Raw genomic sequence first — 57671 nt, 5'->3', positions numbered from 1 at the left:
GCTTTCCGCAAGTGGACGTGCAGTTGCAACTCTCGGTCGACCCGCCGCCCATCAGCGAAGACGCGTTCGACGTGTGCGTGCGTTTCGGCGAACCACCCGACGCACGCGTGATCGCGCGCAAGGTGGCGCGCAATCGCCGCCTGCTGTGCGCGTCGCCCGCTTATCTGGCCGAGCGGCGCGCGCCGCGCAGCCCGGCCGAGTTGGCGCAGCACAATTGCATCGGCATCCGCCAGGGCGACGACGGCTACGGTCTGTGGCGGCTCACCAGCGGACGCGGCGCGACGGAGAAAACGGAAACGGTACGAGTGCGCGGCAACCTCACCACCAACGACGGCGAAATCGCCGTGAAGTGGGCGCTCGACGGCCAGGGCATTCTGATGCGCGCGGAGTGGGATATCGCGGACTATCTCGCCGACGGCCGCCTCGTTCACGTGCTGCCCGACTACCGCACGCCCGGTGCGGATATTTACGCGGTGTACCCGCAGCAGTTGCAGATGACGGCACGCGTCAAGGCGTTCGTCGACATGCTGGTCGAGACGCTCGGCGCGCGTGAGTCGAATTGAACGGCTTCAATGCGGAGCCGACCGTAGTTCTGCAATGCAGAACTACCAGCGCACCAGTACGCAGGCTGATTCAAACTGGGTGAAACCGCTTAACCCATGATTCACAGAGTGTTAAAAGGAAAATCAAGCGCCGCCCACGCGCCAGGTGTTTTCCCTATTTAGGCCTGCATTGCAGTCCAACCAGCAATTTCCCTCGTTGACACAGTGCGAACGGTCGTGCGAAATTGCGCCTGCATCCTGCACGGAAACACGTAGTCGGTGAGCCCCCCCGCCACGCCGGCCCGCACGACGGAGCCAGCGCCACGACGTCAGGCAAGCTCACCCGAGGCGCTTACCAGCCAAGCCGATAGTTCGCATCCCTGATCAGCCTGCGAGGGCTCGCTGTCGCCTGTTGAAAACGCTTTGCGCCGCAGATCGCCCGCACTTTGCAACACAAGCATTACTTCGCCAGTTCACTCGATTCCAAAAAACCAGGGAGACACGAAGCATGCCGGCAAATCATCGCAATCGAGTTGGAGTCATTCTCGGATTCATGGGTGCATGTGCGCTGGGTTCGGTCCAGTGCGCGTATGCGCAGAGCAGCGTCACGTTGTACGGCATCGTCGACGGTTCGCTGCTGTACACCAGCAAAACGCTCAACGCGGCGACCGGCCAAAGCGCCGGCCATCAGTATTCGTTCACCGACAGCGGCCTGTCCGGCTCGCGCTTCGGCATGCGCGGCACGGAAGATCTGGGCGGCAACACACGGGCGATCTTCGAGATCGAAAGCGGTATCAGCGTCGCGAACGGCTCGCTCAACAATTCGAACGGCAACGAGTTCGGCCGCCAGGCGTGGGTTGGCGTGGACGGCGGGTTCGGCACGATCAAGGCCGGCCTGCAGTTCTCGCCGTTCTTTCTCGCGGTGTACGACTTCGACCCCCGGCAGATGTCGTATTTCGGCAGCGGTCTGGTGACGTATCTGAACAACGTCTACGTGACCGGGCTGTTCAATCCGAACGCGGTGTCGTACACGTCGCCGGAAATTGCCGGCTTGCAGGCGAGCGCGATGATGGCGCTGGGCGGCACGGCGGGCGACTTTCAGGCGGGCCGCCAGTACTCGGCGAGTCTGCGCTATCACCTCGGCTCGCTCACCGTCGACGCCGCGTTGTATAGCGGCAATGCGGGCGGCAGCGCCGCGTCGATCGCGATTCCCAGCGTGGTCGAGTTCAACGGCCGCGCGCTCGGCGCGAGTTACACGTTCAACAATCTGATCGTCAAGGCATCGTACGTGCAGTACAAGGTCGCCGGCTCGTTCAACGATCGCGTGTACTCGGGCGGCGCCAGTTATCACATCACGCCGGCACTCAATATCGACGCCGGTGTGTACGTCACGCGCGACGCCAACAGCTCGTCGAACAATTCGATCCTGGCGTCGACCGGGCTCGAATATTCGTTATCCAAAGCGACCGCGATGTACGGACAGGTTGGCTTCGTCACCAATCACGGCGCGATGCACACCGGGATTTCCGTCAACAACGCCTTGAACGAAGCGACAGGCACCACGGCCGGCGTGAACGTGGGCATCCGCCATATGTTCTAGCGTTGACAGCGCGGCAAGGAGCCGATGAGCGGACAACAATGGTCGGAGGGTTCAAGCGTGGATATGTTTCTGCAGCAGGTCCTCAACGGGCTGACGCTCGGCGGTATTTATAGCCTCGTCGCCCTGGGTCTCACGCTGGTCTACGGGATTCTCGCGGTGCCGAATTTCGCGCACGGCGCGTTCTACATGGTCGGCGCGTTCGTGTCGTTCTATCTGATGAGCCGGTTCGGCCTGAACTACTGGCTCGCCATGCTCGGCTCCGGCCTCGCGACCGCGGCGCTCGCGATCCTCGCCGAGCGGCTGGTGTTCAACCCGCTGCGCCAATCCTCCGAATTGCATCCGATGATCGCCGCCATCGGCCTGCTGCTGTTTCTCGAAGCCGGCGCGCAGGCGCTGTGGGGCGCGGATTTTCATCGCATGGCCACGCCCTATGTGGGCGTCGTCGAACTGGGCGGCGTCAGCGCGCCGCTGCAACGGCTGCTGATTATCGGCGCGGCGTTCGCGCTGGTGGTGCTGTTGCAACTCTTCCTCAGATATACGGTGATCGGTTCAAGCATCATCGCGATGGCGCAGGACCGCGACGGCGCGTCGCTGATGGGCATCGACGCCAACAAGGTCACCATGCTGACCTTCGGCATTTCCGGCTTGCTGGCCGCGGTTGCCGCCACGCTCTACGCGCCGATCAACCTCGTCTACCCGGCCATGGGCCAACTGGTGATCCTGAAAGCCTTCGTGATCATCATTCTCGGCGGCATGGGCAGCGTGCCGGGCGCGATCGTCGGCGGGCTGATCATCGGCATGGCGGAGAGCTTCGGCGCCTTCTATATCTCGACCGACTACAAGGACATCATCGCCTTCGTGCTGCTGGTGGTGATTCTGTCGGTTCGTCCGCAAGGGCTCTTCACCAGGGAACTGCGCGCATCATGAAACGATTCGAGGGCAAGCTCGGGTGGACGCTGCTGTTCGCGCTCGGCCTGGTGTTTCCATTTCTCGCCAGCAACGACTACATGCTCACCGTCATGTCCACCGCGTACATCTTCGCGCTGGCCACGGTCGGGCTGAATCTGATCACCGGCTATACCGGCCAGTTCAATCTCGCGCACGGCAGTTTCATGGCGGTGGGCGCGTATACGGTCGGCATTCTGACGGTCGATCACCAGGTGCCGTTCTGGCTCGCGTTCGTTGCGTCGGGGGTCGTGACGGGCGGGCTCGGCGTGCTGGTCGGGCTCGTGTCGCTGCGGTTGCGCGGCCACTACTTTTCGATCTTCACGCTGTGCGTCGGCTACATCATGTTTCTCGTCATCGAGAAGTGGGACAGCGTCACGCATGGCGTGGCCGACGTTATCGGCATTCCGGCGCCGTCGGGTTTCGGCCTGGTGTCGTTCGAGAATCCGCGCGCGCTCTACTATCTCGTGTTCGCGTTTCTGGTGCTCGGCGTGTGGCTGATGCATCGCATCGTCAATTCGCTGCTCGGCCGCACGTTCATGGCCATTCGCAATAGCGACGGCCTCGCGCAGTCGCTCGGTATCGACCTGATGCGCAACAAGGTGCTGGCCTTCGTGCTGTCGGTCGTCTATGCGGGGTTCGCGGGCGGTCTGTATGCGGGCTCGGTGCGCTTTCTCGGGCCGGACCTGGCCGGCGTCGAACATACCTTCGACATGACCATGTACATGCTGGTAGGCGGCATCGGCACGCTCGCCGGTCCGCTGCTCGGCGCGCTCGCCATTCCGTGGCTTACGCAATACCTGCAGTTTCTGCAGGAATACCGCTTCGTGGTGTTCGGCCCGATCCTGATTCTGCTGGTGATCTTTCTGCCCAATGGGTTCGTCGGTTTGTATCAGGCAATACGAGCGCGGCGCGCGGCGCCTTCGCAGGGCACGCGTTCGCGGCGTCAATCGCAAACCGCGCGAGGTGACGGCCATGCTTGAAATCGACGCGCTCAGCAAACGCTTCGGCGGCCTCGTCGCGGTCGACGACATCAGCACGCACCTCGAAGCCGGCAAGATCAACGCGATCATCGGACCGAACGGGGCGGGCAAAACCACCTTCTTCAATCTGATCAGCGGCACGCATTTGCCGAGTTCGGGCCGCATTCTTTTCAAGGGCGAAGACGTGACGAAGCTCGGCGCCGACCGCATGGCGCGCCTGGGCGTGGCGCGCACGTTTCAGTCCACCGCGCTGTTCGATCGGGCCAGCGTGCTCGACAACCTGATCGTCGGCCACCGCTTGCGCACCCGCTCCGGGCTCTGGGACGTGCTCACGCACTCGAAGCGGCTGAAGCAGGAAGAACGCCTGTGCCGCGACAAGGCGCGCGAGGCGCTCGACTTCGTCGGCTTGTCGGCAATGGCCGGCCAGCTTGCCGGCGGCATCTCGCAGGAAGAACGCAAACGTGCGGCCATCGCACTCGCGCTCGCCACCGAACCGAGCCTGATGCTGCTCGACGAACCCGCGGGCGGCGTCAACCCCGAGGAGACCGAGGGTCTCGCCGAGCTGATCCGCAAGCTGGTCAAACACGGCGTGACGGTGTGCCTCGTCGAACACAAGATGAACATGATCATGAAGCTCGCGGATCGCATCATGGTGCTGAACTATGGCAAGAAAATCGCCGAAGGCACGCCCGCCGAGATTCGCGCGAACCCGGCCGTGATCGATGCTTACCTGGGGAGCGAGCATGCTGAAGTTTGACAACGTCGCGCTCGACTACGGCAGCTTCCGCGCGCTGGACGGCATCACGCTGCACGCGGACGACGGCGAACTCGTGGTGCTGCTCGGCGCCAACGGCGCGGGTAAAAGTTCGATCTTTCTCGCGACCAGCGGCTTGCGCCGCGCCGCGAGCGGCAGCCTGCGCTTCGGCCAGCGCGAACTGCTCGGCATGACGCCCGCGCAGATCGTGCGCAGCGGTGTGATTCAGTGCCCCGAAGGCCGCAAGCTGTTCCCCGGCATGTCGGTGCTGAAGAATCTCACGCTCGGCGCGTACGTGCATCGCGGCGACAAGGCCGGCAATCAACGCAATCTCGACCAGGTGTTCGCGCTATTCCCGCTGCTCGCCGAACGCAAGGATCACGCGGCCGGCTCACTCTCCGGCGGTCAGCAGCAGATGGTCGCGATCGGCCGCGCGATGATGGCGCGGCCCAAGGTGCTGTTGCTCGACGAACCGTCGCTCGGTCTCGCGCCGCTGGTGGTCAAGCAGGTGTTCGAGGTGATCCAGCAGATCAACCGCGCAGGCACCACGGTGCTGCTCGCCGAACAGAACGCGTTCGCCGCGCTGAAGATCGCGCACCGCGCGTATGTGATCGAGAGCGGGCGCATCGTGCTCGAAGGCGATCCGGCGAGTCTGATGAACAACGAAGCCATCCGGCGCGCGTACGTCGGCGGTTGAATCCGCGATTTTCACCGATTCGAGGCATGAGCGTCGGCCCGCTTCGTTCCGTTTCGCCCCATTTCGCCCCTACCAAGGAGACACGCATGACGATCAAACGCATTGGCGGCCGAGCCGGAAGGGCCGCGGTCGCGACCGCGGCCGTGACGGCGCTCACGCTGTTGGGCGCCGCCCCTGCCGTCGCGCAACAGGTGGTGCACATCGGCTACTCGGGCCCGTTGAGCGGCGGCGCCGCGAAGTACGGCCAGGAAGTACTGGACGGCATGCAGATGGCCGCCGCCGATGTCAATCAGGCCGGCATCGAGGTGGCGGGCAAGAAGATCAAATTCGAGGTCGTGCCGCTCGACGACAAGTACAACCCCAGCGAAACCGCGATCAACGCGAAACGTCTCGCGCAGGAACAGCAGGCCGCGGTGGTGCTCGTGCCGCATTCCGGCGGCGGCTTCGCCGTGCAGACCAGCAACGAACAGCAGAAGCTGCTGTTGCTCTCCTACACCAGCGTGCCGCAGATCAGCGAACGCGGCAACAAGCTCACCGTGCGGATTCCGCCCGCCTTCACGTCGTATCTGAACGCCTTCATCAAGTATGAAATGGCGACCTACGGCAAGAAGGTCGCGCTCGCCGCCACCGATACCGACTACGGCAAGGTCTGGGTCGCCGCCTTCAAACCCGCGTGGGAAGCGGCCGGCGGCACGATCGTCGCGGACAACGCCATGTCGTATAACCGCGCGACCGATTTCTACAGCGGCGTGAGCCGCGTGCTGGCGGCAAAACCGGATGTGATGTTTATCGGCGGACCGTCCGAACCGACCGGACTGGTCGCGCAGCAGGCGCGCGAATTGGGCTTCAAGGGCGGCTTCATCGTGATGGACCAGGCCAAGCTCGACGAAGTGGCCAAAGTGACCGGCGGCTACGCGGCGCTGAATGGCGCGATCGGCGTGTTGCCGCTCGTCGACGACAGCACGCCGAACGCGAAGGCGTTCGTCGACCGTTTCCGCAAGAGTCACGGTGGACGCGATCCGAGCCAGGAAGTGTCGCTGAACTACACCGCGGTGTATGCAACAGCGCTGGCGATGAAACTGGCCGGCAGCGTCAGCGACGCCACGGCGATCCGCAACCAGTTCGACCACGCGGTGAAGGCACTGCCGCCTCAGAACAATCCGCAAAGCGTGACCGGGGTCGACGATCACGGCGGTTTCGTGATCGGCAATCCGCTCGCGGCGGTGGTTCAGGGTGGACAGTTGAAGTCGGCGGCATTGAGCACGCTGACGGCGGCGAAATAGTGAAACGCTGAGGCTGGATGAAAAGAAAGGCGCCGTTTGAAGTTCATTCAGACGGCGCCTTTTTCTTGCGGATTTCTTTAAGCGCGTTTTGATTCGAGAAGCCGGCGTGCGTCACGCCGGTTTCGCTCACTAGCCCTTCAACGCTTCGATAATCTGCTCGCGTACTTGTGGCCGCTCGACAAACGGATCGGTCGGATTGCGCGGCGTGACGATATCGTCCGCACGGGTTTTCACCGCGGCGAGCGCCTGCGGATGCGAGAAAATATAAAACTGCTCGGCGCGGATCGCATCGAACACCATCGTCGCGACCTCTTCCGCGCTCACCTTACCCGAACTCACCGCCTTCTCGCTCAGCGCTCGCGCCACGCGTTGCGAGAGCGTCGGCGGCACATCGTTCTCAAGTTCCGACGGACGGTTGCGCTGCGCTTTCGCGATCCCCGTCGGCACGAAATACGGACACAACACCGAGCACGCCACCTGCTGCGTGACCAGCGACAGATCCTGGTACAGCGATTCCGTCAGCGACACCACCGCATGCTTGGACGTGTTGTACGGCCCCATCAGCGGCGGATTGAGCATGCCGGCCATGGACGCCGTGTTGACGATATGCCCGCGATACGCCGGGTCGCGTTTCGCGGCGTCCAGCATCAGCGGCGTGAACGCGCGCACGCCGTGAATCACGCCCCACAGATTGACGCCGAGCAGCCACTGCCAGTCGCGTTCGGTGTTTTCCCACACGAGCCCGCCGCTGCCGCCCACGCCCGCGTTGTTGAACACGAGATGCACGCTGCCGAACGTGGCCAGTGTGTCGCGCGCCAGCGCATCGATCTCGTCGCCCTTTGCGACGTCGACGCGACGCGCAATGGCCTTCGCACCGGCCGCTTCGACTTCGGCGAAAGTTTCGTCGAGCGCGTCTTGCTGCACGTCGGCCAGCACGAGACGCATGCCGAGTTTCGTGCCGAGCCGCGCGAATTCCCGGCCGAAGCCGGAACCGGCACCCGTGATCACCGCAACCTTGTCTGCGAAATTGTCCATGCGTTTGTCCCGTGGTTGGTGCTGCCCGCTTCAGTATGGGTTCGGCTACGCCGACGTTTTTCCCTCGTGCGCAGCGGGATAAAACCGCTCGCGCAATTCGCGCTTCAACACCTTGCCGATCGGACTGCGCGGCAAACTGTCGACAAACGTCAGCGCGGACAGCCGCTGCATCTTGCCGACCCGCGCATTGACCCATGCGAGCAACGTGTCTTCATCGATTTGTGCAAGTGGACGGCGCACCACGAACGCGACCGGCGTCTCGCCCCATTGCTCCGATTGCGTACCGATCACGGCCACATCCGCGACGTCCGGATGTTCGCGCAGTTCCGCCTCCAGATCGCTCGGATACACATTGAAGCCGCCGGAGATGATCATGTCTTTCTTGCGATCGAGCAGCGTCAGAAACCCATCGACGTCGAAGCGGCCCATGTCGCCGGTACGGATAAAGCGCTTGCCGCTCGGGTCGTACCATTCCGCCTCGACGGTCTTCTCGGGCTGCCGGTAATAGCCGGTCATCATCGCCGGCGAATGGCCGACGATTTCACCGACCTCGCCCGCCGCGACTTCGCGCCCGAGCTCGTCGATCAGACGGACATCGTGGCCTTCCACCGGTTGGCCGACCGTGTGCAGTTTGGTCGGATACACGTCGGCCTCCAGCTGGCACGAGCCGCCGCCTTCGGTCATGCCGTAGTACTCGGTGAGCCGGCCGGGCCAGCGGCGCACCACGTCCGCCTTGATGCTCGCCGCGAACGGCGCGCTGGTGCAGAACTTCGCCTGGAAGCTGGAGAGGTCGTAGCGATCGAATTCCGGATGCGCCATCAGCCGCTGATACTGCACCGGCACCAGCATGGTGTGCGTGACGCGGTGTTGCTGCGCGAGTTCCAGATAACGCGTGGCCTCGAACTTCGGCATCAACACCACCGTGCCGCCGAACGTCAGCGTCGGCATGAAGCTCACCAGCGTGGTGTTCGAATACAGCGGTGTGGAGATCAGCGTCGTGGCGTCGGGACCATAGCCGCGCTGAATGCTGCGTGCCGCGTACGCCCAACGCATGCCGTGCGACTGCACGATGCCTTTCGGCGTGCCCGTGGTGCCGGACGAATAGATGATGTTGAACGGCCACGCGGGATCGATTGTCACGGCGGCGGCCACGGCGCCTTGCGGCGCGAGCCACGTATCGAGCGCGAGGCTGCCCGCGTGCGAATCCAGCGCGATCGGCGTGGCGCTGATTTGCGCGGCGACCGGTTCGAGCAGGCGCTTCACGTCGGCGTCGAGAAACAGCAGCCGCGCGCCGGAATTGCCGATCATGCTGACCAGACTGGCCGCACTCGACGAAGGCGCAAGCGGCGCCACCGCGGCCCCGGCACGCAAGCCGCCGAGAAACGCCACCGCGTAATCCACCGACGCGCCCGCGCACAACGCAATCGCATCGCGAGGCTGAATACCGTCGCGCTGCAACGCGGCGGCAAAACGCTCGACGCGCGCGTCGAGCGCGGCGTAGCTCAGCACTTCTCCACCGCAGATCAAGGCCGCGTGGTCGCCGCGCTCGCCGGCGAAGCGACGCAGCATATCCGTAATGCAGACGAACGGTTCATCCACTAACGCATCGAGCCATGTCATTGCGATGCGCCTCCGTTGCCGTTGCCGTTGCCATTGCCGTTGCCGTTGCCATTGCCGTTGCCGTTGCCATTGCTGTTACCACTACGAGCCGCCGCCGCGCGCGCCGCGTCTTCCTCCTGCAACTTGCGCCACAAAATCTTGCCGCTGCCCGATTTCGGCAACGACGTCACGAACTCGACAATCCGCGGCGCCTTGTACGGCGCCATCTGCTCATGCGACCAGTCGATAACGTCCTGCTCGGTGAGCGTGCCCGCATGCGCTTCGTCGGCGACCACCAGCGCCTTTACCGTCTCGCCGCGCTTCTCGTCTTTCACGCCGATCACACACACCTCGTGAATCGCCGGATGCCGGTACATCAGCGCCTCCACTTCCGCCGGCCACACCTTGTAGCCGGACGCGTTGATCATCCGCTTCAGACGGTCGGTCATGAAGAAATAACCGTCTTCGTCGATATGCCCCAGGTCGCCGGTGCGCAGAAAGCGCTTGCCGTCGAGTTCGACGAACGCTTCTTCGGTCGCCTTCGGATTGCGCCAATAGCCTTGCATGACTTGCGGTGCATTCACGACGATCTCGCCGGTTTCGCCTTGCGGCAATTCCTGTAGCGAAGCCGGATCGATCACGCGCGAATCCACGTCGAACACGGGAATGCCGAGGCACTGCGCTTTCGGACGATGCGGCGGGTTGATGTGGGTGCCGGCAATCGTTTCGGTCATGCCGTAGCCTTCGACGTAATCGAGCCCGGTCAGCGCCTTGAGTTTCTTCGCAATCGCGTCGGGCATGGCCGCGCCGCCGCCGCGCGCGCCGCTCAGGCTCGACAGATCGTAGTCGCCGAGTTTCGGGTTCGACAGAAAGTCGACCATCATCGTGGAGATCGACTGCCACGCGGTCACGCGATAGCGCTGCATGCATTGCGCGGCGGTTTCGCGATCCCAGCGCGGCATCAGCACAATGGTCGCGCCGGAATAAATCGCGGCGTTCATGCCGCCCTGCATGCCGGTCACGTGAAACAGCGGCAACACCGACAGATACACCCCATCCGACGGCGCCGCGAACCACACGCAGCCGCCCAGCAGCGTGCTCATCACGCTGCGATGCGTATGCATGCAACCCTTCGGTTTGCCTGTCGTGCCGGATGTATACGGCATCACGCACAGATCGTCGGCACGGCTCGTGAGCGGCCCGGGCGTAAAGCGTCGATCGAGTACGTCCTGCCACGGCGTGACGCCGGGAATCGTGAACGTTTTGCGCGGCGCCGCGACGAATTCCGGCACGGCAAGCGGCGACGGCCGCTTCAGATAATCGCTATACGTAGCGACGATTGCGTGCTCGATACCCTGCCCCGGCCCGCTGCCGATCAACGGCTCGACATTTGGAAACAGACACTGCGGCGCGATGATCGTAGTCGCCCCGCTGTCCTCGACGTAGTGCGCCAACTCGACGCCCAGGTTCATCGGGTTGACCGGCACCACGACGGCATTCGCCCGCAGAATGCCGTAATACGCGACGATCCATTGCGGACTGTTCTGCATATACAGCAACACGCGATCGCCCGCCTTGACGTGGCACTCGTGCTGCAGAAAACCGGCGACCCGCTCAGCCTCGTCCTTGAACTCGGCGAACGTGATCGGGGTGTCGTAGAAGAGGATAAACGGTTTGTCGGGAAAGCGCGCCGCCGAGACCTCGGCGTTATAGAACAGATTGGTTTCCGGCAGCGTCAGATGCAACGGCACTTGCGGCGGCCAATGCGGATGATGAAGTTGATTCATGACGTCTCCTGTCGACCCGCCGCTCAAACGATGATAGACCCACCATCCACCGCGAAATACTGGCCGGTGATATGACGCGACGCTTCACTCGCGAGAAACACAATCGGGCCCTTGAGATCTTCGTCGCCGCCCAGACGCTGCAACGGCGTGCGCGAGACGATGGTGTCTTCGAGTTGATCGAGCAATCCCGCCGACATCTTCGACGGGAAAAACCCTGGGCAGATCGCGTTGACGTTGATGTTGTACTTGCCCCATTCGGCCGCGAGCGCTCGCGTGAAATTGATCGCCGCGGCCTTCGACGTGTTGTACGCGATCGTATTCATGCCAGGCGGCGAACCCTTCAATCCAGCCACCGAAGCGATATTGACAATCTTGCCCGCCCGCCGCGGAATCATGCTGCGCTTACCGACTTCTCGTGCGAGGAAGAACGGCGCGTTGACGTTCAGGTTCATCACCTTGTGCCACGCTTCGTCGGGATAGTCTTCGGCGGGTGCGCCCCACGTCGCGCCCGCGTTGTTCACCAGAATATCGATGCGGCCATGCACACCCAGCACTTCATCGACCAGCCCCGGAATGCCCTCGAAACGCTGCAGATCGTTGACCACCGTCTGCACTTCGATACCGCGGCTTTGCAGATGTTCTTTGGCTTGCGCCAACTCGTCCGTCTTGCGCGCGGTGATGGCGACACGGCAGCCCATTTCGCCGAGTGCTTCGGCCATTTGCAGGCCGAGTCCACGCGAACCGCCGGTGATCAGTGCAACCTTGCCGTCCAGTTGAAACAGGTCTTTCACAGACATCCTATGCTCCTCCATTTGTTCTGCAATGCAGATTGGTATTCCAGTTTTTTCGACCATCATACGTGCCGGAATTCGGCCTGTAAATAAAAGCACGCCCATTCACTTTTGTTATAGACTGGCATGCGTCGTTGATCGGCGGATGATCAGGACTTACCCGAATACCGCGCTTTTCCATCGCGCTGTACGGAACCCTGGCGGTGTGTTTTTCGCACACCCTGTCTAGCTGTTCTGCATAGCGGCTTATCTTCGAACAGGTCTTCTTTCATGCAAGATGCGCTGATCATCAACTCGCGGGATCTGGAGTTCCAGTTGTTCGAGGTGCTCGAGGCGGAGACGCTCACCCGTCGCGCGCGGCACGCGGACCACAGCCGCGAGACCTTCAACGCAGCGCTCGATACCGCGCACGCGGTCGCCGCCGAAAAGTTCGCCACGCACAACCGCCTGTCCGACGAACATGAACCGCAATTCGACGGTGAACGGGTCACCCTGCCGGCCGAAGTAAAAGAGGCGCTGGACGCATTGCGCGCCACCGGTTTTCTCGCCGCGGGCAAAGACTACGAATGGGGCGGCATGCAATTGCCGTCGGTGATTTCGTTTGCCTGCCTGTCGCTCTTCAAGAGCGCCAACATCGCCACCTCGTCTTACGCGATGCTGACCACGGCGAATGCGAATGTCATCGAACGTTTCGGCAGCGCGGTGCAAAAGCGCAAGTACCTGCAGGCGCTATTCGAAGGCCGCGCGTTCGGGACCATGGCACTCACCGAACCGCAAGCCGGTTCGAGCCTGTCCGATCTCGTCACCAGCGCCACGCTCAACGCAGACGGCACTTACTCGATTCGCGGCAACAAGATATTCATTTCAGGCGGCGACCACGAACTGAGCGAGAACATCGTGCACCTCGTGCTCGCGCGGATTCCCGGCGGGCCGCCGGGCGTCAAAGGCATTTCGCTCTTCACGGTGCCGAAGTACCACGTCAATGAAGACGGCAGCCGCGGTGCGCGCAACGACGTCGCGCTCGCCGGGCTGATTCACAAGATGGGATGGCGCGGCACGACGTCGACCATGCTGTCGTTCGGCGAGCATGGCGAGTGTATTGGCGAGCTGGTTGGCGAACCACATCAGGGTCTCGCCTGCATGTTCCACATGATGAACGAGGCGCGTATCGGCGTCGGTCTCGGCGCGGTGATGCTGGGCTATCGCGGCTATCTGGCGTCGCTCGACTATGCGCGCGAACGGCCGCAAGGACGTCGCCCGGACAACAAGAACCCGCTCGATCCGCAACTGCCGCTGATCGAACATGCGGACGTGCGCCGCATGCTGCTAGCGCAAAAAGCCTATGTGGAAGGCGCGTATGCATTGTGTCTGTACGCGGCGCGTCTCGTCGACGAACAGAACACCGGCGAGAGCGATACCGCGCGCGCCGAAGCGGGCCTGCTGCTCGATCTGCTGACGCCGGTGGTGAAATCCTGGCCGTCGCAATGGTGTCTCGAAGCGAATAGCCTCGCGATCCAGATTCACGGCGGCTACGGTTATACGCGCGAATATCCGGTCGAGCAGTTCTATCGCGACAACCGTCTGAACATGATTCACGAAGGTACCCACGGCATTCAGGCAATCGATCTGCTGGGCCGCAAAGTGGTGATGAAACAGGGTGCCGCGCTCAAGCAACTGGAACGCGAAATTGAACGCACCCTGGAGGCCGCGCACGCTCATGCTCATGCGCCGCTGCAAGCGCATGCGGAGGCGTTGAGTCAGGCATGGCGCGAATTGACCGGGACGGTGGAGGCGTTGCTGCCCACGCTCGCCCACGAAAGCGAACGCGCGCTCGCCAATGCGAATGCTTTTCTCGAAGCATTCGGTCATATCGTGGTGGCGTGGACGTGGTTGCGGCAGGCGATCGTTGCGAGCGCCGCGCTACCGAAGGCGAGCAACACGGCGGACATGGATTTCTATCGCGGCAAGCTGCACGCGTGCCAATGGTTCTTCCGCTGGGAATTGCCGCGTGTCTCGCTGATGCTCACCACGTTGCGTGGTCTGGACGACACCACGCTCAGCATGGCGCCGCAGTGGTTCTGATGTAGTGGTTTATTCAGCACGCGGCCGCTCAATGCGACAGCGCCGTTTCCAGTTGCGTCACCACGTCGATCAGGCGCGGCCGCACTTCTTCGAGCAGAAACTCTTTCGAAAGCTTGAATGACGGACCGCCCACATTGATCGCCATGATGGGCAGTTCGCCGCCCGGCTGGAATGCACGAGCAATGCCGTTCACGTCTTTCTGCCAGTCGCCGAACGAAGTCGTCACACCGAGCGTGCTGTAATCGTCGAGCGCTTTTTCAATGCCACGGCGGGTTTTGGGCCATGCAACGTGATCGAGTTCGCGCACCTGCTCCATGAAGTTGAGACGATCGTGCTCGGGAATCGCCGCCAGCCAGGCACGCCCGATCGCGGACGTGGCGACCGGAATGCGCGAGCCGACTTCGAGCGTCAACGTGAGGGCGACCGAACCGCGGCAGTTCTCCACGTAGATCATCGAGAGCCGGTCGCGCGTGCCCAACGACACCGTCGCGCCGGAGATATCGGCCAGTTCCTGCATGACCGGCCTCGCGATCTTGCGCACGTCGAGGCGCGCCAGCATCGCACTGCCCAATGCCAGCGAAGCCGTACCGAGCCGGTATTTACCGCTCTCTTTCAGATGAATCAGATAACCGAGCAACGTGAGCGTATGGGTCAGGCGGGAGACCGTAGACTTCGGCAGCCGGCAGCGCTGCGCCAGTTCCTGATTGCTCAGCGACTTGTCGCCCGAACGAAAACACGCGAGAACTTCGAGTCCGCGCGCGAGTGCCGTGACGAAGTGCCGGTCGTCCTTATGCGCTTCGTGTGCGGTGCGACTAGCGAGCAACGCAGGCGTCGCGGCGGAGGCAGCCGACGCGTGCGCCGGATCGGCGACATCGGGGCTGTCGGCAGGACGATCGGCCGGGCTGTGAGGGGTTTTGCTCAAAACGAAACGCGCTCCCGCGAAACGGCTGTATTTGAAGGACACACCGCGCCCAAGGATCGTCGGCGATCCGGGTCGCGGAATTATAGTCTGAAACATTGCGCGCTCTGAACGGCCACCCTGGCGCGTCGAAAGCATCCTGGCGGGCGCATCGAAACACACCACACCGCGGCCAGTTTTTCCAGCATGAGCGCGTTGGCTGGAGTATTGTTTAAGCGCGCCGGGAGCGCCGCAGCCTCACTCTTCTACAAGACAGGGTGCTCCTCGTGGGCAGAAAAGTGCTCGCAAGCGCGTGGTTTTTTGCATGCAACGAAGCGACATCAACTTTTCGAGGATGGAGAAAACGTGAAAACAGTCAATCTTTTGAAGGCGCTCGGCATTGCATTGTGTGTGGCGACGGCGTCCAGCGCCTATGCCCAGGCGAGCGATGCGATGGCGTCCGGCGACATGGGCATGGCGGCGCCGAGTGCAAAATCCGTGAAGAAGACGGACCGCACGTTGGGCCTGCAAGTGCGCAAAGCATTGGCGAAAGCCCAGGGCTTCGACGTTTCGAACGTGTTTGTCCGGGCTCGCGGCGGTGCGGTAACGTTGACGGGATCGGTGCCTAACGGCGCACAGATTCCGCAAGCGGAAGAAGTCGCGAAGGGTGTGGCCGGCGTGAAGTCGGTGAACAACAAGATCACCATCGGCACACAGGGCGGTGGCGGCGGTTAAACGCCAGGGCGCTATCCGACGTACTTAACGTCGAACCAGGCCGACGAGGTAGCGGCACACCTCGTCGCCCGCATTGAAGAATTCGCATTCGGCCGGCGCGCCGAGTTGCAGACAATCCCCCGCTTCGAGCCGGTAAATCTGCCGGCCTTCCCGAAACGTCAACACCCCTTGCGTGACCCAGATCTGCTGATGCTGAAACACGAACGCATCCGACGGATACGGGACTTTCACGCCCACGGGCAATTCGATCTCCAGTAGTTCGAGCACGCCGCCGGTGGGCGGCGAAATGCGCCGCCGGATATAGCCCGTTTCAGGGTCTTGCCAGACCGCTTGCTGCGCGTGGCGTGCGAGCCGTTCGCCGGTCTGCTCGGCGAGCGCGAGCAAGGTCGACAAGGTCAAGCCGAACGCGCCCGACAAACGCCCGAGCACCGTCGCGGTGGGACTCGCCTCGCCGCGCTCGATCTTGCTGATCATCGCCTTCGAAACGCCGGAGCGCTCCGCCAGTTCGCTTAACGACCAGTTACGCGCCTCGCGTTCGGTCTTCACGCGCGACGAGATTGCCTGGGTCAGATCGACAGCAACGGATTCGGACATGGCAGCGGAGAGTTCGACAAAGTAGGCACCGGCGAATTATATCGACGTGTTTTGCGGGGTTACGACTAAGGCTGGAAGAGCCGCGTCGGCCCCACGCATTGCCCCGATTAAAGCCCGGAATCATTGTCTTGCATAGTGATTTTTCGTCCACTATATTAAACGAACCACTACCACCAGCGTCCTGGTCCACCCGAACCGGAAGACACCATGCCGAAGGAAATCGTACTCAACGCGTTCGACATGAACTGCGTCGGTCACATCCAGCAAGGCCTTTGGACGCATCCACGCGATCAGTCCACCCGCTATCGGGACCTGCAGTACTGGACCGACTACGCCCGCACGCTGGAAGCCGGCCTGTTCGACGGCATCTTTTTCGCGGACGTGGCGGGCGTCTACGACGTCTACGGCGGCAATCCCGACGCGGCGATTCGCGGCGCGGTCCAGGTGCCGGTCAACGATCCGACGCTGCTGATCCCGGCCATGGCGGCAGTCACGCAGCATCTGTCGTTCGGCGTCACGTCGAATCTCTCGGTCGAGCAGCCGTATCTGTTCGCGCGCCGCATGTCCACGCTCGATCATCTGACGCGCGGCCGGGTCGGCTGGAACATCGTCACCGGTTATCTGGACAGCGCGTCGCGCGCGATCGGCCTCACCGGCCAGATGGCGCACGACGACCGCTACGACCTCGCCGACGAATATATGGAACTGGTCTACAAACTGTGGGAATGCAGTTGGGAAGACGACGCAGTGCTGTGCGACCGGGAGCAGCGCCTCTACGCGGACGCGTCGAAGGTGCATGTGATCCATCATCACGGCAAGCAGTATCGGGTCGATGCGATGCATCTGAGCGAACCGTCGCCGCAGCGCACGCCGGTGCTGTATCAGGCGGGTTCCTCCACACGCGGCAAGCAGTTCGCCGCGGCGCACGCGGAGTGCGTGTTCGTCAACGGCCAGGCGAAGCCCGCGGTCAAAGCCATCGTCGACGATATTCGCGCGCATGCCGTGGCCGCCGGCCGTCGCGCGGACGATATCAAGGTGCTGCTCGGCCAAACCATCATAACGGGCCGCACGGATCGCGACGCGCAGGACAAGTACGCGGAGTATCAGCGTTACGTCAGTTCGGAAGCGGCGCTCGTGCATGCGGCGGCGTCGCTCGGTATCGACTTCGCACGCTACGACCTCGACGAACCGATCGAGACCGGCAAGAGCCAGGCGATCGTCTCGAACATCGAGGCGATGACGCGCGCCGCCGGGCCGCAATGGACCAAACGCAAACTGCTCGAACAGATGGTGCTGGGCAGCCGTCAGGCGCCGCTCGTCGGCTCGGCCGAACGGATCGCCGACGAACTGATCGCATGGACCGAGGAAACCGGCGTGGATGGCTTCAATCTGTCGCGCACGGTCGCGCCGGAATGCTTCGAGGATTTCATCGAACTGGTCGTGCCGGTGTTGCAGGAGCGAGGGGCGTATAAGCGCGCGTATCGCGACGGCACGTTGCGTGAGAAGCTGTTCGGTCACGCGCGTTTGCCCGCCACGCACACAGCGGCACGTTTTCGCTCGCCGGCCTGCGCGGCCGCGCAGCCGGTCTCCGAGGGAGACGCTCATGCTTGATAAGCTCAGCTTCCGCGACGCCATGGCCGGACTCGGCGCGGCCGTCAACATCGTCACCAGCGACGGCGTGGCAGGTCGCGCCGGCAGCACCGCGTCGGCGGTGTGCGGCGTGACGGACGAGCCGCCCACGCTGCTGGTCTGCATCAATCGCAGCAGCCGCAATAACGCGGCGTTTCGCGCCAACGGCCAGCTTTGCGTCAACGTGTTGAGCGCCGAACAGCAGGCGCTCGCGGCGCATTTCGCCAGCAGCGCGCTACCGGTCGACGAACGCTTCGCCGCCGCGCAATGGAACACGCTGACGACCGGCGCGCCGGCGCTGGATGGCGCGCTCGCGTCGCTGGACTGCGAGATCGAATCGGTGACTGAGATCGGTACTCACACCGTCTTCTTTTGCGCGGTGAAAGCCGTGCAGACGCAGGGCGCCGGCGATGCGCTGATCTACTACGGCCGCCGTTACCATCGGGTCGGCGCGCGCTCCGTTCATGCGGCGCATGCCGCTGAATCGGCGGCATGACCGAAGCCCCGCGAAAGCCCCACGAAACATCGCTCAAGATCACGCCACCCGGCCCACGCCCCGCATGAAAAACGCTCCGGCCACCCCGTCCCCGCCGCTCGCCGCGATGGCGGGCAAAACGCGTTCGCTGGTCATCCTGCTGCTCTGCCAGGTCGGCGCGATGAGCGTGTGGTTTTCGTCGTCGGCGGTCGTGGCGATCGTCAAACAGGCGCAAGGACTCTCCGCGTTGCAAGCCACCTTGCTGACCAGCGCGGTGCAGGCCGGCTTCGTCGCGGGCACGGTGACGAGCGCGCTGCTGTCGCTCGCCGACCGCTTCGATCCGCGACGACTCTTCATGGCCAGCGCGCTGACGGCGGGCGCGGTCACGGCGTCGCTCGCGTTCATTGCGCCGGCGAGTCCGCTCGCGATCGTGCTGCGCTTTATCACCGGCATCTGCATGGCGGGGGTCTATCCGGTCGGCATGCGGCTCGCGGCCACTTGGGCCAAGGGCGATCTGGGCCTGCTGATCGGGCTGCTGGTCGGCGCCCTCACCTTCGGCTCGGCGAGCCCGCATCTGCTGGCGGCGCTCGGCGGCTCGAACTGGCGCGCGATCTACGGCATTTCGGCGGCCTGCGCGTTGCTGGCCGGCGTCGCGATCCTGCTGTGCGACGTCGGGCCGGGCATGGCGCGCGCGGTCCGCATCGACTGGACGGCGCTCGCCGCCGCATGGCGCAACCCGGCGCTGCGGCTCGCGAATCTCGGCTATCTCGGCCACATGTGGGAGCTTTACGCGATGTGGGCCTGGCTCGCCGTGTTCCTGCAGACGAGCTTCGCGGCGGCCGGCATGCCGCAGCCGCGCGTGGCCGCCGAATGGCTGACCTTCGGCGCGGTCGCGGCCGGCGCGCTCGGCGCGTGGCTCGGCGGCGTGCTGGCGGATCGCCTCGGCCGCACCACGCTGACGGTCGGCGCGATGGCAATGAGCGGCGCCTGCGCCGCGCTGATGGGCTGGCTGCCCGGCGCGCCGGTGTGGCTGATCGCGACGGTCGCGCTGTGCTGGGGCGTGTCGGTGATCGCCGATTCGGCGCAGTTTTCTGCGAGCATCGCGGAACTGGCGGAGCCGGCGTCGATCGGCACGCTGCTCACCGCACAAACCTGCGCGGGTTTTCTGCTGACGCTCGTCAGCATCCATCTGGTGCCGGACGTGGTCGCGCTGGCCGGCTGGCGCGGCGCTTTCAGCATGCTGGCGATCGGCCCGCTGCTCGGCTGTGTCGCGATGCTGCGTCTGCGTGCGTTGCCGGACGCGCGGCGGCTCGCGGGCGGGCGGCGTTGAGCGGGAAGTCGAACCGGAAGTAGTGGCCAGCTGAGCACGCCATCAATCCGCAATGGACTGAAGAAAAGTTAGCGATCCTAGCTTCCCTACAGCAGCGCCTATTCGCTTCAATTCCGCCTAAAACCCGCACTGATCCGCATCAATCCTCATACCAGCGCCGACGTGACGGCTCATATTTCTTCATGACCAAGTCGCGATCAGCCGATAAAATGCGCGCTTGCCTGAAAGGCGAAGCTCCGGCCTGACCGCGCAAACCCTTTCGCAGTCCTTTCACCCCCCACTCTATTCGTCGCATGAAAAGCAGCATCATGAGCCTGGCGGTCAACCGCCGCCACCGTCTTGCTGCGTTCGCGGTTTCCGGATTGATTCTGGGCACGGTGCTCGCGGTGCTGCCGGTCGCGCGTCTGCCGGCGACGACGATCGCACCGTTCCTGCCGCTCTTCACGATGGCCGTCATCGCAACGGAAGGCCTCACCGCCTACCTGCTGTGGACGCAATTCATGATCACGCGAGCCGCCTTTCTGGCCGCTCTCGCCGGTGCTTACGTGTACACGGCCTTCACCGTCGCCGTGCAGTTGCTGGCGTTTCCGGGCGTGTTCTCGGCCAGCGGCCTGCTCGGTGCGAGTCCGCAAAGCGCGGTCTGGATCTGGGCGTTCTGGCACGGCGGCTCGCCGCTGCTGGTGGTGGTCGCGCTGTGGGTGCGGCGGCGTTTTCCCGCGCCGCTGGTCGCGCCGGGCGCCGCGGCACGCGCGGGCGGCGTGCTATTCGGCGGCCCGCTGCTGCTGTCGATGCTGGTCTGCTACGTCGCGATCCGCCACACGGACGCGCTGCCGGCGCTGGTCAGCGGCGAGTCGTATGCGCGGCTGCCGCATAGCCCGTCAGGAATCGGCATCGCGCTCATCAGTGCGGCGGCGCTGATTTGCCTCGTCGCCTCGACGCGTTTGCGCACCATGCTCGATCTGTGGCTCGGCGTCGCGATGCTTGCCGGTCTCGGCGATATCGTCATGACGCTCGCGGCGAACTCGCGCTTCAGCATCGGCTGGTACGTCGCACGCGTCGCATCGGTGCTGGCGTCTAGCACCGTGCTCGGCGTGCTGATCTGGGAAATCAGCCACCTGTACCGCGAATTGCACACCGCCAACGCGCGGCTGAGCGAATTCGCCGCGCGCGACGGCCTCACCGGCCTGTACAACCGCCGCTACTTCGACGAGCGCTATCCGGAAGCACTGGCGCGCGCGCAAGCGTCCGCGTATCCGCTTTCGCTGATGATGGTGGACATCGACCACTTCAAACTTTTCAACGATACGTTGGGCCATCTGCACGGCGACGACACGCTGACCGCCGTGGCCGCCGTATTGCAGTCGAGCCTGCGGCGCAACGGCGACTTCATCGCGCGTTTTGGCGGAGAGGAGTTCGTCGTGGTGTTGCCGGATTGCGGCGCGCAGATGGCCAGTCAACTGGCGGAACGATTGCGCGTGGCGGTCGTGCAGCGCGGCGTGGCGGCGCCGTTTACGCCGGCCGGCCGGGTGACGGTGTCGGTAGGAATCGCCACCACGCGCAACAGCGAGTTGGCGGCGCCGGACGTGCTGCTCGCGCAGGCCGACGCGGCGCTTTATCGTGCGAAGGACGCCGGGCGGAATCGCGTGGCGGCTTGAGGACGAATTGAAATACCGCAGCAGAGGCGGCGGCTTTTTCAACTGCGCCGCCGCTCACCCAACTCAATCAACCCACCCAGTGGCCCGGGACCCATTGCCAGTGATTGCCTTCCCAACGGTAATGGCCCTTCACCCAGTGATAGCCCGGCGCGGGCGCGGCCGGAACGACTTCGACGAGCGGCGCGGGCTGCGCCGGCCGGGCCGGTTCCACCACGCAAGCGGACAAGACGGCGGCACAAAGACCCGCAATCGAAACGGCGCGTACAGACGATCTGATTTTCATTTTTCCTCTCCTGAGTGTTTTTTAGGTGAACCGGTTTTCTGCTTTCTGTTCCTACTTCCTGCTTCTGCTTCTTCTACGCCCGCACGACCCCCGTCAGCGGCCGCGCGGTTGAACCGAACAACGCACTAGCCGTGCGCTGCGGATCGAGCCCAAGACTTTCACCAGCGGTACCGGCAATCACTGCATCCAGCGACGTGGTCGGTTTCAGGTCACGCGCTTCATAAAGCGCATGCGGCGCGAGGCCGGGCCAATCCGCGATCACCCGTCCGCCCGCCACTGAACCACCCAGCACCATCGCCACCGATCCCGTGCCGTGGTCCGTCCCACCCGTGCCGTTAGCGGCGGCGGTCCGTCCAAACTCCGTCGCCACCAGCACCGTGGTTTTGCTCCACAACGGCCCCATGCCGTCGCGCAACGACGCGAGCATCGTGTCGAGCGCTTTCAACTGATTGGCCAGACGCGGGTTCTGCGCACTATGCGTGTCCCAGCCGCCGGTTTCGATCATCGCGATACGCGGGCCGTCGTCGCGCGACAGAAAACCCGCGGCGAGCTTGCCGAGGCTGGCCGGGTCCTGACGCGCGCCGGCGTCGCCCGCGAGGCCGCGTGCCGCCATTGCCGAATCCCACAGCGGACGCAACTGCGCGTCCCGGTCATAGAGTTGCGCGACGCGCGCGAGCAGATCGTCGGGCGCTTGCGGCAACGCCGACGGCGCATACGAGGTCACCTGCGCCGCGCCGCGCAGCGCCATCGGCACGGTCGGCGCAAAGGCGATCGCGTTTTCGCGCGTGGCGGGCAACTGGGCGACGAGCCGGTTCAGCCAGCCGTCCTTCATCTGATACGGCGCGGTGCCGCCGGTCTCCAGCACGTTCTGGCCGTCGAAATGCGAGCGGTCGCGATACGGCGACGCCACCGCGTGCACGAACAGCGCCTGGCGGTTGGCATACATCGACGCGGTTTGCGCGAGCGCCGGATGCAACGCGAACGTGCCGTCGAGCTTCGCCGCGTTCGACGTATCGATCGCCAGCGCGCCACGCAGGCTCGCATAAGCGGGATCGGCGTACGGCACGACGATGTTCAACCCGTCGGCCGCGCCGCGCTGGATCACGAAGACGAAACGGCGATCGGTGGCGACACTCGCGAACACGATCTGCGGCGACACGAGCATCGCGCCCGCGCCCGCAGCGGCGACGCTCAGAAATTTGCGGCGTGACAACATGGCATTCATCTCCGTTGAAAATCCGGCGACACCAGCAACAGCGCGATCGCCGTCGAGGCACTCTCGGCCCGCGACACCGCCGTCGCGGTCGGCTCGCTGAGCGAACCGGCCGTCAAGGTCTGACCGAGCGAGCGGGCATCGAGCCGGTCGCCGACACGCGACGCGAAACGCTGCGCCATCTCGACCCGGCGCACCAGCGCGTCGGGCGCGGCCCAGCTCGCGGCAATGTCGTCGTAACCGGCAGGTGAGCCAGGCCGCCAGACCGGCTGGCCGAGCTGCGTGAGAATCGGTGCGGTCTGCAGCTTGCCGAGGTCCTGCCAGCCGAGCCCGCGCATCGACGAAATGGTCCACTCCCACGGCGTCTTGAACTTCACGGCCGTGGGCGACCACGCTTCGTGACTGTCGATGAGCGCCCGATAGACCGTCGGCAGATCGCCGCCGCTGCGCTCGAACGCGCTGGCGAGCCGCTCCGTCACGCCGGGCGGCGGATTGTCGGCCACGAAATGCCGCGCCAGTTTGCCGCCGATATGCTGTGCCGTCGCCGGTGCGGCGCCGAGGTCGTGCAGGATCGCGAGCGCCTGCTCTTCGCCAGGCTGGTCGTAGCGACGACCCATGATGGTCCGCGAGCCCGGCTCGTGCAGCGCGGCGCGAAACACGAACGTGCCGGGCGCGGCGTCGGGCTGCGCGCCGAAGCGTCGCGCATTGCCGCCGCCAGCGCCTTTGCCGTTGCCGGCGGCGAGACTCCAGCCGGTCAGCGCGCGCGCGAACTCGGTGACGTCGTCCTGGCTATAGCCGCTGCGCACGCCGAGCGTGTGCAGCTCCATGATTTCGCGTGCGAGATTTTCGTTCAGGCCGCGTTTGCGCTCCGGATTGCGTTGCTCGGCGCGCAGCGCGGCCATGCTGTCCGGTCCGACCGAACGCGTCTGATCGAGAAACAGTTGCATGGCCGGATGACGTTCGACCGCGACCAGCATGTCCTCGAAACGGCCGAGCACGTGTGGGCGAATCGCTTCGGCTTCGAACGAACCGGCCAGCGCGGCGACGCCGGGCTTTTCGGTGGAGACCGCAAAGTGATTGGCCCAGAAATGCACCAGCCGCTCGACGAACGGCGTCGGCGTGGTCAACGCACTCTCCACTCGCGCATTCACCGATGAGCGGTACAGGTCGAGTATTTCGCCGCGAATGGCTTTCCGTTCGGCTTGCTTAGCGGTTTGAGCGGCGTCTTGCGGTGGGTTTGCCGCGTCGGTTTGCTGGGCTGTTTGCGCGTTCTGCTGGAGCCTGGCTTGCGCGCCGGGCCGCGGTGCGGGCTGCGCATTCGCCTGGTTGGGCGTCTGGTTGAGCGTCTGATTCCCCGCCGCATCGGCGGCCGGATTCTGGCGGTTCTGCTGATTGAGCTCCATGCGCTGCTGCAGCAACTCGGTGGACAGCGCCACCGAGTTCGGCTGGCTCGCCCACGCGGCAGGCCGCGGCTGGTACTGCTCCAGTTGCGCGAGCAACCAGCCCTTCGGGTCGGCGGGCGGCGTGTCGTCGGCCCGCGCGCCCAGGCCGAAGCGATTCAGTGCAATCGCGGCGGCATTCAGGTTCGGTGAGTTGGCCATACCATCCTCTTCGGCGTTCGATATGGCTTAAACGCCCCGCGCCTGAAAATCCGTCGCGTACGACTGCTTTTTAATTCGCCGACGATCCACTCGAAGTCGGGTTCGGCGGGTTCTGCGAGTTGGCCTGGTTTGGCTGGTTCGGCTGATCGGCCGGCTTCTTCGCCTTCGGCGGCGGTGCGGTTTCGCGCCATTGACCGCGCACCTTGAGGCTGTCGGCAAACTCGACGCGCTCCTCGGGCGACAGCGTCGCCGCGAAATCCGCCACGCTGGCTTCCACGTTCGCGCGCAGATTGCTGTCGGCGGCGCGCGTGCGGGCGAGCGCCGCGTCCAGCGCCGCGCGATCGAACTGCGGCGCGGCCAGCAGGCGCAACACTTCACGACGCCCTTCCTTACCCTCGCGGGCAAAGTCGCGCCCGTCGCGGCGCGCCTGCTTCAAGCCGGCGATAAAGGCCTGCTGTCGCTCGGCGGACAACGGCTCGGCGGCGAAACGCAGCGCGCGCTGCTGCGCCGTCACCGCCGCCGTCGCGCGGTGCGCCGCGAGCCACTGATACGCGCCGCCCACGATCGCGCCGAACAGAAACACATTGACCACCAGCGACGCCGCCAGCACGAATTTCAATGACCGGCCGTTCATTCGCCGCTCCAATCGGCGGAGGTCCCACCGAAGCTCGAAGTTAAATAAGAAGACTCATGCACTGGCGGCACCGATTCGGTCAGCACGAAGAACGACACGGCGAACGCGCCGGCCGCGCCGCCCAGCAGGCCGACGCCCGCCACGGCCGCGCCCGACCACCACCAGCGCCGTGGCGCGGCCGGCTGGCGCACCGGCGCGCTGCGGATCACCCGCTCGCGCAGCGCCGCGCCCGGCGGCTCGACCTTGTCTGCGGCGAGCCACGCATCGAGGCCGGCGGCCTCGGTCAGCACCGCGTCGGCTTCGGCGCGATGCAACGTGGCCCACGCCTGCGCCGCCGCGCGCTCCGCTTGCGGCCAGCGGCGCGCATCGGCGCCATAGGCCTCGACGATCTGATGAAATCTTTCGGGCGTCATGATGTGTCCTTGCTAAGGCCGCTGCCGGCCAGTTGAGCGCGCAGATTGCGGCGCGCGCGTGCCAGCAGGCTTTCCAACGCATCGACGGTGATGCCCATCAGGGCGGCAGCGTCGATGTTCGACATTTCCTGGTAGTAGTTGAGCACCAGCGCCTCGCGTTGCCGCGCCGGCAGCGCGGCGAGCGCGGTGCGTACCCGCTCGTCCTGGGCGCGCGCTTCGAGTTGCGCGTCGGGCAGCGCGGCGGGATCGGCCTCGTCCGGCAGTTCGTCGTACGGATCTTCGCGCCGGCCGCGCAAACGGTCGTAGCAAAGATTGAGCGCGACGCGATGGACCCAGGTGTCGAATTTCGCCTCGCCTTCGCGCCAGCGCGACGCCTGCTTCCAGATCCGCACGAACACCTCCTGCGCCACGTCTTCCGCTTCCATGCGGTCGCCCAGCATGCGCGTGGCGAGCGCGAGCAGGCGCGGCAATTTACGCGCGACGAGCGAACGCACGGCGGCCGGATCTTGCCGGCCGACCTGTTCGAGCAGTTCCGCGTCGGGATCGCGTTCGCTCAAGGCGTGACGCTCCCCGCGGCGAGCTGGCTGCGTCGCGCGGATCGCTCAGGCCACGGCGGCCCGGGCGGTCGAGGCCGGGGTTGCCGAGGCCGCGCGGATCGCGTCGTCGGACGAAGGTCGTTCACTTGCCGCCACTCCTTCTGATGCTGCTCACGTTGGCTTCATTTTCTGACTTCGGGTTGGGCGCGCAGCGATCGCGACGCCCCGATCAATATACGACGACTGCTGGACGATAAACCGCCGGCCGCGCCGGGTAGACCACACAGCCGGCGAGCATAGCCGCCAGCAGAATTATCACGAGCGTTTTCATGGCACTTGCCTGGTTCATTCATGTAAAGCGTTCGAGCGCGCCGAAGCCCTCATGTCATGGGTTGCCACGGCGCGTACGGTTCATGCCCAATGGCCTTCGACCCAGCGCCAGTTCGGGCCGCGCTGCACCCAATGACCCGGCACCCAGTGATAACCGACGCGCACCGGTTGCCAGTGGCCCCGCACCCACACGTAACGGCCATGGTCCCAACGCCAGCGGCCTTGATCCCACACATAGCCGTTACGCGGCGCCGGCATCACTTCGACGCGCGGCGGCGGCGGCGCCATCGGCGCGACGATCACGGCTTGCGCAAAGGCCGGCGCGGCCGTCAACGTCGCAGCGCAGGTCAACGTGGCGAGAATCACGGAGCTCAGCAGGCGGACCGGTCTGGTCGATGTCATGTTGGTTTCTCCCTAAGAGGCGAAGTCAGAAGCGGCTTCGTTTCTAGTTGAACGCGGCAGCGGGAAAAATCCGTCGCTTTGTTTGGCAGGAAGTTTGATGGCGTGGAAGATCGGCTGATCGACTGTGTGATCGACGGCCCGCTGTTGGCTCGATGACAGCAGACGTTATGCAAATGAATGGTTATCGCCCACCCGTGAGGTATGCTTTCCCGCTTCCCCACCTCCTCTCTCTACATTCCCTGATGGCCGATTTCCCTTTCGACGCCGTACTCTTCGACTGCGACGGCGTACTCGTCGACTCCGAACCGATCACCAACCGCGTGCTGTGCGAGATGCTCGGCGAGCTGGGCTGGCACCTGAGCGTGGCGGAAACCATGCGCATTTTCGTCGGCAAGGCGGTGCGGGACGAAGCGGCGCTGATCGAAGCGCGTACCGGCGTCGCAATTACCACTGAGTGGCTGATGCAGTTTCGCGCGCGCCGCAATGCGGCACTCGAACGCGAGCTGGTGGCGATTCCCGGCTCGGCGTCGGCGGTGCGTGCGCTGCACGCGACGTTGAATGCACGCGTTGCCGTGGCGTCCGGCGCGGATCGCATCAAGGTGGAGTTGCAACTCGCGAAGGCCGGCATTCTCGACTGCTTCGAAGGACGCATTTTCAGCGGTCACGAAACGCCGCGCAACAAGCCGTTTCCCGATGTTTACCTGGCCGCGGCCGCCGGATTGGGCGTAGACCCGAAGCGCTGCGCCGTGGTGGAAGACACGGTGACGGGTGCGACTGCGGGCGTCGCTGCGGGCGCTACCGTGTTCGGCTATTGCCCGCAGGAGCTCGGCCATAGCAGCGTGACCGCGCTGCATGGCGTCGGCGCGGCGCACGTGTTTCGCGACATGGCCGAACTGCCGGCGCTGCTTGCAGGATGGCCTGGGCATAACGGGGGTTAAGAGCGCGCGTCAAGCGAGCATTCAGCTGGCATCAATGCGTGCTCAACCGCCTACCCAAGCCTCTATTCAAACGCCGGATCGATCAGCACGCGGTATCCCACCGCCAGCCGGTTGGTCTCGTTCGCCATGCCGACCACGGCCAGCAGTTCGCCGAACATCTCGTCGGTCATGCCGGCGCGGCGAGCGGCGGCCGTATGGCTCGCCACGCAGTAACCGCAGTTGTTCGTCACGCTCACCGCGACATAGAGCAATTCCTTGATCAGCGGATCGAGCGCGCCCGGCGCCATCACGTCTTTCAAGCTGTCCCAGGTGCGCGCGAGCGTGGGCGGATGCTGGGCGATGAACTTCCAGAAATTGTTGACGTCCTCGACCTGACGGGTCTGCTTGATGTCGTCGTACACGGCTTTGACTTCGGGCGATGCCGCGGCGTAATCGACGGCTTTAAGCTGGCTCATGCGTGCTCCTTTCTGGCTGACGGGTATCGGCGAAGCATGCGCGAGCGCGCATGCTTCCGCTCATTGTGCACAGAATTGCGCTAGTACGAAGCGGCACCGTTTCGCCGCTCGTCGAAGTCGACGCGTGAAGCCATCAATCGAGCGGACGCAGTACCTGTCCCTCCGCACTGTCTTCCACCCGCCAGCCCTCCACTCTCAACTGCTCACGCAACCGATCCGCCTCGCGCCAGTTTTTCGCGGCCCGCGCTCCATCGCGTTGCGTGGCGAGCAGCGCGATCCCGGCGGGAATCGTCACTACGTCCTCGCGCCAGTCCGCGAGCCGCAGCCCGAGCACCCGGTCGAAGCAATCCAGGGTGGCCCGTCGCGTAGCCGCCGGCAAATCGCTTCGCACCACGTCCCACAACACGGCGAGCGCGCGCGGCAGGTTCAGGTCCTGATCGACCTCGGCGTTGAAACGCGCAACGGCCTCAGCGTCCGGCGCCCCACCCTCCGGCCATTGCCGATACACCTTACGCAAGCGGTCCAACGCGGCTTGCGCGGCGTCCAGCGCTTCCATGTTGAAACGCAGACTGCTGCGGTAATGCGCGCCCAGGCACAGGTAGCGATAAGCCAGCGGATCGACGCCACGCTCGATCAAGGTCTGCAAGCGCACGAAGTCGCCACCCGACTTCGCCATCTTGCCCGCGTCGAGCATCAGGAAATGCCCGTGCAACCAGAAGTTGGCAAGCCGCGTGCCGTGGCGCGCCTGGGTCTGCGCGATTTCATTGCTGTGATGCACGGCGATATGATCTTCGCCGCCGCAATGAATATCGAACCACGGGCCCAGATACTTCGCCGACATCGCCGAGCACTCGATGTGCCAACCGGGAAAACCGACGCCCCACGGACTCTCCCACTCCATCTGCCGCGTACTGCCGGGCGGGCTGAACTTCCACAGCGCGAAGTCCGTGGCGCGCCGCTTGTCGCCCACGGCCACCCGTTTGCCGGCCTGCAGACCCGTTATGTCGAGCCGCGCGAGATAACCGTAATCGTCCTGCCTGGCCGTGTCGAAGTAGATGCCGTCCGCCGTGCGGTACGTGTAGCCGTTGCGCTCGAGTTCGGCAATGAAGTCGATCTGCTCGGCGATGTGATCGGTCGCGCGGCACCAGATCGTCGGCTCCAGCAGGTTCAACGCGCGCCAGTCGTGCTGGAACGCCGCGGTGTAGCGTTCGGCAATGGCCCACGCCGATTCGCCGGTGCGCCGGCTGCCCTTCTCCATCTTGTCCTCGCCGTCGTCCGCATCGGAGACCAGATGACCGACGTCGGTGATATTCACCACGTGCCGCACGGTGTAGCCGTTCTGCACCAACGCACGGCGCAGCACGTCCTCGAACACGTACGTTCGCAGATTGCCGATATGCGCGTGGTCATACACGGTCGGGCCGCAGCCATACAGGCCGACGTAATCCGGTCGAAGCGGCGTGAACGGGCGCAACGTGCGCGACCAGGTGTCGTAGAGAGCGAGCGGCATGGTGTTTTCCTTCGACGCTGAGCGATGGCGCCGCCAGAATCGGCGGACCAAAAACAAAAAGGCCACCGGTCGTGTGACGGGTGGCCTCAGGGATACGGACGTGTACAGATCGACTCGCTAGACGCAAGCTCCCCTCGGCAGGCCGCGACAGCATGCGCGCAAAGCAGACGGAAGGGAAACGATAGAAGCGGTCATGGAATCGATCCTAACGCGTTGTACCCGGGTGGGTCAATCCTCGTGTCGAGTTTCAAGCCTTCGGCACGCGACCGTAGGTGTCTTCGAAGCGAACGATATCGTCCTCGCCGAGATACGCGCCCGACTGCACCTCGATCAACTCGAGCGGAATCTTGCCCGGGTTCAGCAAGCGGTGCGTGACGCCGAGCGGAATATAGGTCGACTGATTCTCGGTCAGGACGATTTCCTTGTCGCCGTTCGTCACGAGCGCGGTGCCCTTCACGACGATCCAATGTTCCGCGCGATGATGATGCATCTGCAGGCTCAGTTGCGCGCCCGGGCTCACGACGATGCGCTTGACCTGGAAGCGGTCGCCGCTGTCGATGCCTTCATACGAGCCCCACGGCCGCACCACGCGACGGTGCGTGACGGACTCGTGACGACCCATCGCGTTCAACTGCGCGACGATCTTCTTCACGTCCTGCGCCTGATCGCGATGCGCGACGAGCACCGCGTCGGCGGTCTCGACGATCACCACGTTGTCCAGCCCGATCGCCGCGACCAGCCGGTGTTCGGCACGAATGTACGAGTTGCTCACCGCATCGGTCAGCACGTCGCCGAACAGCGCATTGCTTTGCGCGTCGCGCTCGGCGATGTCGGCCAGCGCCGTCCACGAGCCGATATCGTTCCAGCCGAGATCCGACACGGTCACCACGGCGGCGCGCTTCGTCTTTTCCATCACCGCGTTGTCGACCGAGATGTTCGGGCACGCGGAAAAGCTCGATTCGTCCAGACGCACGAAGTCGTTGTCATGCTGCGCGGCCTTCAGCGAAAGCTCGGCCTGCAACGCGATTTCCGGTTCGAAGCGGCGCAGTTCTTCCATGTAGGTGGAAGCCTTCAGCATGAACATGCCGCTGTTCCAGTAGTAGCCGCCGTGCGCGATAAAGCGCTGGGCCGTCTCGGCATCCGGCTTTTCGACGAACGAGTCCACCGCGAAAGCCGGCGTACCGTCGACGAGACTCGCACCCGCGCGAATGTAGCCGTAACCGGTATGCGGCTCGGTCGGCGTAATGCCGAAGGTGACCAGGAAGCCGTCTTTGGCGATCTGCGCCGCGGCGGAGGCGGCCTTGACGAACGCCGCTTCTCCGGCGATCACATGATCGGACGGCAGCACGAGCAGCAGCGACTCAGGCGAATCGCGCAACGCCAGCAAGGCCGCGATCGCGATGGCCGGCGCCGTGTTGCGGCTGGCCGGTTCGAGCACGATCGCCGAGGCCGCCACGTCCACCTGGCGCAACTGTTCGGCCACGAGAAAACGCTGGTCGTTGTTCGTGACGACGATCGGCGCGGCGATGTCCGCCACGCCGCGCAGGCGCATCACGGTCTGTTGAACCAGCGTGTTATCGCCTGTCAGCTTCAGATATTGTTTCGGATAGCCGCCACGCGACATCGGCCACAGCCGGGTGCCGCTTCCACCGCAAAGAATCACTGGATGAATCTGCATGCTTTTACCCTTCCCACGTATTTTTATTGAGGTGTGAAATCTTCGTCCCCGCAGCGCTGACGCCCGACGGACCTCTCAACCCGTCATGGCACCGCCTGAACTGCAGGCTTACCGATTCCTGAACTGGCTCATCAGGCCGCTTCGAACCGCTCGCTCAGCCCCTGCCGACAAACTGCATCCGCACCGATTCAAGCTCGCGCGGCAAACGCGGCGAAGCCGGTGCACGGCGCGGCAACTCGATGAACCCGAGTCGCCGGTACAGACCGTATGCACGCGTATTGCTGACCAGCACATCCAGCACGACCTGCCGGCCGCCGTCGCGTTCCAGCGAGCCCGCGTGCAGCGCGTCGGCGAACAGCCCGCTGAACAGGCCCGTGCCGCGCAATTGTTCGTGCGTCGCGCAATGCGCGATCAGCGTCTGCGACGACTTCGGCGCAGGCAGTTCGCTCTCCAGCGTGAGGCCGCGCAACAGCATGCGCACCGTGCGGCGCACACCGAAAAACAGCAGCAGCATCAGCGCGACATGCGGATCGTCGAGCCAGGTCCTGCGGCCGTCGTGTACGGCCAGCACCGCGACCACCCGAGCGTTGCCGTCCACGGCCACGCGGTGACGCCGGTACGAAAAACGGCCCTGCTTCGAACCGAACGCGAAGGCCAGAAAATCGATGCAGGTCGCGGCGGGCTCGCCCAGAAAGAAACCGAACTCACGCACGCCGGAGGCGAAGATCAGCGGCGCGCAGGCGTCGGCGTCTTCGGGCCGCGCGGGGCGAAAACTCAGCGTGGCGGCGGCGCGCCCGCGCGGCGGCATACCAAGGTCGGGACGGTCGGCTTGTACGGCGTGCATGGCGGAATGGCTTCTCTTTAGCGAGGCAGGCGCTTGAGCGCCGCGATGGTTCGGCTGATCTGCTCGGGCTCGTGCGTCGAACAGATGAAAAACCGCAGACGTGCGGCCTTTTCTTCAACGGCCGGATAAAAAATCGGCTGCACGTTGATGCCGTCCGCGAACATCGCGTTGGCCCATTGCGCGGCTTTCAAGGTGCTGCCGGTGATGATCGGCACGACCGCGTAGCCCGCGCTCTTGCCGGTGTCGAGTCCTGCCGCGCGTGCTTCGTCGAGAAACTGGCGGCCGCGCGCGCGCAATTGCGCCACCCGTTCCGGTTCGGCGACGAGACGTTCCAGCGCGGCCAATGAAGCCGCCGCGAGCGACGGCGCGAGACCCACGCTGTACAGAAAGCCTGGCGCCAGATGCCGCAAGATATCGATCAACGCCTGCGAGCCGGCGATAAAACCGCCGCAGCCCGCCAGCGTTTTGCTGAGCGTGCCCATCCAGATATCGACGTCGCCGCTCGCCACGCCGCACTGTTCGCGCACACCCTGGCCGCGCTCGCCGAGCACGCCGAGCGAGTGCGCTTCGTCGACCATCAGGAACGCCGCATGGCGGCGCTTGATCTCGACGAACTGCGCCAGATCGGGAATATCGCCGTCCATGCTGTAAAGGCCTTCGATCGCGATCAGCACACGCCGGTAGTCGTGGCGCACGCGCGCGAGCAGCGCGTCGAGCGCCTGCCAGTCGTTGTGCGCGAAGCTCAGGCGTTTCGCGCCGCTCAGCTGCGCGCCCTGCACGATGCTGTTATGCGCGAGCGAATCGTGCACGATCAGATCGCCGGGTCCGAACAGCGAGCCGATCACCGTCACGTTGGTCGCGTGGCCGCTTACGAACACGACGCAGTCGTCGACTTCATAGAACGACGCGAGCGCCGTTTCCAGTTCGCGCTGCACCGGCCGTTCGCCCGCCACCATCCGGCTCGCGGACGCCGAGGTGCCGTAACGGTCGATCGCTTCCTTGGCGCGCGCCGACACCCGCGGATCGCCGGCCAGGCCCAGGTAGTTGTAGTTCGCGTAGTTCAGATACTCGGCGCCGCCAATCTGCGTGGTCGCGCCCGCAATGCCGTCATGCACGCGGAAGAACGGCGACTGCACCTGCAGTTTTTCGCCCATCTGCCGCAAGATCTCGACCTGCTGATAACCGGGCATCGTCTCGAAGCTGCACAGCGCGGCGCGCGAGGCGTCCTGCGCCGCGCGCGGGCCGGCCGCAGCCAACGGCGCGCCCGGCGTCCGCGCTTCTTCGGAGACGCGTTCCAGTTGCCGCATCAACGCCTTCGCGGCGAGTTGCTGGCGGATGTTGTCGCCCAATCCCATAGTGTTCCGATAACCTCGTAACCAGTCAGCCTGCTGGCGATGCGCTGGTGGTGTGCTGGTGAAATTCAAGCCGTGAATTCGGCCCACTCCCACGCGTCGGGCGTGGCGAGCAGTTCGGCAACCAGCCGGTAGTTCATTTCGTGACTCGGCCGCAGCGCGTTCACGCGACCGAGCAACGGCGCACCGGCCATTGCCATATCGCCGACCAGATCGAGCACGCGGTGCCGCACGAATTCGTCGGGCACGCGCATGCCGCCCACCACGCGGTTGCCGACAATCGCGGCGGTGCACGACAAACGCGCGCCGCGCAGAATCGGCATGCCGCGCACGTAGCCGGCGAGAATCGCGGGAATCGCCCATTTGACGCGGCCATACGAACGCGACGGCGCGATCTGTTCAGCGAAACTCGCGGGCGTCAGCGCGCCGTCCCAGCGCAGTTCGCCGAAACCCTTCAGATCGTTACGCACCGTCATTTCATAGTCCGTCGACGGTTCGATCGAGATGCTGCGTTCGTCGCGGGTGCCCGCGCCGTCGGCGATCTTCACCTCGCGCAGCACACGAATGAAGCGCTTGGAGTGCGGCAAGCCGATGCGGCCGCACGCGCGGATCGCGTCGATCCACGGCTGTGCGCTGCCGTCGAGAATGGGCACTTCTTCGGCGTCCAGCTCGACGGTTGCGCGATCGATCTCGCAGGTCAGCAGCGACGCGAGCAGATGCTCGACCGTGCGCACCCGCACTCCGTCGCTCGATTCGAGCATCGTGCAAAGCGGCTGGCCGCGCCGCAACGAAGGACTCACCGGCAGTTCCGCGAGCGTGCGGCCGTCCCGCACGCGCCGGAACACGATGCCGCGCGGACTGTCGGCGTTGCCCGGCAGGATCCGCACGTTCACGCGACGGCCGGTATGCAGGCCGTGACCGCTCAACGTCAGCTCGCGCGCAAGCGTGCCTTCACGGTCGCTCCAGCCGGCCGGCGCGCGCATCAGACGAGCTCCGTCGTGACGCCGGACGGCGCAGATGTGGACGCGGACGCGGACGCGGACAACGCGCCGGCTTGTGCCGCCATGGCATCCGCGACATCGGCCAGCGCATGCGCGCCGACGTCGAGCGCATGTTGCGCGGCGACCGCCGCCACCTGCGCCGCGACGCCGTTGTCCGCGGCGTCGTCCTGAGTCTGGATCGATTCGACGATACGTTGCGCGAGCGAATGCACGGTCGCGCCTTCGGCCATCGTCATGATGGACAGCTTGACCTGGAAGCTCTCTTCCACGGCCATACCCAGTTCCATGCCCATCAGCGAATCCATGCCCATATCGAGGATCGAGCGACCGGTTTCGATTTTTTCCGGCGACATGTGCAGGATGCGCGCGATCTGCGCCTGCAAGGTTTCCTCGACCAGATGCAGCGCGTCCGCGAACGGCAGCCCGGCGATCTGATCGCGCATCTGCGCGCCGCCCTGGCGCGCTGGCTCGTGACTACCCCGCGCATGCAACTCGGTGTAGCGGCGCGCGCGCGCCGCCGGCATGCCGAGCGACAGCGCCTGCCAGTCGAGCCGCACCACCGCTTCGCCCGCGTTGACGTCGACCAGCGCGCGTTCGAGCGCATGCAGCGCTTCCGCCGAGGTGATCGACAGACCGCCAATGCGCGCCTGCAACGCTTCGCGCGTCTCCGCATTGCGTGCGAGGAAGCCGACGTCGTCGAGCGGCCCCCAGGCCATATACGTGCCCGCCAAACCGGCCGCGCGACGTTGCACGATCAGCGCTTCGAGGAAACTGTTGGCCGCCACGTAGCTCGACTGCCCCGGATTGCCGAGGAAGGTCGTCGCCGACGAATAGACCACGAAGAAATCGAGCGCCGCGCTGCGAGTGGCCTGATGCAGATTCCACGCACCAGCCAGCTTCGGCGCGAGCACCGCGGCGAAACGCGCGTCGTCGAGATTGCGCACGAGGCCGTCGTCGATCACCATCGCCGAATGCAGCACGCCTCTGAGCGGAGTTCCGCGCCGGCTGATGTCCGCGAGCAGCAGGTCGAGCGCGGCGGCGTCGGTGACGTCGCAAGCGGCCGCATGTACCTGGGTGCCGTTTTCTTGGGACCAGCGCGCGGCTTCCTCGGCGAACGCCGGCGTGAGCGAGCCGGAACGGCTGGCCAGCGTCAGATGGCGTGCGCCGCGCGACCTCATCCAGCGCGCGGTGGCGAAGCCGAGACCGCCCGTGCCGCCGACGATCAGATACGCCGCCGCCGGATCGAGTTGCAGCACCGCCTCGGTCGAACTCGCGCGTGCCGGGCTCGGTGTGCCGGCCGGATAGGTCACGAGAATCTTGCCGATTTGCCGCGCCTGCTGCATATGCCGGAACGCTTCCTCGACCCGCTCGGCCGGAAACGCGCGATACGGCAGCGGATGCAGCACGCCATCCGCGAACAGTTGCATGACCTCGTCGAACAGACGCGCGGTCAGGCCCGGCAACGCGCTCATCAATTGATCCGCGTCGATGCCGAAATAGCTGATGTTGTTGCGGAACGGACGCAGCCCGATCCGGCTGTTTTCATAGAAATCGCGCTTGCCGAGTTCGAGAAAACGGCCGAACGGACGCAACGTGTCGATGCTGCGCACCATCGCCTCACCCGCCAGCGAATTCAGCACGATGTCGACGCCCGCACCTTGCGTGCGTTCACGAATTTCATCGGCGAAGGCAAGGCTGCGCGAATCGAACACGTGATCCGCGCCCAGCAGGCGCACGAATTCGCGCTTCTCGCGGCTGCCCGCGGTCGCGAACACTTCCGCGCCGAGATGGCGAGCCAGTTGAATCGCCGCGATCCCCACGCCGCCCGCCGCGCCGTGCACCAGCACGCGCTCGCCGCGACGCAGACGCGCCAGCTCGCACAGCGCGTAGTACGCGGTGAAGAAGGTGGTCGGCACCGTGGCCGCTTCTTCGAACGTGAGACGCGCGGGTTTGTGCGCGATGGCATCGGCCTTGGTCCACACATGGCTCGCGAACGACGCGGGCGCGAAGCCTAGCACCGCGTCACCCGGCACAAACCGCGCGACGTCGCGTCCCACGCGCGCCACGCGGCCCGACAACTCCATGCCGATCGTCGCGCCTGCAAAGCCGTTTTCGACTGCTTCGTCGGACAGCAGGCCCATGGCGTACATCACGTCGCGGAAATTCAGGCCGGTGGCGACCGGTTCGATTTCGACTTCATCCGGCGCGAGTTCGCGCTGCGGCAAACCGAACCATTCGAGGTTGCGCAACGAACCCGGCGACGCGAAGCCCAGCACCGCCGCTTCGTTCTGCGCGCGCAGCGGCGCAGCGTCCTTGTCGCGCAACGCGGCGCTCGCAGCCGGCAACATGCGCGGCACGTAACGGCCATGCGGCGTTAGCAGCACTTCTTCTTCGCCGTCGGAGGCGAGCAGTTCACGCGCCAGCAGTGCACCCGCGTCGCGGCATCCGGCGCAAACGTCGATCAGACGCGACGACAATTCCGGATGCTCGTTGGCCAGCACGCGGCCCAAACCCCACATTGCCGCCTGCTCGGGACGCAGCGTGGCGGCATCCGCGAACGGCATCGCGAGCGGCGCACCGCCGCGCGTGACGATCCACAGTTGCGGCTGCATGATGCCGGCGACCGCTGTGAGATCGCGCACCAGTTGGGCCAGCGCGAGCGTGGTCTGCTGTTGCGCGAGCATCACGTCGGCACCGTCCGCGTTCGCGGACAGGCTGTGATCCGGTGCGATGAACACCACGTGATGAACGTGCCCAGCCGGCGCGGCCAGTTTGCTCATGTCGTGACGCAACGTGAGCAGCGTAGTCGTCGACGTTGAATGGCCGGCGGCTTGCAGCGCGGCGGCCAGCGTGTCGCTATCGGCGCCAACCGCGCTATCGCCGCTCTCCGCTGCGTACAGCAAGGACCAGTGCGTCGGCCGAGCCTGCGCCGCCTGGCATGCAACGTCGCCTGCATCGGCGGTGCGCGAGGCCGTCAGCGGTTCGCGCGCCACAATCAGCGTCGGCGCGCCTTCCAGATCCAGGCCTTGTTCGGCATGTCGCGTGACCTGTTCGAAGCCGGCCGCTTCGAGCTGCTTCGTCAGCGCTTGCGGCGACAACCAGGCCGCACGGCGCGCGTTCGCATGCGCGGCGTCCGCGTCGAGATCGAACACGATGTCGGCGAAGCGGCTGTTGCGCGGCTCCGTGACGACCACCAGCGCACCCGGCGCAAGCCAGCCGCGCAGCGCGGCGAGCAGCGCGCGCGGCTCGGTCTGGGCCGCCAGCACATGGCTCGCGACGACGAGGTCGTAGCGCTCGCCCGCCTCGATGCCGGACAGACGCGGTGTCTCGCCGAACTCGATGGTGGCGATATGCACCGACGGATGCCCGCTCGCGTCGAAGCCGCTCAACTGTTCATGCGTGCCCGCGATCGTGTAGTCGCAGCGTGACACCGGCATGTGAATCGCCAACGGCTGCAGCACGTCGCTCGACGGCGAATCCAGTTCGAGCACGCGCAAACGGCGCGGCTCGTTCCAGCCTTCGATCGCACGATGCAGGCACTCGCCGGCCAACGCGTTGACGTGGGTCCACGTCGGCGACGCTTCGAAGAAATGCTCGACCAGGCTGCTGCGCGACGGCGGCAGAATCCGCGCGCCGCTCACCTCGCCGCGCAAGACGGCCGGCAGCGCCGCGCCGCAATGGGCGAGCAGCGTCAACTCAGCCACGTGCGCGGGCGATTGCGCGATCAACTCGCGCCACAGTTCGTCGATGCCCGGCAGGTTCGCGCAGGCCACGTCGTCACGCACGAGACGGGCGCCGTCGCGCGTCGCGAGACCGTCTTCCACGACAATCTGCGCGAGCCGCGCGAGCAAGGTGGGATGCGCGCAATCCGGCAGCGCCGCGTGCTCGAACACCTTCAGCGCGTCGAGCGCCCGCAGCGCGTAGGCGCCGGCCAGTACGTCCAGCAGCGGCAGCATTTCGGTCAGATGCGCGCGGCGGCGCGGCTGATCTTCGCGGGCGGCCAGCGCAGCGACGGCATCGACGAGCAATGCGGCCGGTTCAGGCAGCGTGTGCGCGTCGATATCGGCGGCGAGCGGTTTGGCCTCGACGAGATAGGTGTAACGTGCGGGCGCCTGCTGACGGCGGCCCTTCAGATCGACGCGGCGGAACCGGCAGGCCCCGAGCCGCGCGACGATCGCGCCTTGCGCGTCGGCGAATTCGAACGACGCCACCACCGAGTGCGGACTGCGCCGCTCGATCCGCGCGAGCACATAACGAATCGCATCGCCGCGCAGATAGTCGATGCGGCCGAGTTGCACCGGCACATACGCCGCATGGTCGAGACCGCTTTGATCCGCCGCTGCGAGCAACGCGAACAGCGGATGAAAACCGCTATCCATCAAGGCCGGATGCAACGCATAAGCGTCGAGCTCGGCCGGCGATTGGGCGAGCACCGCAGGCACGTCGACTTCCGCGAGCGCGATGTCGGCGTCGGCGTCGACATGCACCGAGCGGACCCACTGGAACGCCGGGCCGTACGTCAGGCCGATCGCCGTGGTGTTCGCGTACAGCGTGTCGCCGGACATGGCCGGCCGGGCGAACAGATCGGTCAGCGCGGTGGCCGGCAAGCGGCTCGTCGCGGCATCGTCGCTCAGCGCGCAACCGCTCGCGAGCAGACGCCCGGTGACATTGAGCGACCACGCTTCGTCGGACATGCGGTCGCGCGTTTCGATCGTGAAGCTCGCGGTGCGAACGTCGACGGTGAAACGGAACAGCTTCGAATGCTGCGGCTGGAACACTACCGGCAGACGGATTTCGAGGTTCTGCACCGCGCAGCTCGCGGTGCCGAAATGCACGCGCGCGGCAGCCAGCGCCATCTCGACGTAACCCGCTCCAGGGAACGCCACGCCGCCATCCACCACGTGATCGGCGAGCATCGGCAAACCGGCCGGATCGAGCTGGTTTTCCCACGCGAGCGCGTGTTCGTGCAGACGGTAGCCGAGCAACGGATGTTCGCGGCGCCGATTGACCAGGTTGTAGGCTTCGGCGGTCGGGCCGAGCCAATAGCGTTCGTGCTGCCACGGATACGACGGCAGCGCCACGCGCGCGCCCATCGGTGCGAAGCGTTGCGCGTCGACGCGCGCGCCGTTCGCGATCGTCGCGTGGATCGCCTGTTGCAGCATCCGCGCGCTGTCGTGATGGCGCTTGAGCGTGGGCAGCGAGCGGCCGCTGACGCGGACGTCGTCGAGCGTTTGCGTCACATACGTGCGCAGGATCGAATGCGGGCCGACTTCGAGGAACAGGCGCACGCCGGTTTGCGCAACCTGCGCGACGGCTTCGCCGAAACGCACCGGCTCGCGGATATTGCGCCACCAGTAATGCGCGTCGAGTTCGGTGCCTGCCAGTTCGGCGCCCGTCACGGTCGAAACGAAACGGCGCGTCGCCGCGCCCGGCGTCAGATCGGCGAGGCCTTGCAGCACGCCCGGCTCGATCGGATTCATCTGGCGGCTGTGAAACGCGTAGTCGAGATCCAGCATCTGGAAGAAGCGACCGCTTTCCTTCACTGCCGCTTCGACCCGTTGCAATGCACCGAACGGACCGGCCAACGTCACTGCTTGCGGGCTGTTCACGCCCGCCACTTCCACATCGGTATCGACGCCCAGTTGCGCGAGCAGCGCGCGCATGGCGGTTTCGCCGAGACCGGCGGCGGCCATGCGACCCGTGCCGCGCGTGGTGGCCTGAGCACGGCTACGGATCTTGATCACGTGGACGGCCTGCGCCAGCGTCAGCGCGCCCGAGGCCCACGCAGCGGCGACTTCGCCGACGCTGTGACCAAGGCACACGTCGAAGCCGACGCCGCGCGCTTCGATCACGCGCACTACGCCGACCTGCAGCGCGAACAGCAACGGCTGCGCGTGTTCGGTGGCTTCCAGCAACGTGGCGCTCACGCCTTCGCGCAACGCGGCGACCAGCGACGGGCTGCCGTCGGCGCACCACAATGCGTCGAGCTCGTCGAGCGCGGCGCTGAATACGGGCTCCTGTTCGACCAACTGCTTGCCCATGCCGGCCCACTGCGAACCGTTGCCGGAGAACACCAGTGCGAGACGTGTGTCGTCGCCCGGTGTGTCGCCTTGCACGAGTGCCGACGTCGTCTGATCCGGCGTCGGCGCGATTAGCGCGCCGAGTGCCGCGCGTGCTTCGTCTGACGTGGCCGGTGCGATCACCGCGCGGTACTTCAACCATTGCCGACGATGCGCCGCGTTCGACGCGAGCGTGTTCCACGACGTGCCGCTCTCCAGCGCGGCCAGATAGCGCGCAGCCAGTGCCGGCAACGCGGCGGCCGAGCGTGCCGAGAGGATGAGCGGTAACGGCGCGATGTCGTTGTCTTTGCCGCTATCGCTATCGTTATCGGTGCGGGTTTCGTTATCGTTGTCGCCAGCCGCTGGCGCCGTCGTAACAGCGCCCGGCGCTTCTTTCAGCACGACGTGCGCATTCGTCCCGCCGAAGCCGAACGAATTGACACCGATCACCAGCGGCTGCCCGTCGCTGCCAAGCGGCGTCAGACGATCCACCACGCGCAAGCGGCCGCCGACGAAATCGATCGCCGGATTGGGCGTTTCGAAATGCAGCGTCTTCGGCACCGCGCGATGCTTCAGGCACAGAATCGCCTTGATCAGCCCGGCCATGCCCGACGCCGTTTCCAGGTGACCCACGTTGGTCTTCACCGAGCCGATCAACAGCGGACGGTCCACCTCACGCCCCGCCGACGCCACTTCCATCAGCGCACGCGCTTCGATCGGATCGCCGACCGCCGTGCCCGTGCCGTGCGCTTCAACATACGCGAGCGAACGCGGATCGACGCCCGCGCGGTCGTACACCGTGCGCAGCAGCGCCGCCTGGGTGGCCGCGCCCGGCACGCTGATGCCGCCTTGCGAGTAGCCGTCCGAGTTGACACCCGAGCCGGCGATCACCGCATGAATCGTGTCGCCGTCGGCTAACGCACGGTCGAGCGTTTTGAGCATCACCAGCGCGCCGCCTTCCGAACGCACATAGCCGTCGCCGCTTGCGTCGAACGCGCGGCAGCGACCGCGCGGCGACAGCATCGAGGCCTTCGAGAACGTCACGAAACCAAACGGATGCAGCAGCAGATTCACACCGCCGGCGAGCGCGATCTCGGCGTCGCCGGATTGCAAAGCCTGACACGCCTGGTGCAAGGCCACCAGCGACGACGAGCACGCCGTATCCACCGACACGCTCGGCCCGCGCAGATCGAACAGATACGACAGACGGTTCGACGCGATGCTAAGCGTGTTGCCGGTCGCCGAATACGGATCGACCGCGTTCAGGTCGTCGACGAAACGATTGCCGTAGTCCGGACTCGCCACGCCGATATATACCGCGCAGTGGCTGCCTTCCATGTCGCGCGGACGCACGCCCGCGTCCTCGAAGGTTTCCCACGCGAGTTCGAGCAGCAGCCGCTGCTGCGGATCCATCTGCTGCGCCTCGCGCGGCGAAATGCCGAAGAACGCCGCGTCGAAACCGGCGACGTCGTCGAGCACGCCGGCCGAGAACGTATAGCTCTTACCCGCTTCGCGCTTCGACGGATGCTGATAGAACTCCGTGCCGAAGCGGTCGGCCGGCACCTGAGTGACCGCGTCTTTTTCGTCGCGCAGCAAGGCCCAGAAGTCGTCCGGGCTCTCTACATGGCCGGGGAAACGGCAAGCCATCCCCACAATTGCAATCTGTTTCGTCATTGTTCAGTTGTTGGGTACAGCGTGCGCGCCGGCTTGCCACGAGGCCTCACCGGTTCGAGCGAGCGAACGAGGGCAGGCCCGAGCTGCTCGGCGCACAAATCTTTCCGGATAGCGGGCGCGTCGCCGTAATTGCGCCAGATGAAGTAATCGCTGCGGGACGGTTCGTACCCGAGATCGACGAACACGTGCGGCAAAGCCGGCACGTGATCGCCGTAAAAACACAGCACCGTCTCGCGCGGCCGCGCGCGTAACGCGGCGATCAGGTGGCCGAGCATCGCGTCGGCGTTGGCGAGGTGGCGCAGATAAGCGGTCAGGTCGCGCCAGCGCGGGTCGTCGCCCAAGGCGTGGAAGGCCGCGCCCTCGCCGGCTTCGACCCGCTCCAGATGCAGCGGACCGTGGTTTTCCATCGTCATCGAAAAGATGAAGGCGGGTTGGTTGCGCGGCTCGTCGAGCGCGGCAACGATCGACGCCGCGACCGCCATGTCCGACACATACGGACCGGCGCGCGGCGCATCGGCGAAGGCCTTGATGTCGATAAAGCGGTCGATCTGCAGATGTTTGAAGGCCCGGTCGCGGCCGAAGAAATCCGCGTAGTACGGGTGAATCACCAGCGTTTTATAACCGCCGCGCTTGAACCACGAAGCCAGCGACGCACAGGCGCGGCGCACGAATGCGTACGGATAGAAACGCGCGTAGCCCAGTTGCTGCTGATCGACGCCGGTCAGCACCGCGAACTCCGTGCGCATGGTATTGGCGCCCCACGCGGGCACCGTCAGATCGCCATGCTGGACCGACTCGCGACGCGCGTTGTCGAAGTGCTTCAGGATCGCGCGATCGATCGACGGCGCCAAACGGCGCGCGTCGAAGAACGACTCGCTCTGGATCAGGATCACGTCGGGAGCCGATTGCGGCGCACCGCTCGCGAACGGACCCGCGGCCAACGCGTCCTGCAACTGACGCGCCGTGGCAGGCTTCATGCCGTTCAGCAGATACGCGACGAACACCGCGAAGAAACCGTGGCGCTTCTGGTCGTCGACCGGGTTCAGCGTGAGCGGCAAGCGCGCGGCGCACAGATAGGCCACGGCGAGGCTGGCGCAGGCCAGCAACGCGAGCGCGCCGACCGGCCGTTGCGCAAGCGGCGTCTCCGCGACGAAGCCCACGATCACCATCGCGACGCCGATCACGATCGCCGCCACCGTGGCCACGCTGAGAAACGGCAGATAGAGCCGAGGATGCGAGAACAACTGGCTAAACAGACTCAGATCCGTAAAGACGAACGGCTCCTGCAGCGACGCGTATTTCGCATTGCTCACACCGGCCAGCAACGCGACCAGCGCAATCGCGACGAACGCCGAGAAGCGCACGCGACCCGTGATCAGCAGCAGGCACGCATAAATCACGGCAATAGCAGAGAGATGCAGCGCGAACGAAACCGGCGAACGGCGCAACGACGCGCGCGGCAACGCGATCGCTTCGGGCAGAAACGCGAGACCGGCGGCGGCGATGAGGTTGAGCGCGAGCGTCGCTTGCAATCAGCGCTCCTCGCGTGGCAGGTACGACAGGCCGCCAAGAATCGCGTCGGCGATGAACGCGGGCAGCAACGGCAGAAGACGCATACCGAATGCCAGCAGACCCGGAAACGCTATTTCGGCGCGGCCGTTTTGCAACTTGCGCTGAATGTGCTTCGCGGCTTTTTCCGCCGACCAGAGGAACGGTTTGTCGCCGGGGAAGACATCGCTCATCGCCGTCTTCACAAAACCCGGCAAGACGATCGACATGCGTACGCCGTCGCGCGCGAGGATCGGGCGGACCGAGTCGCCATACGCTTTGATCGCCGATTTGCTCGCGCAATACGCCGGTGAAATCGCCATGCCGCGCAGCGCGGCGATCGAACTGATGAGCGCGATCTGGCCGCTGTTGCGCGGCCGCATGCGGGCAATGACCGGCAGCGCCGCGTGGATCGCGCCGTAGAAATTGGTGTCGACGATCGCCGCCGTGCGCGCCAGCCCTTCCCAATCCTGCGCGGACGCGAGCGTGCTCGCTGCGCCGGCGTTGGCGATCAGCAGATCGATCGGATGACGGTCGTCGAACTGGTCGAGCCATGTTTGCATCGCCGCGCCGTCACGCACGTCGATCAGGCCGGTGTCGACTTGCGCGCCCTGCGCGCGACAGGTCTCCGCTACAGCGTCGAGTCGGTCGGCATCGCGGCCGATCAGACCCAGCACCACGCCGGGCGCCGCATACGCATGCGCGAGCGCGCGGCCGAGCCCCGCGCTCGCGCCAGTAATGACGACGTGGCGTGGCGCGGTGTTACGCATGCGAGGCCGCCTCGAGTCGCCGCACCGCGCCGGCCGTCGCCATGGCGATCCCGCTGCGTGTGTAGAAGTCGCCGTTGATCTGGGTGTGGTGCACCACGTAGTCCAGAAACGCTTGATAGAGATGCATGTCCGGCGCTTCGGCGTGCAGCCAGAAGTCGTCCAGCGAGCCCTGCCAGGTGAGGCCCGGCATGCCGTAAATGGCGGCGCCCAACGCGATCAAAGGACGACGGTGATGCAGCGCCGACAAACCGACCGTACTGTTCACGACGACGGCGCCGCGTGCGTGATCGAGCAGCGTCGGCAGATGGCCCGCGTCGATGAAACGCAGGCGTTCGGCCATACCGAGTTCACGCGCGAGTTGCTCGGCGTGACGACGATAGTCGATCAGGCCGGTGTCGAGCGGATGATTCTTGATCACGAGCCAACTGTCGGCCGACGCGTGACGCGCGAACGAGGTCAGTACTTTCGCGATCGCTTCGCGCACGCTGTCGAACGGTGAATGGACGACGATCTGCGCGTCCGAATTCAATTGCAGCGGGAAAATGTAGTACGCGCGGCCCGCGTCCAGCAACTCACGCGTGACCTGGTCTGAATCGCGATGGTGCCGGCGTTGACGCAATGCGCGGGCGGCCAGTCCGGAGTACTCGAAGAAGCCGTTTCTCGGACGATGGCTGCGGTAATGCGGAAAGCGCGTGGCGAATAAAGTATTCGCGCCGCGATAACGGATATCGTGGAACGCGCGTTCATAGAGGTTATAGCCGGTCGGTTGGCCGGCCGGACCCGGTGGCGTAACGCGACGCTGATCGAGATACCAGCCGGGATCGCGCGGCAATTGCGAACGGCCATTGACGCCGTGCTTTTCCAGCGTCAACCAATGCGGGCGGACATAACCCTCTTCGAAAACGTGGACGCGCAACCCATTGGCTTGTGCAATAGGATGCATTTGACGGTGAATGTCGCGGCAGTCACCGAACATTAAGACGTCGGTAAAGCTGTTGCGCTTCACTTGATTGGCATACCAGTCGCTTAACTCGCTCGCCTGGCCGCTGAAATTTTGGGCATCGCCATTTCCCGCGTACACCAGATCGCCGCCACAAAAATTAATTCTTCGGACCGCATGGCCGCGCTCGCGCAATGCAATCGCAAGTCGGCTAAAGAACGGAGAAGCCGTGCCTTGCAGGGCGAGAAAGGAACGGTGCATGTAATTACGTCGAAAAGCGGCCCGAGTGCGAGAGAAAAATAACGCCGTACAGACGTGACTTTTCCCTGAAAACCTCGGAATCGTTTGAGTAGTGGCTTGCCGGTCTTAAGCAAGGTTCGGAGAATACATCATTACGGCATAAAACATAAGTAAGGGTAAGAAAAAATATGAAATTTTTGGAAATGAAGAGAAGATGGGATGGCGCAGGGCATAGCCCGTGGCTATAATCGGCCGCCCTTGCTCTGTCGGCAAGGCATATGTTAGTGATGTTTCGTGTAATGCTTTGCGCGCATTTCGCGCATTTGCGATCGCGGAAATACATCGCGCAAGGATTCGCATTGGCTCACGTAAAACGTTTGCGCTCGCATGGAGTTGCAGACCTTTTGCGGGTGCTCCCGCTCTTCTCTTTGCTACACCTTTCAGGCGGCAAGGGGATTGGAAGAACTATTCAGTTTGGATAAGACGTTGGAAACAGTATCTAGCAACAACGAGGCGCTGCCGCCTTCGGGGAAAAAGAAAGGGCTGGTCGAACGTATCAAGGGCGTCAATCGCATTTTTGCGCTGACAGTCGTCGTGCCGACCACGATTGCCATTGTGTATTTCGGGCTGATTGCTTCGGATGTTTATGTGTCGGAGTCGCGGTTTGTGGTACGTACAGCACAGCGACAAAGCCAGGTCAGCGTGGTTGGCGCGTTGCTGCAAGGCAGCGGCTTCTCGCGCGCGCAAGACGACACCTACCCCGTGATTGACTACATTCAATCGCGGGACGCATTGAAAGAACTGAACCAGAATAACTTCATTCGCGACGAGTACAGCGAGCACGGCGACTTCGTTAGCCGATTCAGGCGGACATTCGACGACAGCTTCGAATCACTGTGGCGGTACTACGGCAAGCATATCGTCTCGGCGGACCTCGATTCGACCTCCGCCATCACGACCTTGCAGGTACGCGCGTTCTCCGCAGACGACGCCGCAAAAATTAACCAAGCGTTGCTCGCCATGAGTGAACGCCTGATCAACCGCATGAACGACCGCGGCGCAATCGACACCGTCAGGTTCGCGCAGCGGCAAGTCGACAGCGCGGCGGCGAAAGCCAAAGACGCGGCTGCGGCGCTGGCCATGTACCGGAACTCATATGCGGTCTTCGACCCGGAACGTCAATCGGCGCTGCAGTTGCAACAAGTCAGCACACTGCAAACGCAATTGTTTGCCGCACAGACCCAGTTGACTCAACTGCAATCCATTGCTCCTCAGAACCCTCAGATCCCCACGCTTCGCACCACAATCAGCTCGCTTCAACAGCAGATAAAGGAAGCCACAAGCGGCGTGACGGGCGGCAACAACTCGTTGTCGGGTAAAGCAGCGAACTATGCGCGCCTGCAACTCGACGCCCAGTTCGCTGACAAGCAACTGGCTTCCGCCATGGCGGCACTCGAGGGCGCACAGGCCAACGCGGAGCGCAAGCAACTCTATCTCGAGCGCCTCGTTCAGCCCAACACCCCCGATGTGGCGACGGAGCCCAAGCGGCTTAAATCCATTCTCGAAGTCTTCGCACTCGGCACGATCATTTGGGGCGTATTGAGCCTGCTGCTCGCCGGCATGCGCGAACATCACGACTAACAGGGACGCAAAGTTGAAGCACGACACGACCTTGCGTCGATCATTTCAGATCCAGTGCCGCGTGATTGGCGCACTGCTCATGCGCGAGATATTGACTCGTTACGGGCGGCATAACGTTGGTTTCCTGTGGATATTCTTTGAGCCGATGTCCTTCACTCTCGGGGTGACGGCGCTCTGGACGGCAAGCAAAGCTACGCATGGCGTCAATCTGCCGATTACCGCATTCGCCGTTACCGGGTACTCCACCATCCTGCTTTGGAGAAACTGCGCCAATCGGTGTGCGCTAGCGATCCTCCCCAATCAAAGCCTGCTGTACCACCGCAACGTCCGGGTCATTGACTTCTTTTTTGCACGGGTGCTGCTCGAGGTGTCGGGCGCCACCATGTCGCTTATCTTTCTGACTATCTTCTTTGTCACGCTGGGCATGATGGCGCCCCCGCACGACATCATGCTAATGATCTGCGGCTGGGTTTATCTGGTGATTCTCGGAACTGGCCTTGGATTTACCATTGGCGCGCTGAGCGAACGCAGCGAGACCATTGATCGAATCTGGCACACGATCGCCTACCTTCTCTTTCCGTTGTCTGGCGCCGCATTCATGGTTGAATGGCTGCCACCCGTCGCACAGAAAATCGTCATGCTGATTCCAATGGTCCATGGCGTGGAAATGCTGCGCAGTGGTTATTTCGGCTCGCTCGTCAAACCTCACTACGATATTGGATACATGATCGTTTCGGATCTGGTGCTCCTCCTGATCGGCCTCACGCTAGTGCGCGACGCCAGCCTGCGAGTGGAGCCGGAATGATTGAACTACACGACGTTTCCAAGGCCTATCACACGCGTCAGGGGCGACGTACGGTATTGAACAGCATCAACCTTCGAATCGAGAAGGGAGAGAAAGTCGGCGTTCTCGGTCGAAATGGAGCCGGCAAGTCCACCATGATTCGCATGGTGAGTGGGGCGGAACTGCCCTCTTCCGGTCGCATCAGCCGAAAAATGAGCGTCTCCTGGCCACTCGCGTTCGGTGGTGCATTCCAGGGCAGCCTGACCGGCATGGACAATCTGCGGTTCATTTGCCGGATATATGGTGCCGACGCAAAGGCAGCAGAGCCATTCGTTCAGGAGTTTTCCGAGCTCAGTTACTATCTTCGCGAGCCTGTCAAAACCTACTCCGCCGGTATGCGTGCGCGACTCGCGTTCGCCATTTCGATGGCGATCGAATTCGACTGCTTTCTGATCGATGAAATTATCGCGGTCGGCGACAGCCGTTTTCACTCAAAGTGTCATCACGAACTGTTCGAACGCCGACGCGATCGCTCACTTATCATCGTCAGCCACGATGCAGGCTATATAAGAGATCATTGCGACCGCGCTTCCGTACTTGTGGAAGGAAAACTCCATAATTTCTCAAATAACGATGACGCGTACAGTTTTTACCAGGACTATGCCGCGAATCAATAGGCCGGGAAGATGCGATTCGACAATCAGCAAAAAAGTACTGCTCCCGGGCAGCACCTGTTGCCCATCGTGCAGTTGTGCGTGTGCAAAAAATATGCACCTGCACTTATAATCGGCGAGCCCATCTTACAACCGGTAACATAGGCTCGTCAGATCTTAAAACAACGTCATACCAGGCCGCGAACCAGACGGCACTGATTAAAGAAAGACCAGGCTGAATTGGGGAATATTTTGACTAAACAGCGGTGCGATAGTCTTGATGATGCGGCTTTCCGTGAAGCATGCATGGAATCGAACGACTCCCAGGAATCAAGCGAAGCAAGTTCCGCCCAGTTCCAATCACATGAAACCGAGCAGCGCCAGTCCATAACATCCGGACCAACGTTTGCGCCCGGCTTCGGGCCAATATTAGCCAATGCCACTGATACTGGCGGCGTGCTCGGTTTCGCCGTCGTGAAAAAAACACCTTGGCATTTCGGTGGCATCTACGCTCAAGAAAACGAGGCGCAGCGCGTAGCCGCAAATCTTGGCAGCGACTACGAGGTGGAATATGGCCTTCACCGTTTCGATTCGGACGACTCGTATTACTGAGCACTGCCGTGCAGCTTCACGCCGCCCTTCATTCCCAATGATCCGAAATATCACACGGGTCGCTTTCGGCTGGAAGCTGCCGAAGGCGCCCTGGTGTGTATTGAGTGCCAGCCGCCTCCAATACCAGCACGCTTCTTGTTTGATCACGCCTCGCACTCGCGAAATGATCATCCTGCAATCACAGCAATAGAAGCGAAAAAAGTTCAACATCAGTCAGAATATTGTAGAGCAGAGAGAAATGACCGCCGCAAATAACGTCGAACAACTACTCGCGCTGGATGGAAGAAACTTTGTCCGCGTTGCCTATGTCACGCTTTTGGGCAGGGAACCCGATGACCACGGTGCCGAACACTATATGCACCAATTGATCAAGGGCATTTCCAAGGCGAGAGTTCTGGTCGATATCGGCTCGTCAGCCGAGGCGGTCGCTCACGGCGCACATCTGGAAGGACTGGACAAACTCACGCGCCGCGGCCGTCTTGCTTTGTCAACGCTGACATATGTCAAACGCATGTTCAGAAACGATGCGGAAGACAAGTCATCGCAGCGAGGCGTGGCAACGATCCCCGGAGGCCCGACGTCGCCCGAACCGGAGACGGTGAAATCCGCGGCCAAACCCATGGTGCGGGCAACGAAACATCGCGCCATCAAAACACCGGCGAAAAGCAACGGTCCGCAATTCTGGTTCGACCTCACCACTTCGTTCGAATGGACTGGCGGTGTGGTGGGCATTATCCGCGCGGAACTGGAAATAGCTTGCGGCCTGAAGAAGGCCGATCCCAATGTCCGTTTCTCGATGCAACTGGCGAACGGTTTCGTCGAAATCCCGGACAGTGAACTCCAATGGCTGTTCAATGCCAGGAATGTCGCCGATGCCTACATGCGCTTTTTTGGCCGTTACCCGCGCGACACTCAGGAAGGCAACACCGACGCAGGCACCATCGAAGTCAACATGCCGGCGTCCGGCCGACTGACTCATCCGTATGGGCCGGGCGACGTGGTCGTCAGCGTCGGGTGGATGGACAGCAGAAAGGAAGCCTACTTCTCCCGACTGAAAGCGGCGTTTCCAAAGGTTTTTATCACCTACCTGATCTACGACGTCATTTTGCTGCGCCCCGAGACACGTCATTTCTATGCCGAGGAAGGACAAAGCAAATTCGAGAACTACATCAAGTGGATCTCCGAGCACGCTGATTTCACGTTGTTCGGCGGCGAAACGGCCAAGCGCGACACGCTGGAATTGCAAACTCGCATGGGATGGCCCACGCCCCCTGGCGCGGCGATCAAGTTTGGCTCCGACATCGTCAAATTGACCGAAGAAACGATCGAACCGAAGCTGCTCGCTGACATGGGAATCACGGGACAGTTCATCATTACCGTCGGCTCTCTCGAACCGCGCAAAAACCACGATACGCTTTACAAAGCGTATCTGATGGCGCTGGCGACAGACTGGGAACGAACACCCCAACTGGTCATCTGCGGCAAGCCGATGTGGCGGGTCGACGACCTCGTCGATTCGCTGAACCGCGACCCACGCCTGACCGGCAAGGTCATTCGTCTCTCGCCCACCGATACGCAACTGGCGGCGCTCTACAAGCATTGTGCTTTCACGGTTCTTCCAAGCCTGTACGAAGGCTGGAGCCTGACGCTACCTGAAAGTCTAAGCCAGGGTAAGTTCTGCCTCGCCACCGATACACCGCCGTTGCGCGAGATCGGTCGGGATCTTATCGACTATGCGCCGGCGTGGGACGTGCGCACCTGGGCGGACAAGATTCTTCTGTACGCGAACGACAAGACGCTGCTGAATCAATATGAACGCCGTATCGCCAGCGAATGGCCGGTGACGACGTGGCAAGCCACTTCGCAGATGGTCTACGACCACGTGAAAGCATTCGCGAAAACCGCGGTACCGTCCAAACGCAAACCCGAAATCTGGATGGATTTATCGCTGAGCTTTCTTCACTGGCAAGGCGGCGTCAACGGCATCATCCGTGCTGAACTGACATTTGCGCGCTACCTCGATCGTATTGCGCCGAACACGCATTTCTTTGCCTACGATCACGGTCGCGTTTTCGAAATTCGTCGCGACCTGCTTTTGTGGCTATTCGACGACTCCGACCTTTCCACCTCGTACCGCATGTTCCATGATTTTTGGGGCAAGCACGAAGCTGACCGCACGGGCTTCCGTAGTCCGTTCGCTGGTGGCGCGCCTGACACGCACCCTGACATCATTGAGTCGTTCCCCGACAACACGATCATTTTCTTCGCCGGCATCGATTGGGTAACGAGCGGCGACCAGCATCGCATCAAGGCGGCCGTGCGCTCTCGCGACGCCGGCGAAGCGATCCTGGTGTCGCAACTCATTTATGACTTCACACCCATGCTGGTGCCGCACCTGCACGCTGCTGAGACGAGCCTCGGCTATGCGCCGTTTGTCGAATACGTATCGCAGACGTTCGACCATATTGCGTACGGCGGCCGCACCGCGCAACGAGACGGCATTGCGATCCAGAAACAGCACGGCTGGCGAACACCGGCGAGCGATTTTATCGAGTTCGGCTCAGACATCGATGCATCGCGCGCGATTCGCACCGCCAGCGACGAAGAGATTCTCACCCGCCTTGGCGTGAGCAAGAATTTCGTGATGACGGTCGGCACAGTGGAACCGCGCAAGAATCACGAAACGCTGTACAAGGCATACGTGACGCTACTGACCCGTGGAGAAATCGCGGATCTTCCGCAAATGCTTTTCATCGGCAAACAGGGCTGGAAGTCCAACGACTTCCTCTCAATCCTGAATTCGGATTTGCGCACCAAGAACCGTATTCTCATCATCAGCCCCACCGACGAAGAGCTCGACGTGCTGTACCGGCACTGCCGCTTTACGCTGCTGCCGTCTTTCTATGAGGGCTGGAGCCTCACGCTGCCGGAAAGTCTCAGCTACGGGAAACTCTGCCTCACGTCCGACGTCGAGCCTTTGCGCGAAACCGGACGCGATCTGGTCGACTATATCGATCCTCTCGACACCTTCGCCTGGGCGGAAAAGATCGGCTACTACGTGACCCATCCGAAGGCCGTGGCACAGAAAGAAACACGTATCCGGCGCGAGTGGAAAGCGCGCTCCTGGCTCAATTCAACGCACATGCTGCTCGACGCACTCTACGCCGCGCACGAAGCAAAACGCGTGTCGAGCGAGACGGAGCTGTCGGGTACGGGCGCCGCCTCCGCGAGAGTTCTAACAAATAATTAACGGAAAAGAAATGGCACTGATTTTAGTGACTGGGAGCACGGGCTTCATTGGACGTTATCTGGCGCCACGCCTTGAAGAAGACGGCCATACGGTGGTTGGACTGACCACGCAGAAATGTGACGGCGAGAATGTTGTCTGCGATTTGACTTCACCTGAAGATGTCGCGGCTGTCGTAAAGACCATCGATCCCGACGTGATTGTGCATCTCGCTGCGTTGTCGAGCGTCACGTTAGGCATGACCCTCGACTACTATCGGACCAACGTCGTCGGCACGGAGAACCTGTTCCGCGCAATGGACGCACTGAACCGCAAACGTAGGGTTATCGTCGTCAGCACAGCGGGCGTGTATGGCAATCAGCCTCACGAAATTCTCACTGAAGAGCTGCGCCCGCTGCCCGTGAGCCATTACGGCATCAGCAAATATGCCAGCGAAAGAGTGGCGGCGACCTTCGGTGCGCGCCAGGACATCACGATTGTGCGCCCGTTCAACATCATTGGTGCGGGTCAGAACGGTAGCTTCATTGCGCCGAAACTGGTGGATCACTTTGCCCGGCGAGCTTCCACAATCCGTCTCGGCAACCTGGATCCGGTGCGCGACTATATCGATGTCGACACGTGCTGCGACATACTCTGCCGTCTGATAGAACAGCCGGCCGCGATTGGCGCGACGGTGAACCTCTGCTCCGGCAAGGGAATCTCCGTACGCCAGTTGCTTGCCGCGATATCGGAAGTCAGCGGTCACGACATCGAGCCGATTGCAGCGAAAGAATTCATGCGCGCCAACGAGGTGTTTCGCCTGCTCGGCAGCACCGCGCTACTCGACCAACTAGTGCCCGTCCGCATGCCCGTGCGACCAGTCAAAGAGGTGCTTGGCGAGATGCTCTCGATTGAATCGCAAAAGCTTGAACTTGCGGCGAAGCGTGAGAAAATCCTGGCCTCACCGGCTAACGCCGCTGTCATCTAACCTGCCGCAAACGAAATGCCGCTATGAAAATTGCCATCGTATCGAACTGCCAGGGTGAAGGCCTCGCGAAATGTCTACGCGAAATGAATGGCAGTCTGGAGCCTCACTTCTTCATCGTCACCAGCTTGTGGGACGGCACAGCCAATCTGGCCGATATCCTCCGCGACTATGACCTCGTGCTTGCCCAGAAATTTATCGAGCAACATATCGGCGAAGAGCATAAGCACAAGGTTCATTACTTTCCGAGTTTTGCATTTGCGGCTTTTCATCCGGACATCACGTACACGAGAGGCAAGCGGATTGGCGGGGAAATGGAAACCGTCTACAGCCCGATGGCTCACTATAGCTCCGCACTGGTTTTGCATGGATACACCCGCGGACTGTCCGTTGATGAAATCGTAGCGTCGTTCAACGTCGATACATTTTCCAGGCTCGGGTACCTTAACGTTTGGGAAAAGGCAAAAGAAGATTTCCTGAACGAGTGTCGCGATGTTGGCCTGCCCGGCGAGAGTCTTTTTGAGTCCTGGGAACGTCAAGGGTGTTTCATGCACTCGTTCAATCACCCGACAATCAGGGTAATCAGCGACGTTGCCGCGGAATTGCTGAAGAAACTTGGCATTGATATCTACAATGTGAATCCGGCTCGCTACCTGATTGACGATCTTAGAGCCATGCCAATCTGGCCGATCTATCCGGACATTGCGTCGGCCCTTGGTATCGAAGGCGACTACGTCTTCAAGCAGCACGATCCGCATGGCTTCCTGAATCTCCGCCAATTTGTCGAAGCTTCGGTTGAGGGTTACCGCGCGTTCGAGCGGGAATCGCTGGAACCCCTGAACATCTCTCTGCTCGACATGGACCGCGCGCTCGGCCGCATCGCTGGCGCCGAGACGACCGCAGCAAATCCGCCTGCCGGACACGCGCACTCTGCCAACCCCTACCGGGGGCTGGCGCCATTCCATTTCTGGAAGAACTCGGTTGCACAGCCGGCGATGGCAGACGTTGATCCCGTTTCGCCAGTGCGCTTCGCCATCACGCGCGAAGACAAAGTCGCCACCGCGGGAAGCTGCTTTGCACAGCACATCGCGAAGACGCTAACTGCAAACGGATTCAACTATTTTGTCCCGGAAATAGCGCCCGCCGGTCTCGATGACCAAACCGCGTTCGACCATAATTACGGCGTGTTTTCCGCCCGCTACGGGAATGTCTATACCGTTCGGCAGTTGGTACAGATGGTCAAACGGGTCTCGGGAAGTTTCTGTCCGGTGGATCAGCATTGGACTCGCAAAGACGGTCGCTTCGTCGATCCTTTCAGACCGCAAATCGAACCGAACGGATTCGCAGATCTCGAATCGCTGGAAAACGCCAGACGCGACCATTTCGCAGCGGTCGCACGGATGCTTCGGGAAATGAATGTATTCATTTTCACGCTGGGGTTGACGGAGGGGTGGCGCTCGAAGATCGACGGCGCGGTATTCCCGCTTGCTCCGGGCGTGGCCGGTGGCGCGATGGAACCGGATCGTTACGAGTTCGTGAATTTCACCGTATCTGAAGTGATCGCGGACGTCGAGGAATTCATTGCGCTGCTGCAGGAAGTCAACCCAGCCTGCAAGGTGATTCTGACGGTTTCTCCGGTGCCGTTGATCGCCACCTACGAGGATCGGCATGTTCTGTCCGCAACCGTCTACAGTAAATCGGTTTTGCGAGTTGCCGCGGATGAAATTCGCGCGAAGTATCCAAACGTCGAGTATTTCCCGTCTTACGAAATCATCACCGGCAGCTACACGCGAGGCCAATACTTCGAGGAAGATCTCCGTTCGGTGACGACCGACGGCGTTGCGCATGTAATGCGTCTCTTCATGTCGCATTACCTCGGAGCGAGCGAAAGCACACCGCCGTCTGCGTCGCCCAACGCGCATCAACCTTCGCTACTCAAGAACGTCGCAGGAATTGTCTGCGACGAAGAAGCAATCACCAACTTCGCGTTGAATTAAAGCCCGATTCCGATGCGGCAGCTGACAGCATGCCGCATCGGATCGATCAGTTACCCGTGCCGCGCGCAGCAATTCATTCGTCAGTCAACGCGGACTGACCACGGGTTACTTCGGAATGTTCCGGTAAACCGCGACGGTTGCATCGATGCAACGCTCCCACGAATAGCGTTGAGCAACCGTCAGGCCGCGCGTTTTGGCTTGATTGCGCCAAATTTCATCGCAAAGCGCCTTTTCGACCGCTTCACCCAAAGCGTCGATATTATCCGGGTCGATCAACAGCGCAGCTCCCTGAGTCACTTCAGGTAACGAGGTGCGATCGGACGTCACTACCGGTACGCCCGAAGCCATCGCCTCCAATACCGGCAACCCAAACCCCTCGTAGATCGACGGATACAGGAACGCCCGGGCGCCCGCATAAAGCAAGTGCAGGTCCGCCTCCGGCACGAAACCTAGATATCGCAACCACCCTTCGTTTGTGAAGCGCTCAATCTGTTGGTGTAGCGATTCGCTCAACCAGCCGGACCCGCCGACCAGAATCAGAGGATAGGCTTCCCGCACAGCAGTGGGCAACGTGCGATAGGCGCGCAGTAAACTCTCAATCTTCTTGCGCGGCTCGAGTGTCGACACACACAGCGCATACCCGCCGGTCGCCAGATCATATCGACGTAGAAATGCGGCGACCTTGTCGTGATCATGCGGAGCGAACTGCCTGGAAACGCCTAGCGGAACCGCGGTGACTTTATCGGAAGCGCATCCGAGAAACACGATGAGCTCGTTGCGCGTCGCCTCGGAATCGGTAATGAGATGCGTGGCCTGCTCGACCGACCGGAAGAAATCGCGTTCGAAGTGACGGATTCGTTCAGGCGGATGCGTCTCCGGGAACTTGAACACGGATAGATCGTGAACCGTCACCACACCACGTTCCGCGTAGGGCGGGAGAAAGTAATTCGGTCCGTGGAAAGCACTCCTGCGGCAAGCGCGTTTCATTTCCAACTCGCGCGCCCAACCCGGCAACTTCAGTTTCGACCGCAACGTTTTCCGCGGACGCGGCCTGCCGACGGTCGGAGCAGGAAGCAACAAGTCGGCCGCGTTCGCAATCCAGCGGCCGTTGCGAAACATTCGCACGCTCTCCACGCCAGCGACCTCAGGTACACGGGACGCCAGTTCCCAAGCATAACGCCCGATACCCGTCAGCACGGGCGCCAACGCATCGACCGACAAGATCAGCTTCACTTTTTTTGCCCCAGGTGCGGATAGACTTCGCCGCGCCAGCATTCCCGATATGAGGGGAATGATCGGCCAACTCAACAGAGTGGCCGGGCTGGGGCGAAACACTCGCTATTTCTATTTTTTAGAACGAGAATCCGGCCTCATTGCGGCGGATATCAGCCTCGACCATCATCCGGCACAGTTCTTCGAGCGTGGTCTTCGGCTCCCAATCCAATTCGCGCTTTGCTTTCTCGGCGCTTCCGATCAGCAGTTCGACTTCAGACGCACGATAGAACTTGGGATTAATCCGCACCAACGTTTTAAGGCTCGCGCGATCGATACCGACCTCCGCTTCGCCGCTACCTTCCCAAACCAGGTCGAACCCTGCCGCTTTCGCCGCCATCGAAACGAAATCCCGTACCGTCTCCATGCGGTTGGTGGCCAGCACATAAGCACCCGGCTCGTCGGCTTGCAACATGCGCCACATGCCCTCGACGTATTCCTTCGCGTAGCCCCAGTCGCGCTTAGCGTCCAGGTTACCCAACTCGAGAACGTTCAGCTTGCCCAACTTGATCTTGGCCATACTGTCGGTAATCTTTCGCGTCACAAACTCGCGGCCGCGCAGTGGCGATTCATGATTGAACAGAATGCCGCTCACACCGAAAATGCCATAACTTTCACGGTAGTTGATGGTCATCCAGTGAGCGTAAAGCTTGGCGACACCGTACG

General features: G+C 63.3%; 46 protein-coding genes (2 of these 46 cut by a window edge). 21 read left to right on the top strand and 25 right to left on the bottom strand.

What is annotated here, in order from left to right; translation table 11 throughout:
• From GGD40_RS35500 to GGD40_RS35470, 7 genes are all read left to right on the top strand, one after another.
• Positions 1 to 563, top strand: the 3' portion of a protein-coding gene (locus GGD40_RS35500) for a LysR family transcriptional regulator (protein ID WP_179746864.1). Its footprint begins 358 nt before the window's first position; 563 of the gene's 921 nt are visible here — the last part of the coding sequence; its start codon lies off the left edge, out of view; its stop codon occupies positions 561 to 563.
• A 487-nt stretch (positions 564 to 1050) separates the two neighbouring features.
• On the top strand, positions 1051 to 2142 hold the full coding sequence (locus tag GGD40_RS35495) for a porin (RefSeq protein ID WP_373565405.1): 1092 nt from the start codon (positions 1051 to 1053) through the stop codon (positions 2140 to 2142).
• 24 nt (positions 2143 to 2166) lie between these two features.
• On the top strand, positions 2167 to 3069 hold the full coding sequence (locus GGD40_RS35490; RefSeq protein WP_257030670.1) for a branched-chain amino acid ABC transporter permease: 903 nt from the start codon (positions 2167 to 2169) through the stop codon (positions 3067 to 3069).
• Positions 3066 to 4070, top strand: coding sequence for a branched-chain amino acid ABC transporter permease (locus GGD40_RS35485; protein ID WP_179746862.1), 1005 nt, complete (start codon positions 3066 to 3068; stop codon positions 4068 to 4070). The genes GGD40_RS35490 and GGD40_RS35485 overlap by 4 nt, the downstream gene beginning before the upstream one ends.
• A complete protein-coding gene (locus GGD40_RS35480) occupies positions 4063 to 4827 on the top strand; it encodes an ABC transporter ATP-binding protein (protein ID WP_179713676.1) in 765 nt (254 codons plus the stop codon). The genes GGD40_RS35485 and GGD40_RS35480 overlap by 8 nt, the downstream gene beginning before the upstream one ends.
• Entirely contained in the window at positions 4814 to 5521 is a 708-nt protein-coding gene (locus GGD40_RS35475; protein WP_179713678.1) for an ABC transporter ATP-binding protein, read from the top strand. The genes GGD40_RS35480 and GGD40_RS35475 overlap by 14 nt, the downstream gene beginning before the upstream one ends.
• Positions 5522 to 5607: 86 nt before the next feature.
• Complete coding sequence (locus tag GGD40_RS35470; protein ID WP_179746861.1) at positions 5608 to 6804, top strand: ABC transporter substrate-binding protein; 1197 nt, start codon at positions 5608 to 5610, stop codon at positions 6802 to 6804.
• 129 nt (positions 6805 to 6933) lie between these two features.
• Here the strand turns inward: GGD40_RS35470 and GGD40_RS35465 are convergent, their stop codons facing one another.
• Genes GGD40_RS35465 through GGD40_RS35450 form a run of 4 tightly spaced genes read right to left on the bottom strand, consistent with a single transcriptional unit; the run spans position 6934 to position 12022 of the window.
• Positions 6934 to 7839 carry an SDR family oxidoreductase gene (locus GGD40_RS35465; RefSeq protein ID WP_179746860.1) on the bottom strand — a complete coding sequence of 302 codons (906 nt, stop codon included), beginning with the start codon at positions 7837 to 7839 and terminating at the stop codon, positions 6934 to 6936.
• Between the two features lie 45 nt (positions 7840 to 7884).
• On the bottom strand, positions 7885 to 9459 hold the full coding sequence (locus tag GGD40_RS35460; RefSeq protein WP_179746859.1) for a class I adenylate-forming enzyme family protein: 1575 nt from the start codon (positions 9457 to 9459) through the stop codon (positions 7885 to 7887).
• Positions 9456 to 11225: a long-chain fatty acid--CoA ligase gene (locus GGD40_RS35455; protein ID WP_179746858.1), complete on the bottom strand. Its 1770-nt coding sequence runs from the start codon at positions 11223 to 11225 to the stop codon at positions 9456 to 9458. The genes GGD40_RS35460 and GGD40_RS35455 overlap by 4 nt, the downstream gene beginning before the upstream one ends.
• A gap of 23 nt (positions 11226 to 11248) precedes the next feature.
• Positions 11249 to 12022, bottom strand: coding sequence for an SDR family oxidoreductase (locus tag GGD40_RS35450; RefSeq protein WP_179713688.1), 774 nt, complete (start codon positions 12020 to 12022; stop codon positions 11249 to 11251).
• A gap of 264 nt (positions 12023 to 12286) precedes the next feature.
• Here GGD40_RS35450 and GGD40_RS35445 point away from each other — a divergent pair, with 264 nt between their 5' ends.
• On the top strand, positions 12287 to 14098 hold the full coding sequence (locus GGD40_RS35445; RefSeq protein ID WP_179746857.1) for an acyl-CoA dehydrogenase: 1812 nt from the start codon (positions 12287 to 12289) through the stop codon (positions 14096 to 14098).
• Between the two features lie 28 nt (positions 14099 to 14126).
• Here the strand turns inward: GGD40_RS35445 and GGD40_RS35440 are convergent, their stop codons facing one another.
• Positions 14127 to 14921 (bottom strand): IclR family transcriptional regulator, encoded by a 795-nt coding sequence (locus tag GGD40_RS35440; RefSeq protein ID WP_257030764.1) that lies wholly within the window; start codon positions 14919 to 14921, stop codon positions 14127 to 14129.
• Positions 14922 to 15362: 441 nt separating this feature from the next.
• Between GGD40_RS35440 and GGD40_RS35435 the strand changes: the two genes are divergently transcribed.
• Positions 15363 to 15731 carry a BON domain-containing protein gene (locus GGD40_RS35435; protein ID WP_179714043.1) on the top strand — a complete coding sequence of 123 codons (369 nt, stop codon included), beginning with the start codon at positions 15363 to 15365 and terminating at the stop codon, positions 15729 to 15731.
• 24 nt (positions 15732 to 15755) lie between these two features.
• Here GGD40_RS35435 and GGD40_RS35430 read toward each other — a convergent pair whose 3' ends face one another.
• A complete protein-coding gene (locus tag GGD40_RS35430; protein WP_035556953.1) occupies positions 15756 to 16325 on the bottom strand; it encodes a helix-turn-helix domain-containing protein in 570 nt (189 codons plus the stop codon).
• A 207-nt stretch (positions 16326 to 16532) separates the two neighbouring features.
• Here GGD40_RS35430 and GGD40_RS35425 point away from each other — a divergent pair, with 207 nt between their 5' ends.
• The 4 genes from GGD40_RS35425 to GGD40_RS35410 all read left to right on the top strand — a co-directional run bounded on the left by GGD40_RS35425 (position 16533) and on the right by GGD40_RS35410 (position 21414).
• On the top strand, positions 16533 to 17936 hold the full coding sequence (locus GGD40_RS35425) for an LLM class flavin-dependent oxidoreductase (protein WP_179746856.1): 1404 nt from the start codon (positions 16533 to 16535) through the stop codon (positions 17934 to 17936).
• Positions 17929 to 18450 carry a flavin reductase gene (locus tag GGD40_RS35420; protein WP_179746855.1) on the top strand — a complete coding sequence of 174 codons (522 nt, stop codon included), beginning with the start codon at positions 17929 to 17931 and terminating at the stop codon, positions 18448 to 18450. The genes GGD40_RS35425 and GGD40_RS35420 overlap by 8 nt, the downstream gene beginning before the upstream one ends.
• Positions 18451 to 18514: 64 nt before the next feature.
• Complete coding sequence (locus GGD40_RS35415) at positions 18515 to 19759, top strand: MFS transporter (RefSeq protein WP_218901397.1); 1245 nt, start codon at positions 18515 to 18517, stop codon at positions 19757 to 19759.
• Positions 19760 to 20052: 293 nt separating this feature from the next.
• The gene (locus GGD40_RS35410) at positions 20053 to 21414 is read left to right on the top strand and encodes a sensor domain-containing diguanylate cyclase (RefSeq protein ID WP_184000871.1); all 1362 of its coding nucleotides are present in this window, start codon (positions 20053 to 20055) and stop codon (positions 21412 to 21414) included.
• A gap of 67 nt (positions 21415 to 21481) precedes the next feature.
• Here the strand turns inward: GGD40_RS35410 and GGD40_RS35405 are convergent, their stop codons facing one another.
• The 7 genes from GGD40_RS35405 to GGD40_RS35375 form a co-directional block, all read right to left on the bottom strand.
• The gene (locus GGD40_RS35405; RefSeq protein WP_179713699.1) at positions 21482 to 21697 is read right to left on the bottom strand and encodes a YXWGXW repeat-containing protein; all 216 of its coding nucleotides are present in this window, start codon (positions 21695 to 21697) and stop codon (positions 21482 to 21484) included.
• 73 nt (positions 21698 to 21770) lie between these two features.
• Positions 21771 to 22913: a DUF1501 domain-containing protein gene (locus GGD40_RS35400; protein ID WP_179746853.1), complete on the bottom strand. Its 1143-nt coding sequence runs from the start codon at positions 22911 to 22913 to the stop codon at positions 21771 to 21773.
• Positions 22914 to 22918: 5 nt separating this feature from the next.
• Entirely contained in the window at positions 22919 to 24511 is a 1593-nt protein-coding gene (locus tag GGD40_RS35395; protein WP_179746852.1) for a DUF1800 domain-containing protein, read from the bottom strand.
• Between the two features lie 70 nt (positions 24512 to 24581).
• Positions 24582 to 25145 carry a periplasmic heavy metal sensor gene (locus tag GGD40_RS35390; RefSeq protein WP_179713703.1) on the bottom strand — a complete coding sequence of 188 codons (564 nt, stop codon included), beginning with the start codon at positions 25143 to 25145 and terminating at the stop codon, positions 24582 to 24584.
• A complete protein-coding gene (locus GGD40_RS35385) occupies positions 25142 to 25558 on the bottom strand; it encodes a hypothetical protein (protein WP_179713704.1) in 417 nt (138 codons plus the stop codon). The genes GGD40_RS35390 and GGD40_RS35385 overlap by 4 nt, the downstream gene beginning before the upstream one ends.
• Complete coding sequence (locus tag GGD40_RS35380) at positions 25555 to 26157, bottom strand: RNA polymerase sigma factor (protein ID WP_081936370.1); 603 nt, start codon at positions 26155 to 26157, stop codon at positions 25555 to 25557. The genes GGD40_RS35385 and GGD40_RS35380 overlap by 4 nt, the downstream gene beginning before the upstream one ends.
• A gap of 348 nt (positions 26158 to 26505) precedes the next feature.
• Positions 26506 to 26826 (bottom strand): YXWGXW repeat-containing protein, encoded by a 321-nt coding sequence (locus GGD40_RS35375; protein ID WP_179713706.1) that lies wholly within the window; start codon positions 26824 to 26826, stop codon positions 26506 to 26508.
• Between the two features lie 242 nt (positions 26827 to 27068).
• On the opposite strand from GGD40_RS35375, the gene GGD40_RS35370 reads away from it, so the two are divergent.
• Positions 27069 to 27764, top strand: a complete 696-nt coding sequence (locus tag GGD40_RS35370) for an HAD family hydrolase (RefSeq protein WP_179746851.1) — start codon at positions 27069 to 27071, stop codon at positions 27762 to 27764.
• Between the two features lie 62 nt (positions 27765 to 27826).
• On the opposite strand, the gene GGD40_RS35365 is transcribed toward GGD40_RS35370, so the two are convergent.
• The 10 genes from GGD40_RS35365 to GGD40_RS35320 form a co-directional block, all read right to left on the bottom strand.
• A complete protein-coding gene (locus GGD40_RS35365) occupies positions 27827 to 28219 on the bottom strand; it encodes a carboxymuconolactone decarboxylase family protein (RefSeq protein WP_179746850.1) in 393 nt (130 codons plus the stop codon).
• Positions 28220 to 28352: 133 nt separating this feature from the next.
• Entirely contained in the window at positions 28353 to 29729 is a 1377-nt protein-coding gene (gene cysS / locus GGD40_RS35360) for a cysteine--tRNA ligase (protein WP_179746849.1), read from the bottom strand.
• A 247-nt stretch (positions 29730 to 29976) separates the two neighbouring features.
• Positions 29977 to 31407 carry a mannose-1-phosphate guanylyltransferase/mannose-6-phosphate isomerase gene (locus tag GGD40_RS35355; protein ID WP_179746848.1) on the bottom strand — a complete coding sequence of 477 codons (1431 nt, stop codon included), beginning with the start codon at positions 31405 to 31407 and terminating at the stop codon, positions 29977 to 29979.
• A 154-nt stretch (positions 31408 to 31561) separates the two neighbouring features.
• Positions 31562 to 32215, bottom strand: a complete 654-nt coding sequence (locus GGD40_RS35350; protein ID WP_257030763.1) for a GNAT family N-acetyltransferase — start codon at positions 32213 to 32215, stop codon at positions 31562 to 31564.
• Positions 32216 to 32268: 53 nt separating this feature from the next.
• Positions 32269 to 33606, bottom strand: a complete 1338-nt coding sequence (locus GGD40_RS35345) for an aminotransferase class I/II-fold pyridoxal phosphate-dependent enzyme (RefSeq protein ID WP_179746846.1) — start codon at positions 33604 to 33606, stop codon at positions 32269 to 32271.
• Between the two features lie 65 nt (positions 33607 to 33671).
• A complete protein-coding gene (locus tag GGD40_RS35340; RefSeq protein ID WP_179746845.1) occupies positions 33672 to 34586 on the bottom strand; it encodes a UDP-3-O-acyl N-acetylglycosamine deacetylase in 915 nt (304 codons plus the stop codon).
• Positions 34586 to 42337 (bottom strand): type I polyketide synthase, encoded by a 7752-nt coding sequence (locus tag GGD40_RS35335; protein ID WP_179746844.1) that lies wholly within the window; start codon positions 42335 to 42337, stop codon positions 34586 to 34588. The genes GGD40_RS35340 and GGD40_RS35335 overlap by 1 nt, the downstream gene beginning before the upstream one ends.
• On the bottom strand, positions 42334 to 43869 hold the full coding sequence (locus GGD40_RS35330; RefSeq protein WP_179746843.1) for an LTA synthase family protein: 1536 nt from the start codon (positions 43867 to 43869) through the stop codon (positions 42334 to 42336). The genes GGD40_RS35335 and GGD40_RS35330 overlap by 4 nt, the downstream gene beginning before the upstream one ends.
• Positions 43870 to 44655: an SDR family NAD(P)-dependent oxidoreductase gene (locus GGD40_RS35325; RefSeq protein WP_179746842.1), complete on the bottom strand. Its 786-nt coding sequence runs from the start codon at positions 44653 to 44655 to the stop codon at positions 43870 to 43872. It lies immediately after the preceding gene.
• Entirely contained in the window at positions 44648 to 45856 is a 1209-nt protein-coding gene (locus GGD40_RS35320; RefSeq protein WP_179746841.1) for a capsule biosynthesis protein, read from the bottom strand. The genes GGD40_RS35325 and GGD40_RS35320 overlap by 8 nt, the downstream gene beginning before the upstream one ends.
• A gap of 465 nt (positions 45857 to 46321) precedes the next feature.
• Between GGD40_RS35320 and GGD40_RS35315 the strand changes: the two genes are divergently transcribed.
• The 7 genes from GGD40_RS35315 (at position 46322) to GGD40_RS35285 (ending at position 55733) form a co-directional block, all read left to right on the top strand.
• The gene (locus GGD40_RS35315; protein ID WP_179747157.1) at positions 46322 to 47476 is read left to right on the top strand and encodes a hypothetical protein; all 1155 of its coding nucleotides are present in this window, start codon (positions 46322 to 46324) and stop codon (positions 47474 to 47476) included.
• Positions 47477 to 47489: 13 nt separating this feature from the next.
• Positions 47490 to 48281, top strand: a complete 792-nt coding sequence (locus GGD40_RS35310) for an ABC transporter permease (RefSeq protein WP_179746840.1) — start codon at positions 47490 to 47492, stop codon at positions 48279 to 48281.
• Positions 48278 to 48937: an ABC transporter ATP-binding protein gene (locus GGD40_RS35305; RefSeq protein ID WP_179746839.1), complete on the top strand. Its 660-nt coding sequence runs from the start codon at positions 48278 to 48280 to the stop codon at positions 48935 to 48937. Before GGD40_RS35310 ends, GGD40_RS35305 begins: the two co-directional genes overlap by 4 nt.
• A 282-nt stretch (positions 48938 to 49219) precedes the next feature.
• Positions 49220 to 49525 carry a hypothetical protein gene (locus GGD40_RS36720; protein WP_218901395.1) on the top strand — a complete coding sequence of 102 codons (306 nt, stop codon included), beginning with the start codon at positions 49220 to 49222 and terminating at the stop codon, positions 49523 to 49525.
• Between the two features lie 238 nt (positions 49526 to 49763).
• On the top strand, positions 49764 to 52775 hold the full coding sequence (locus tag GGD40_RS35295; RefSeq protein ID WP_179746838.1) for a glycosyltransferase: 3012 nt from the start codon (positions 49764 to 49766) through the stop codon (positions 52773 to 52775).
• A 10-nt stretch (positions 52776 to 52785) separates the two neighbouring features.
• Positions 52786 to 53739, top strand: a complete 954-nt coding sequence (locus tag GGD40_RS35290) for an NAD-dependent epimerase/dehydratase family protein (RefSeq protein ID WP_179746837.1) — start codon at positions 52786 to 52788, stop codon at positions 53737 to 53739.
• A gap of 23 nt (positions 53740 to 53762) precedes the next feature.
• The gene (locus GGD40_RS35285) at positions 53763 to 55733 is read left to right on the top strand and encodes a GSCFA domain-containing protein (RefSeq protein ID WP_179746836.1); all 1971 of its coding nucleotides are present in this window, start codon (positions 53763 to 53765) and stop codon (positions 55731 to 55733) included.
• Between the two features lie 105 nt (positions 55734 to 55838).
• Here GGD40_RS35285 and GGD40_RS35280 read toward each other — a convergent pair whose 3' ends face one another.
• Positions 55839 to 56966, bottom strand: a complete 1128-nt coding sequence (locus tag GGD40_RS35280) for a glycosyltransferase family 4 protein (protein ID WP_179746835.1) — start codon at positions 56964 to 56966, stop codon at positions 55839 to 55841.
• A gap of 118 nt (positions 56967 to 57084) precedes the next feature.
• On the bottom strand, positions 57085 to 57671 hold the 3' portion of the coding sequence (gene gmd / locus GGD40_RS35275) for a GDP-mannose 4,6-dehydratase (RefSeq protein WP_179746834.1). The gene runs 448 nt beyond the window's last position; only the last 587 of its 1035 coding nucleotides appear in the window; its start codon lies beyond the right edge, outside the window; it ends in the stop codon at positions 57085 to 57087.

This window comes from Paraburkholderia bryophila, assembly GCF_013409255.1.
In the GTDB taxonomy this organism is placed as follows: Bacteria; Pseudomonadota; Gammaproteobacteria; order Burkholderiales; family Burkholderiaceae; genus Paraburkholderia.
The sequence above is the reverse complement of the archived record's forward strand: the minus strand, read 5'-3'. Positions and strand labels throughout refer to the sequence as shown.

Bases quoted from the DNA above. Each gene is read 5' to 3' on its own strand.
- GGD40_RS35495 (WP_373565405.1), top strand. From the start codon at position 1,051: ATGCCGGCAAATCATCGCAATCGAGTTGGAGTCATTCTCGGATTCATG.
- GGD40_RS35490 (WP_257030670.1), top strand. From the start codon at position 2,167: ATGAGCGGACAACAATGGTCGGAGGGTTCAAGCGTGGATATGTTTCTG.
- GGD40_RS35485 (WP_179746862.1), top strand. From the start codon at position 3,066: ATGAAACGATTCGAGGGCAAGCTCGGGTGGACGCTGCTGTTCGCGCTC.
- GGD40_RS35480 (WP_179713676.1), top strand. From the start codon at position 4,063: ATGCTTGAAATCGACGCGCTCAGCAAACGCTTCGGCGGCCTCGTCGCG.
- GGD40_RS35475 (WP_179713678.1), top strand. From the start codon at position 4,814: ATGCTGAAGTTTGACAACGTCGCGCTCGACTACGGCAGCTTCCGCGCG.
- GGD40_RS35470 (WP_179746861.1), top strand. From the start codon at position 5,608: ATGACGATCAAACGCATTGGCGGCCGAGCCGGAAGGGCCGCGGTCGCG.
- GGD40_RS35465 (WP_179746860.1), bottom strand. From the start codon at position 7,839: ATGGACAATTTCGCAGACAAGGTTGCGGTGATCACGGGTGCCGGTTCC.
- GGD40_RS35460 (WP_179746859.1), bottom strand. From the start codon at position 9,459: ATGACATGGCTCGATGCGTTAGTGGATGAACCGTTCGTCTGCATTACG.
- GGD40_RS35455 (WP_179746858.1), bottom strand. From the start codon at position 11,225: ATGAATCAACTTCATCATCCGCATTGGCCGCCGCAAGTGCCGTTGCAT.
- GGD40_RS35450 (WP_179713688.1), bottom strand. From the start codon at position 12,022: ATGTCTGTGAAAGACCTGTTTCAACTGGACGGCAAGGTTGCACTGATC.
- GGD40_RS35445 (WP_179746857.1), top strand. From the start codon at position 12,287: ATGCAAGATGCGCTGATCATCAACTCGCGGGATCTGGAGTTCCAGTTG.
- GGD40_RS35430 (WP_035556953.1), bottom strand. From the start codon at position 16,325: ATGTCCGAATCCGTTGCTGTCGATCTGACCCAGGCAATCTCGTCGCGC.
- GGD40_RS35425 (WP_179746856.1), top strand. From the start codon at position 16,533: ATGCCGAAGGAAATCGTACTCAACGCGTTCGACATGAACTGCGTCGGT.
- GGD40_RS35420 (WP_179746855.1), top strand. From the start codon at position 17,929: ATGCTTGATAAGCTCAGCTTCCGCGACGCCATGGCCGGACTCGGCGCG.
- GGD40_RS35415 (WP_218901397.1), top strand. From the start codon at position 18,515: ATGAAAAACGCTCCGGCCACCCCGTCCCCGCCGCTCGCCGCGATGGCG.
- GGD40_RS35410 (WP_184000871.1), top strand. From the start codon at position 20,053: ATGAAAAGCAGCATCATGAGCCTGGCGGTCAACCGCCGCCACCGTCTT.
- GGD40_RS35405 (WP_179713699.1), bottom strand. From the start codon at position 21,697: ATGAAAATCAGATCGTCTGTACGCGCCGTTTCGATTGCGGGTCTTTGT.
- GGD40_RS35400 (WP_179746853.1), bottom strand. From the start codon at position 22,913: ATGTTGTCACGCCGCAAATTTCTGAGCGTCGCCGCTGCGGGCGCGGGC.
- GGD40_RS35395 (WP_179746852.1), bottom strand. From the start codon at position 24,511: ATGGCCAACTCACCGAACCTGAATGCCGCCGCGATTGCACTGAATCGC.
- GGD40_RS35390 (WP_179713703.1), bottom strand. From the start codon at position 25,145: ATGAACGGCCGGTCATTGAAATTCGTGCTGGCGGCGTCGCTGGTGGTC.
- GGD40_RS35385 (WP_179713704.1), bottom strand. From the start codon at position 25,558: ATGACGCCCGAAAGATTTCATCAGATCGTCGAGGCCTATGGCGCCGAT.
- GGD40_RS35375 (WP_179713706.1), bottom strand. From the start codon at position 26,826: ATGACATCGACCAGACCGGTCCGCCTGCTGAGCTCCGTGATTCTCGCC.
- GGD40_RS35370 (WP_179746851.1), top strand. From the start codon at position 27,069: ATGGCCGATTTCCCTTTCGACGCCGTACTCTTCGACTGCGACGGCGTA.
- GGD40_RS35365 (WP_179746850.1), bottom strand. From the start codon at position 28,219: ATGAGCCAGCTTAAAGCCGTCGATTACGCCGCGGCATCGCCCGAAGTC.
- cysS (WP_179746849.1), bottom strand. From the start codon at position 29,729: ATGCCGCTCGCTCTCTACGACACCTGGTCGCGCACGTTGCGCCCGTTC.
- GGD40_RS35355 (WP_179746848.1), bottom strand. From the start codon at position 31,407: ATGCAGATTCATCCAGTGATTCTTTGCGGTGGAAGCGGCACCCGGCTG.
- GGD40_RS35350 (WP_257030763.1), bottom strand. From the start codon at position 32,215: ATGCCGCCGCGCGGGCGCGCCGCCGCCACGCTGAGTTTTCGCCCCGCG.
- GGD40_RS35345 (WP_179746846.1), bottom strand. From the start codon at position 33,606: ATGGGATTGGGCGACAACATCCGCCAGCAACTCGCCGCGAAGGCGTTG.
- GGD40_RS35340 (WP_179746845.1), bottom strand. From the start codon at position 34,586: ATGCGCGCGCCGGCCGGCTGGAGCGACCGTGAAGGCACGCTTGCGCGC.
- GGD40_RS35335 (WP_179746844.1), bottom strand. From the start codon at position 42,337: ATGACGAAACAGATTGCAATTGTGGGGATGGCTTGCCGTTTCCCCGGC.
- GGD40_RS35325 (WP_179746842.1), bottom strand. From the start codon at position 44,655: ATGCGTAACACCGCGCCACGCCACGTCGTCATTACTGGCGCGAGCGCG.
- GGD40_RS35320 (WP_179746841.1), bottom strand. From the start codon at position 45,856: ATGCACCGTTCCTTTCTCGCCCTGCAAGGCACGGCTTCTCCGTTCTTT.
- GGD40_RS35305 (WP_179746839.1), top strand. From the start codon at position 48,278: ATGATTGAACTACACGACGTTTCCAAGGCCTATCACACGCGTCAGGGG.
- GGD40_RS36720 (WP_218901395.1), top strand. From the start codon at position 49,220: ATGGAATCGAACGACTCCCAGGAATCAAGCGAAGCAAGTTCCGCCCAG.
- GGD40_RS35295 (WP_179746838.1), top strand. From the start codon at position 49,764: ATGACCGCCGCAAATAACGTCGAACAACTACTCGCGCTGGATGGAAGA.
- GGD40_RS35290 (WP_179746837.1), top strand. From the start codon at position 52,786: ATGGCACTGATTTTAGTGACTGGGAGCACGGGCTTCATTGGACGTTAT.
- GGD40_RS35285 (WP_179746836.1), top strand. From the start codon at position 53,763: ATGAAAATTGCCATCGTATCGAACTGCCAGGGTGAAGGCCTCGCGAAA.